Raw genomic sequence first — 57671 nt, 5'->3', positions numbered from 1 at the left:
GAATTATCATCTGGCACTAAGCAAGCCTATCACTTGGCAAACGGCCTCTTTAGTGAAGTAGTAGGTGTTTACTACGGTCAAACTTACTTTGGCGCTGAAGCAAAAGCTGACGTTGAAGACATGATTCACAAGATGATTGATGTTTATGAACAAAGAATTAGCGCTAATAGCTGGCTCAGTGAAGAAACCAAGAAAAAGGCTATTACTAAGCTTCGCGCTTTAATTTTGAAGATTGGCTATCCAGAAAAGATCGAAAGAATCTATGATCTTTACGAAGTTACTCCAGAATCTGAAGGCGGCAGCCTTTATGCTAATGAATCTCAAGCTGGCAAAGTTGCCTTAAAGTACAACTTGGATAAGTTGTATAAAGACGTTGACCGCAGCGTATGGCTGATGCCAGGTAACTTGGTTAACGCTTGCTACGACCCACAAAGAAACGACATCACCTTTCCAGCTGCAATTTTGCAAAAGCCATTTTATGATTTGAAGCAATCACGTAGCTTGAACTATGGTGGTATTGGTGTGGTTATTGCTCATGAAATTTCTCACGCATTCGATAACAATGGGGCTAAGTTCGACGAATTTGGTAACTTGAAGAATTGGTGGACTGACCAAGACTTTGCTGAATTCAAGAAGCGTACGCAAGCTGAAATTGATTTGTTCAACGGCATTGAATATGGTCCAGTTACTTTGAATGGTAAGCAGATTGTTTCTGAAAATATTGCTGACCAAGGTGGACTGACTGCTGCTGTTGAAGCAAATAAGGGCGAAGGCGGCGATATGAAAGAAGTCTTTGAAAACTTTGCACGTGTTTGGGCAACTAAGCAATTGCCAGAAAGTATCAAGACTCAAGTTTCTGTTGACGTTCACGCTCCTGGTCCAGAAAGAGCAAATGTTCAATCACAATGTCAAGAAGAATTCTACAAGGCATTTGATGTAAAGCCAGAAGATGGTATGTGGCTTGATCCAGAAAAACGTGTAGTTATCTGGTAATAGGCATAGAAATTTAAAAGACATTGAACTATTTATGAGTGGTTCAATGTCTTTTTTTGTATAGAAAACTAAATAATTTATGGCTAATTTAATAACAGGAGGTATCAAGTGATGAATTAAGATGGTATTATTGAACAATAAGATTGAATTAGTTATCGCTTTCAAGACGGCTACAATTCAATATGCTAAATTAAATAACGATAATTTGGCGTTAATAATAAAGGCTTGAATGAGCAAAGAGGCAAGCAAATGAAAAAGCTATCACGTAATAATAAGTTGGGAAGAGAAAAAAGCCAAAGTGAGTTACAACATCACTATTCTTTTCGTAAGCTTAATTCAGGGTTATTAGTTTCAGCAGCTATCGGTGCATTTTTATTTTTTGATAATAATACTGTTCAAGCAGCTGATACTAGTTTTTCAACGGACACTGTAGCAGCTGCCCATGATAAAAATTCAACTAGTGATGAAGAACTGACTAGTCAGAATATTCACCAAAAAGAAGTTACTTTACCTAAAGCAGACGTTAATAATACGCAAACTTCTTCCGACGAAAATAAGGTAGAAGCTAAAAATACTGATAGTACTGCTACTACTGAAAAAACAGCGTCTTATGATGTAGTTACTGGGGCAAAAGAAGAACCAAAAGCAGTTCAATCAAAGATTGATACTCAGAATTTTGCAACTGATCATAAAGCTTCTGATAAAGAAAAAGTTATAGAAGCTAATTTAAGTTTAGCTGAAAAAGCTTCATCAAAAGCAGTTCTTAGCGCTGGTGAAAATAATACCGAATCTGTTAAATCAAAAGATGGGACAGCTATGTTATCTATGGATAACAACCAAGTGGGTAATGTAGGCAAAGACGCAAATAATACGATTAAGTTGACTCTGAATACCTCTACCTCCAGTCCAGATCCTGAAAAACCAACTATTTCAAATGATCAACATGATAAAGATATTGCAGATAACAATACTGAACATAAGGACAACACCATTAGTCAAAATAATATTCAAAAGAATAGTTCTGTGACTAAGCAAGTAAAACATCCAATACCTGTATATCACAAGAAACAAGCTTTACCACAAACTGGGAATAGAGAAAACAATACTTTATTCTTGATTTTAGGTTTAGGTAGCGTATTAGGTGCCTTGATTAGTGGCGCATGGGCTTCTAAGAAAAAGAAGGACAATTAAAAGTAATGATAATTAGTTCTTAGGGAGCTCCCAGTGATGGGGGCTTCTTTTTTGCTATCTTATAAAGATCACAAAAAAATGTGATCTTTGACCTGTTATGTGCTAAAATCAATCAATAATGGAGGTAAAATATATGCTAATCGATTTTATTACTAAGAATTTTGCTTCATTTAAAAATGAAACTGAATTGTCTTTTCAAACTGGTGCACGGTTATATAAGTACAAGGAAACGAATACTTTCCCAGGAAAAGATGTTTCTGTATTAAAAAATTTACTGTTATTTGGGCCCAATGGTGCAGGGAAATCTGAGCTTCTCCAAGGAATTTTAACTATGGCTCATTTAATTCGAATTGGTGGTACCAAATCGATTACAGATAAATTGGTATACAATCCATTTTTATTCAATCCCAATAGTGCTAAAGATTTAACTTATTTTGCAGTAACTTTAAAATATCAAAAGCAAATATATGAATATTCATTTTCGTATGATGCTGATCACATTGAAAGTGAAAAATTAGTACTAATTCTATCTAATAGTGAGAAGACGTATTTTGAAAGAAAGGGACAGGATTTCTTAGTCTTACCGGATAAGCTAAAAGGCTTAACAGATAATTTGAGAAAAAATGCTCTCTTTCTCTACTTAGCTCAACAAAATAATGATCTACATGCCTCGGGAGTTTTTACTTGGTTTAGTGAAGATTTGGTCTTTTTAGGCTCAAACGTAATGATTCCAGAAAAAATGTTGGAATTATTATCAAATGAAAAATTAAAGCAGGAAATGATTGATTTCTTAAGTTTTGCGGATTTTAATATTGTAGATTTAAATTTGAGACGTGTTGCGATTGATGATCCAATATTGAGAAAAATTTCGACACAATTAGATGCGCCCTTACCGACTGATAGGTTGGAAATTTATACATCTCATAAAGTTTATGATGATCAAGGAAATGTTTTAAGAACTGAAGAATTACCGTTAAGTTCTGAATCGCAGGGGACACAAAGGATCTTTTATATTGTCTTGGCGATGATTTTCTCTCAAGTTAATGGCAACCATAAAACAATAGTTATCGACGAATTTGATGAGTCGCTCCATCATGAGTTGGCTGACAGTTTAGTTAAATTATTTAATACAAAGGAAAACAGTAATCAATTTCTATTAGCAACCCATGATTTAGAATTGCTGGATAATGAAATTAGAACAGACCAGATCTATTTAATTGAAAAAGACTTTAAGGGTGTAAGTACGTTAAAATCAATTTTTGATTTTTCCGATTCAAGAAATTTGGGAAGATTAAATGTATCATTCTTACATCGGTATCTTAAGGGACAATTTGGTGCGATGCCAATTATTGATTTAGATGGGTTGAAAGAGACCTTAAAGTCGATACATGAAGAGGTGAAGAAATCTAATAATGAGAAAAAAGCGTAAACCTAAAGAGCTTTCTCTGCAACAAAGCATTTATATTTTTTGCGAAGGCGAAACTGAAGAAAATTATTTTAGAATGCTAAAGCAAAAATATCATCGTACTGAAATATCTATTGCTCGTCCTAAAATTGAAATAAAGGCGATGGGGCGATCTGGTAAAATGCTAATTCATGAAGCCATCGCCCATACTAAAGGAAAAGATCCCGGTAAAATATATGTTGTTTTTGACAGAGATGATCATGGTTTGCAAGAAATTTCAGAATGTCGAAAGTTAGCTCAAAAAAATAATATTGAGATACTGTTTTCTTCAATTTGTTTTGAGATATGGATCTTAATGCATTTTGAGCCAGTATTTAAAAGTTATTCGCGCCCAGCCTTATTTCAAAAGTTATCGGGTCCGCAGTATTTTGCCCAAAATTATAAAGATTTTAAAGGAGCAGATGTTTTACACATGAGAAAGTTTTTATATGATCGAATAAAAACAGCAAAAGAAAATGCAGATGCCCTTTACCTAAGAAAAAACAATTTATTAACAGATGATCCGTTTACTAATATCAATTGTTATCTAGGAGAGATATTTCATACGGATCAGTTTTAGAGAGCTCCTCAAAATGTTGGAGCTCTTTTTTTGCGGCAAAGTTTAAAAGGGTTTAAAATGTAGTATGAAGTTTAAAAGAGTTTAAAAATAGATATAAAGTTTAAAGGAGTTTAAAAATGAACAATCCTTTTAATCCAACTTTTGGGGATGTGCCCCAGATTTTCTTAGATACGGACTCTAGAATTAATGATTTAATCAAAACTATTAAAAATAGCAGCTTCGCACGCTCCTTTTTTATTACTGGGGTGCGTGGATCTGGAAAAACAGTCTTTTTAAATGCAGTAGGACAGACACTGGATAAAGATAAAAGTTGTATTCGAATTAATTTGTTAAATAATGATAACCTAGTTGAAAGTTTTACTAAGAAATTACTTCATGCAACCACATCTAATTTAAAAAAAGTAGTTAAAAGCGTAAGTTCCATTTCTGTCAAAGGTCTTAATATTGATCTTTCTAGTGATAGTCTTGAATATGATGAGGCTTTGAAAGAAATGCTGATACATTTGAAAAAGCAAAATAAATATGTAGTAGTGACGATAGATGAGATCAGCAATTCTGAAGCTGTAAGAAAGTTTGCGCAAGTTTCTAACGAACTAAAAGGTGAAAAATTACCTCTATTTGTTTTAATGACGGGATTGCCAGACCTCGTCTTGAATTTACAAACTGAAAAAAATCTTACATTTTTGCTCAGATCAGAAAAAATTCACACTTTACCTTTGAAACCTGCAGATGTAATTGCTAGTTATCAAAAGATTTTTAAATGTTCACTTGAGCTTGCCAATAAAATGGCGCAAATGGTGGGTGGCTATGCGTATGGTTTTCAATTGCTGGGCTTTTTATTGTTTAATGAAGTAAATGGAAAAGTTCCAACATTTGCAGACTTGGAGAATATCACGCTCCAATATAAACTCCAACTTTTTGACAATGCATACCAAAAGATTTTTGATGATCTATCCGAAAATGATCGTAAGTATCTTTTGTTTGTTAAAGACGGTGGAAAGTTAGAAGAGATTGTTCAAAAGTGGGGCAAGAGTCGAGTTTATGTGGCTCAATATCGTCGACGGGCAATTGAAAGAGATTTAGTAAAGCCGGTTGGACATGGAATAGTAAATTTCACTTTGCCATACTTTGCAGATTATCTTAACCAAGTGCAAGATCCGAACTCTGTATATTATTTAGGTTATTAAAAACTTTAGATTTCATACCAAAATACCTAGACATTACTTGTATAGCAATCCTTACGATAGACCAATAATTTCTTAGGCGGTTAACACCAAATTTGTGTAGCTATGCACAAATAGTTATGTTAATATAAAGGTGTCAATTGTTGAAACCGCTTACTTAGCTTTCGAAGGAGGAAAATTTTAAATGAGTACACAAGAACGCTATTCTAGTTCAGAATTAAGAAAAGATAATCCAAAATTTAGTCGTGTTCGTTCTACAATTGAATCAGCATTTTATGGCAACAATGTTCATGAAGTCACAAGTGTTGCTGAAGCTTATAATTTAGCTAAGAAGCAACCTGGTGTAATTGAAACTGACTTGCCAATTTTACATACTAAGGATTTGGGCTTGCCACAAGGTGCTAAGCAATTAGTTTATAACCATGGTAAGATTTTGGGCAGAACTGCTAGTGCGCGTCACTTTGTAGACGATCCAAAAGAAGACCCAGAAGCATTGGCTGGCAATTTGCGTGAAGATATTTATAAAGGTCACAATGAAAAATTCTTGAAGGCAACTGTTTTAGTAGGACTTGATCCAACTTATACTGTTAAAGCTCACATTATGATGCCAGAAGATCAAGCATTTAACTTGCTTTCTTACATTTTGAACTTCCACTTCTATGATGAAGAAGCTGAAGAAATGTACAAAAAATCTAAGTTCTATGATGAAGGAGACATTTACTTCTACTTCGATCCAAATGTTACTGATGATGATTATCCAAAGGGCTTCGGCGTCTTTGATGCACCTCACAACTGTGCTGCTGTCTTTGGTTTACGTTACTTTGGTGAATTGAAGAAGGGTACTTTGACTTTGGCTTGGGCAATGGCTCACAGACATGGCTACACTGCATGTCACGGTGGTGAAAAGTCATTCCACTTTAAAGACAAAGACGATAAGGTATTTGCATTCTACGGCTTGTCAGGTTCAGGTAAATCAACTTTGACTCACGAAATGTACGATGGTAAATACGATATTACTGTTTTGCACGATGATGCATTTATTATTTCACGTGAAGATGGTTCTTCTGTAGCATTGGAGCCTTCATACTTTGATAAGACTCACGACTACCCAGCAGGCCACCACGAAACTAAGTACTACACTACAATCATGAACTGTGCCGTTACTGAAGACGAAGATGGCAAGAAGGTAATTGTTACTGAAGACTTACGTAACAACAACGGTCGTGTTATCAAGACTCGCTACACTAGTCCTCACCGTGTTGACTTTGAAAAAGCCCCAATTACTGCTTTGTTCTGGATTATGAAAGATGGTTCATTGCCTCCACTACTTAAAGTTGATGATCCAGTTTTGGCAACTACTATGGGATGTACTTTGGCAACTAAGAGAACTAGTGCTGAAAACTTACCAAAGGGATTTGATATGAATACTTTGGTTATTGAACCATTCGCAGACCCATTCAGAGCATATCCTGTTTCTGGTGATTACAGAGACTTCAAGGAATTGTTCACTAAGCGTGGTGCAAGCTGCTACATCTTGAATACTGACGCATTTATGGGCAAGGATATTCCTAAGGAAGTAACTAAGAAGATTGTTGAAGACTTAGCTACTGACAAGATCAAGGACAGCGACTGGAAGCCATTTGGCAACTTCAAGGGCGTAAGCTACTTGCCAATTGAAGGCTACGAAGTTCACTTAGAAGATCCTGAATACCAAAAGACCTTGTCTAAGAGAATGCAAGATCGTTTGAACTGGCTCAACAAATATGATGAAGAACACCCAACTCAAAAGATCCAAGATGAAGCTAAGGAAACCTTAGAAAACATCATTAAAGAATTAAGTTAATAATTTTACCGCGTAAGCAAGAAATGCTCCTCAGTTTTGACTGGGGAGCATTTTTGTTCATCAAAAAGACTTCGGTTCATAATCGAACTGAAGTCTTTTTACTTATCTAATTAAATTTGACCTTCTTGGATTTTCTTTTTCATTTGCTCGTATTTCTTGGGAGCAATGTGAGTGATTTGCTGCTTGTGTTGGTCACCTAAGATCAATGGGACACGTTCAATGACGGTGTCTGCATAATCTAACCCAAACCAAGAAGCAGGGTTAGAAGACAGGTTTTGGAGCCATACACGAGCTTCTACTAAGAACTTTTCGTAGTTACGTAATTGAGTTTGAGGGCTAATTACGTCGTTAACAATAACGAATGAGAAGTCTCCGACATCACGTCCGGGAGTGGTCGTGTATTCTTGGGGCTGTGATTCGATTGTACCGTCAGCAATTAAGTCATGCACAATTTGACGCAAGTAAACATTAACTCTTTGTTGTTGCTTAAATCCTAGGAAAAGCTGAACGTTAATTACGTTCTTAGTGCCATAAGTGTTAACAGCATATTCAGCAGTAAATGGCTCGTTAGTTACGTTAACTGTAACGAACCAATATGCCTTAGCACGCTTAGGACGTTTATCCAAGATCGAGTATAAAATTTCTCGTTTGATAAATTTATTGTACTTAACTTTAGCCATGTAAACTAAGTTGGTGGCGTAAGTTGGATAGTCTTCATCGTGACTTAAGTCAGTCAGCATATCGGTATATTCATCTAAACGCACATATGCATTGCGTGATTCACGCTTGTCGCGGATCTTGTTTCCGTAGAACCAGATGTACATTACAATTCCGATAAAACCAGCGATAACTAATGATACGTAACCGCCATGGGTAAACTTGCTCAAGCTTGCGGCCATAAACATAATGTCTAAAAAGCCGAAGAAAATAAGAAATAGCCAGTTCCAGAACCAGTTGATGCCTTTCATGACTAGCCATTCATATAGCAAGATGGTCGTCATTAGCATTGAAATCGTGATAGAAAGACCATAAGCTGCTTCCATGTGAGCCGAAGTTTGGAAGAATAAGACGATTGAAATAGTGGCTACACAAATCATCTTATTAACAGATGGAATATAAATTTGTCCCTTTTCAGTCGACGGATAAACAATATTCATTCTAGGTAAGAACTTCAAACCACTGGCTTCAGCAACTAATGTAAACGAACCAGTGATTAAGGCTTGTGAAGCAATAACAGCGGCAATAGTAGCTAAAACAATTGCGGCTAAACGAATGTCTTGCGGAATGATTTCAAAAAATGGATTAAAATCACCATTACCTGCATTGTAAGTTGGGTTATTCAAAATCCAAACGCCTTGGCCGAAGTAGTTCAGTGACAAACATACAAAAACGTAAGGCCAAGAACCGATAATGTTGCCTTTTCCCACGTGTCCTACATCAGAATATAAGGCTTCAGCACCGGTAGTAGCAAGGAAGATGGAACCTAAGATAAAAATTCCGGCCTTGTTATACGGACTAAATAAAAGCTTAATAGCATAGTAAGGATTGAGGGCTTCAAGAATTGACCAGTCGCCAGCCATATTCATGATTCCGACGATTCCTAAGAAAGTGAACCAGACAAACATGATTGGCCCGAATGCCTTACCAATAATGCTTGTTCCCATTCGTTGAATAGAAAATAGAACCAGCAAAATCACAACAGTAATAGCAATAACCGTACTTTGAGTGTTAACCGGAATATTGCCTTTGCCAAATTCAATCCCTTTTAATCCTTCAATCGCTGTCGTAACAGTAACGGCTGGTGTTAAAGTACCATCAGCTAAGATAGCAGCTCCTCCAATTAAAGCAGGAAGCACCAACCATTTTTTACGTTTACGAATTAAAGTATAAAGGGCAAAGATACCACCTTCGCCATGGTTAGTTGCCTTTAAAGCAATAATCACAGTTTGTAAGGTAGTAAGCAGGGTAACCGTCCATAAAACTAAGGAAATCGAACCAATAATAAATTCGCGGTTAACATTGCCAATACCGCCGTTTCCGGCAACAATGGACTTCATAACGTACAGTGGACTCGTTCCGATATCACCATACACAATCCCAATAGCAATCAGTAAACCTGCTGCGGTGAGATTTTTTCGTTTATTATTCATGAATAAATACTCCTAATAAAAGCTATCAGCTTATCAAGATAATATAAAAATCAAAAAAAGAATGCCATTGCATTCTTTTTTAGTTACTTTATTCTTATATATTTTGCTTAAAGTTTCAAGCCTTTAAGACATAGTTTGTGGAATATTATTGCGACGATCAGTATACCACTTATCCCAATCCTCATATGTCTTCATACTTTGAGGATCTATACCAGTTTCTTTTTTGATATTAGCTAAAATATCTTCAAATCGTTGAGCATGGATGTTCAAAACATGCTTAATCAAATTTTGACGAGAAAATGCTTCGTTGTTAGTAAGGTAGGTATTAATTTCAACAACGTCGTGGTTACCATCAAAAGTATCCATGATTTCGAGGTCAGCTTGTTCAAATTTTGCAATATAAAAGTTAGCAAAAACTTTTAAATAATCTGGTTGAACTGCAAATTCGGTTGCTGGCATCTCAACGCGGTTAGCTTCTGGGATGACAACTTGGAACTTTTCGTCTTTTTCCGTTTTTTCAGCGGCAGTTTTTTTGCTTTCTTCAGTCAAAGTTAAGAGCTCCTTTAAATAATGTCGTACTAGTACAAAAATTCAATATAATCTTACATTGAAATCATTCTAAAAGCAACTTTTCTTCTTATTTATTAAAGTTATTTACGTCGCTTTGAGTGTAAGAATCAATAGTAGTGTGGCCATTTTTAGCTGCAGAGTTCATGAAGTTAACTACGTCTTGATCGCTCCAAGATGAAGTAGAAACGCCCATAGAACTTAATTTATCACGTACTTGAGCAATTACACGAGCAGTAACTGCTTGACCGCCGACAGTCATATTATTTGAGTTTGAAGATGAACTGTTTGCGTTAGATGAAGTTGAGGAATTATTATTTTCTTTTTCGGTATCTGAAGATTTGTTTTCTTCATTAGAGTTTGAACTGTTAGTCTTAGATGAAGAATTTTCATCGCTCTTGCTATCGCCGTTAGCATCTTTTGCATCATCTAACAAGTCGTTAACTTTATTTCTGATTTGTTTGTAGTATTTACCATTAATATAAGGTAAGTCTAAGATTTGGATGCAGTATTGCTCAGCCTGTTGGTAGTTACCGTCTTTATAAGCTGATTTTGCATTGTCATATAATGGATTAATCTCGTTTTTAATATTGCTTTGAACACGGCTAATCGTCTTGTATTGCTTCTTAGCACGGTTAGTCATTACTGAGTAGCCATTGTTTGCATAAACTACCTTATTTAAATCTTTTAAAGCTTCGCTAAAGTTATATTCGCTAATGCTGTCTTTAGCATCAGACATGTGATTAGCTTGTTTAGCATAAACATCTGATTCATCAGTGGCTTTAACTTGATGAGCTTGTTCGAATTTATCTTCAGCTTGGGAATACTTTTCGTCGGCTACATAGGTTTTACCTTGCTTCATTAAAGTAGAGTAGTCGCCAGAAGAGTTAGATTGTTTACTGCATCCAGCTCCGACTAAAACTACGAAGAGGGCAACTAAAGCTACCCAAATTTTGGATTTTTTCATTATATATAAATCCTCCTTAACTTATTGATCAAGTTTGATTTTACACTTTTCATTATAACAAAAACTATTTTTTGAACTTTCTTTAAAAAGTTGAGCCAAAATTAAGATCTATTTCGTTAGTAATAGTGTAAGGCAAATCACCGGTGAAGTTCTTACAAAAATTAATTAATAATAGAGGTAGAAAAATGAAGACTAATTTAGTAGAACAATCAGTAAAATTCGGCTTTAGTGGTGCTAAGTACAAAGACAACCTTAAAGAACGTACTTTTAAGAACTTGAAGCTAGATGCAGATGCACAAAAAGTGGCTCAAGTAGGTCGTGCATTATCTACGCTTCAAAAAGACGATGGCTTGCAAAGCGCTATGTTAATTCAACATCATGAACTTGAATTAGACGCAAACGAATAATTTTAGTTCGAAAATAAAGCATATTTATAGAAAAAAATAAAGCATATTTATAGAAGAAATAGGAGAGAAAACAAAATGCCAACAACTAAGACTTTAAGATTAACTTTCGTAACTAGTGATAACAAGAAAGCTTCAATTAACGTGCCAGAAGCAGCGGGCGATTTAGAAGAAGTTCAAGTAAGGGATGCAATGGACAAGATTGCCAATGCAAATGTTTTTGAAAGAAAGGGAGTAGATCTTTATACCAAAGCTCAGTCTGCTCAATATATTGAACGCACTACTACTTCTGTGTTTAATGATTCTAAATCAATGTAGACTAATTTTTGAAGAAATAAGAGAATTAAATAACTTATTTTGGAATATTTGGTATATTTTGAAATATTTTTGAAATAATTTTTTATCAAATTAAACAGGTCTTAAAACTCTTGCGTAAACATTAACCAAGTGAGAAGAATCCCAGTATTATGGGATTCTTTTTTGCTTACACTTGATAAGCGTATAGGAAAAATTGCATAAAATTCGTCTTTGTGAATATTACAACAACATTAAAAAATATAAAAAATGCAAGTAAACTTTGCAAAAAGCGAGAAACAAGATATAATATGAGTCGTGGTAAGTAATAGGACAAATGCTTCAGGCGTGATGCCTGTACAGCATGCGGATTTCTTATCAAGGACTGACTACCTCAGAGGATTTATAGACCTCTGATCTTTGATGAAGGGATTTTGTACAATTATGGGCGATTTCACGATGAGCCTTTTGCCTATTACATTTGTATTATCAAGGAGGAAAAGACCACATGAAGAAAAATGTTAAATATTTAAGTGCTGCTGCAGCTGCATTATTAGCTGTTGCTCCAGTTGCTGTTTCAGGTGTTGCTAATGCTGCAATCAACTTGGATGGAAAACCAGCTGACACTTCTACTAAGCCAGCTACTGATCCAGTTATCAACGTTGCAAGCACTATGAATTCACAAGCTGCTAACACCCAAGTTTCTACTTTAACTACTGCTTCAGCAGTTGAAAGTGCATTATCAGTTAACGGTTCCAACGCAAAAGTTGTTGGTGTTTCTAAAGCTGCAGTTGTTAATGTTAACGCTCCAACTGTTGGTGTAACTAGTTTAGAAGCTGGTCAAAATTACCAATTACAAGCTTCTGTTGCACTTGGTGGCTTAGAAGCTAACAAGACTTACACTATCAAACAAGGTAGCGAAAGCGTTTCTGCTACTGCTAACCAAAATGGTGTTATCCCAAATGTTTACGTAACTCTTAACTTTAGTGCTTATGATGCAGCTGTTCAAGGTGCACCATACTTTGTAGACTTAACTACTGCTAACCACGTAAACCTTACTGAAGGTGCATTTGCATACAAGGCTCAAAGCTTCACTGCTGGTGAAACCGTTGCAGACTTAGAAAAGACAGTTGCTGGTGCAGTTCAACCAATGGTTAATGTTGACGGTACTAACAAGCCATTAATTATTAACTACGGTGATGTTAAGGCTCAATTAGCTAACCAAGGTGTTACTTTAACAAGCAACAACACTATCCCAGCAAGCGCAACTAGTTTCTACTTAACTGTAACTGCTACTAATCCTGCAAACAATAAAACTGCTACTGCTAAAGTTCAATTTAATAAAGATGTAAATTCAAAAGTTTACCCAGCAATCTACGAAGATGCTACTTTGGTAAAACAAGGTAATACTGGTGCAGGTGTTACAGTTCAACCTACTACAGTTGGTTCAAAAGAAGCTAAGGCTTTAGCTACTGATCCAATCGCAGCTCTTAAGTTAAAGGCATACACTATTGATGATAAGAACTCTGGTCAAATTGATCTTAAAGTTCTTTCAAACAAGATTGATCCTAACACTGTAGGTGTTTACCCTGTAACTTTAACTGCTACTAACCCTAATGGTTACACTACAACTCTTTCATTTAATGTTGTTGTAAATCCTGCACTTCCAGGTGAAGGACGTAAAGCTACTGTTAAGTACAAGGCTGGTTACGGTGTAAACGTTTGGAACGTATTAAGCTCAACTAACGTTTCATTCTCAGGTAAACGTGTAATGGATGGCGAAACTGTTACTATCTTTGGTGAAAAGACTGTTAATGGTGTTAAATACTACCAAATCAATGCAAAGAACAGCAATGACTACATCCAAGCTCAATACGTAGACGGTGAACAAGCTGTTACCCCATCTAAGCCTTCAACTGATTCTTCTAAGGAAGAAGCAGTGAGCGGTGTAATCGTTGTTAAATACAACGGTCGTGGTAAGGTTGCTTTAGTAAACCAAGATGGTCACTACGGTACTGGTAACTACGTATCAAAGAACGCAGCATACAAGGTATTTGCTAAGAAGACTATCAACGGTAAGACTTACTACCGTCTTGGTACTCAAAACCAATGGATCCCAGCTCAATACGCACAATTCCGTTAATATTGAGTTTTGATTCAAATAAAAAAGTCGGCTCCTCGGAGACGGCTTTTTTTATGCAAATTATTATCTTTTGGAGGAAATAATGGAAAAACATCGAATCCATTATTTGGATCTACTACGCGTAAGTGCAACTTTTGCAGTTATCTTAATCCATGCAGCAAGCCAGCAGCCTTTTTATGCTAAAAACATCCATACTTTATCCTGGATGGGCGTAAACTTTTGGGATGCAATTAGTCGCTGGAGCGTACCAATCTTTGTGATGATCTCAGGAGCATTGTTTTTAGACCCTAAAAGAAAGATCACTGTGAAGCATTTGTTTACCAAGAATATTTGGCGGATTGTAACTGCCTTTATCTTTTGGGATATTTTTTACGCCATTTACTGCTACTTTTTTGAAGGCTACAGCAAGATGGCAACGCTTGACGTCTTAGTTAAAGGCTATACTCACTTGTGGTTCTTGCCAATGATTATTGGACTTTACTTAATTGTCCCATTTCTAAGAAAGATTACTGCTAATATTGGTTTAACTAGGTATTTCTTAGTCTTGGCAGCCTTCTTTTCAGTCTTCTTGACTACTTTTTTTGGAACTTATGGCGACGTATCAGCGCATTATCATATGCCAGTTGTTGTGCAAACTATTATGAATAGCTTGTATCGTTTGAATATCAATACTCATTTCAATTTTACTTTGAGCTTTCCAACTTACTTTGTTGCCGGATATTATTTAAGCCAGCTTAAGCTAAGTCGCAAGAATCGCTATTGGATTTACGGCTTTGGCATTTTTGGACTTATTTGGTCATTTGGCGCAACTCAATGGCTGTCAATGAAGTTCAATACGCCAATCTTGCCATTTTACCAATACATGTCGATCCCAGTTGCTTTAACTAGCGTAGCAATCTTTGTGGCAATGAAAGAACTTGGTTCAAAGATTGACTGGACTAAAGATACCGCTTTTAAGAAAGTATTGCTAAAGACATCGGAATTAACGTTTGGAATTTATTTGATTCATTTTATGTTTGTTCATATAGCGGCTAGAAACTGCCGTATATTTGAATTGATACCCAATACTTTTATTGCAGTTCCGGTTATGTCAATAATTATCTTTATTATTTCAGGACTTTTAGCATGGGGATTATCGTACATATCTTGGGCTAATATGCATTTGATGTAGACAGAAAAAAGAGATTCAATTAATTTTTGAATCTCTTTTTACATTTTTAAACGTTTTATCTGTATAAAAATACACAAATTGTGTAAAATATAAATTGTAAATACTACATAATACATACTACATAATACACACTAGGGAGAATAAGCGATGAAAAATATAACCACAGTTGATAACAATTTATATTTTCTAAAAATGAAAATAGAAAATCATCCACTTTTCAAAAATGGATTAGAGTTCTCTCTAATGAGTGATGCCCGTATCACAGAAAATACTCGAGATCAATTAACAAATCTTGCGGGTAATTTATGGATTAATAATTTGATCACGATCGTAGGAAAAAATGCTACGGGTAAAACAACAATTATGAGAACGATTATTGGTATGCTTCAATTATTGCTATATGGAAATTCAATTGACCAAACTTCTCTACAAGACATCTTAGTTGGTGACCAGCCTATTACTATTACTACTTATTTTTATGGTACAGATCGATTGCTTTATAAAGATGTAGTAACTTTTAAGCAAACTAGAGATAAACTAAATAAAAAATGGATCATTGATAATGAATTAATTTATCGTAAGGAATTTAAAGATAGATTAACTAAAAAAGAAATATTGAATTTTGACAATATTGAGCCTTTATATAACCGAAAAGACTTGGGAGAGTTGGCTTCCTCGATCTTATCACCTGATGATTCAATATTTAGGTTGATTTTGACGAAAGAAGATTATCATTGCCAATTAATATTCGACAACTTAATGTTAGCCAATATCAATGCTCTATTTTACGATGAGGAAAAAGTACCTGTTGCAATATTGAACTTTTTAGATCCTTCTATTGAGTACTTAAATATTGAATCAGAAACTGATGATGCTAATCACATTAAAAAGATTATCTATCATTTAAAATTTAAAAATGCAGAAGAAGAAATTACTGCGACAGGATTTGATGTAATACAGCATTATCTGTCTTCAGGAACAGCTAAAGGTATCACTCTCTATGGACGTGTAATGATTGCTTTAAAAACAGGTGGCATAATGTTTGTTGATGAGTTAGAAAATCACTTTAATCATGCAATTGTACGCTCATTCATCGAAGACTTTTCTGACCCAAAGATTAATATTAATCGGGCGACGTTAATTTTTAGTACCCATTATTCTGAATTATTAAATGATTTGGATAGAGGCGACGAAGTCTATGTTGCCAAGAGAAATGATAAGATTGAACTGCAAAGATATTCTGCTGCTAATGTAAGAAGTGATCTAAAGAAAGCCGAAGTATTTGAATCGGATTATCTTGGAGGCACGGCTCCTGAATACTCTGCTTATTTGGCACTTAAAAAGGCTACAAAGAAAGTGGTGCAAGATAAGCATGAGTAACGAATTAATCGCCATTATTACGGAAGGAAACACTGAACGAGCAATTATTGATGTTTTGCTTGCTCATGATGCACTTAAGTTTAATCGTCAAGACATGTTACAAGAAGAAATTATTCGGTGTCGTAACGGTAAACGTTTTGCAAGCCAATTTTTGGATAAAAGTTTTGACAGAAAGATACGCGTTTATCGAATTCTTGATTCACGAGCAGAGAATTTTAACGTGCCGAAAGCGTATGAACGTAAAATTTCTGAAGTCATTAATCTTACTACTAGACCGGAAATAGAAATATTATTCATTCTTTACCATCATGATTATCAACGATATACTAACGGAAATTTTGCAAAACCTAGTATTTATGTAAAAGATAACTATAATGACCTAAATAAAGTAAAATCATATCAGGATAATTTTGACTTTTGGGACCAAAATTTTGATATGTTAATTAGCATTTTAAAGCAATACAAATCTTATCACCCAAATGATGAAACTATTGCGGATTTGCTAAAAGATTAAACAAAAAATCCCTTGAAGCATTACGTTTCGAGGGATTTTTATTTAGTTAATTTTTATAACATATTTTCCATCAATCCATTGGCTTCCGCCTAAATTGTAAAAAGTACGTCCGTTGTAATTAGCAGTAGCCATGTATTTCCAACGGCTGCCATGCTTTAATCTACGTCCTAAATAGTGTGTACCTTGAGGGCTGCCCCATAAGTTAACGCCAAAGCCAGGTTTGTACTTAATTTGGATTACTCCGTGAGATTGGACTGGTACGCTATTAGAGTTTTTATTTGCTGCATAGGATACAACGTATTGCCCATCAATCCATTTATTATTGTCAAGCTTATACCAAGTCTTGCCATTTTCAATTGCCACTTGAGTTACATGGTGCGACGTACCGTTTTTAACGCGCAAACCACTGAAATGAGCATTTTTACCATAACCATTCCATAGATTTACTGAATAATTATTCTTGTATTTAACAATTATCGTTCCATCAATATTTTTAGCTGGATATTGCGTTACTCCAAGAACTTTAGATAAAGTGCCAGGATAATTAGTGATAATACCGTCAATTTGACCAGAATTAACCAATTGACGCATTTTATCTGCATTATCGACGCCCCAGAGCAAATATTTCTTACCTTGGCTCTTAAGATAGGCACTTACATTTGAATCAAAATAGCCATTCGCATAATATTGACTGTCGCCAATGTTTTGATAGCTACCTGATAATTGAGTTCGTGGAATTTCTGGCGCTAATTGTGCTAAAGCATTTAAAGATGGAATAGAAAACGACTCAAATAAAACACGATTTTGCATCCCATATTGTCTAACTAAGTTCACTAGCTCATTTTCCATACCTGTTGCTGATCCCACGTTTTTAGTTTCAATCATAAATTTGATATTTGGATCATTTTTGTAACGATTGAATACTTCTGCAAGAGTATGAACTGGTTCGCCAGCTTGGTTACGATATTGAGCTAATTTGGCGTAAGGAGTTTTATTAATGTCTAAATCTACACCAAATAATCTACTGAGATTGTTGTCATGACTTACTACTAGCACATTATCGCTTGTCTTATGAATGTCTAACTCTAAATAGTTAGCCTGTTCGGTCAACGCGCGATCGTAAGCTTGGTATGAATGTTCAGCATACTTTCCATTTTGATTATCTCCACGGTATGCAATATTAGTAAAACCGAATAAAAATGGTAAAGCTGCCAAAGCAACTAAACATTTTTTAGCTTTCATTTTTCCTCACAAAATTAATAAATTGCATGAAAAAAGCCGCCTCTAAAAGAGTCGACCTTTTTTACTTGAATTGATTCTCAATTATTAACGGAAGTTAACGTATTGAGCTGGAATCCATTGGTTGTCGTTACCGATACGGTACATTTCACGACCATTGATAGTCTTCTTAGCAAAGACTTTCCATGCAGAACGGTTCTTAACAACTTGTGATTGGTATTTACCTTCACCGTTAAGAAGTTTTACACCACCACGACCGTTGTAAACAACAGTTGCTACACCTGAAACCTTTTCTTCGTTTGATGAAGTTGAAGGTTTAGTAGATGGAGTGGTAGTTTCACCGTCGATGTATTGTGCTTGGATGAATTGAGTACCTTCCTTATTGATTTGGTAGTACTTAGTTCCGTTAACGGTCTTTTCACCGTAAATAGTTACAGTTGAGCCTGAAGCTTGACGGTTACCAGTAAATGCAACACTAGTAGAACTTAATACGTTCCAAATGTTTACACCGTAACCTGGCTTGTAGTTAACAACCGCAGTACGAGTGTTTGATGCAGCAACTGGTAAAATAGTTACGTTGAAGCTGTAAGTGGTCTTGTAACCATTAGCATTAGTTGCGTAAACAGTTACAGGGTATACACCAACAGTTGAAGCGTCAACCTTGTTACTCAAAACGTGCATATCAATTAAACCAGAAGTGCCATCAGCAGTGGTAGTAGCAGTAAATCCTTTAGCTGGATTTGCAGCAATTGCCTTAGCTTCTGGTGAGTTAACCTTAAATGCCAACTTGTTAGCAGGAACTTGTTGGAAGTTATGTCCACCTTGTTGAATGTAGTTATTTTCATAACGAATCATTGGGTATAATTGGAATGCAGTGTTTCTGTTGAATTGTAATTTAACAGTAGCAGTCAATGAGTTATTAACTGGGTTAACTGCGGTTAAAGTTACGTTAAAGCTTTGTGCTTTAGCAGAAATTGCACCATTATCAGCAACTGAAACACCTTGGTTAGCTAATTGTTCCTTAATTTGAGCATCAGTAGTAGTGATAGTTGCTGGTTGGATACTAGTGTTAGCTGCTTCATATCTGGCAAGAAGTTTAGCAGTAGTACCAGTCCAAATGTTCTTAATGTCTGAAACATTTGCAGGAATATCAAATTTGTTGTTTACAAAAGAGCCATTTGCAATGTTAGCACCATTGAATGAGAAGTATGGGTTACCAACTGCTTCTGGGTTTTGTGCAACAAAGCTGTAAGCAACAAATACACCTTTACCATCGTTGTTTAAGCCATTAATAACACCACGAGCATCAGACTTGTATTCCTTACCGTTAATAGTGTAAGTCTTGTTAGCTTCTAATCCAGCAAGAGTAATAGTAGTTTGAACCCAGTAAGTTTTACCTTCTTGTAAAGAACTTACAGCGTTTCCACCATTATTTTGCTCAGAAACCTTTGCAGATTGAACACCAGCAATAAATGCACCGTTAACACCGGAAACCTTTAAAGCATTTTTAACTGCTGATACTGAAGTTAATGAACTAACGCTAGTATTAACGTTTGCATTAACCGAGCCATCGAGAGTAATTGCTGGATATTGTGGGTTAGCTGGTGTAGTAGAACCAGCAGCCATATCGTCGCCTACAACAGTATCAGCATTAGCAACAGTAGTTGAAGCAACTACGGGAGCAACAGCTAACAATGCAGCTGCAGCAGCACCTAAATATTTAACATTTTTCTTCATGTGGTCTTTTCCTCCTTGATAATACAAATGTAATAGGCAAAAGGCTCATCGTGAAATCGCCCATAATTGTACAAAATCCCTTCATCAAAGATCAGAGGTCTATAAAACTGCTGCAGGGTAGGTATTATTAAAAGAAAGATAAGGAAAATTTTTAGATCTTGGCCTCAAATTGACCTCAATTTATTAAATAGCATCAAGTGCTTGGTTGATTTTTTTATTAACCTTGGCTTGGTGCTTTTTAAATTGATAAGCATAAATTTTTTGTGTCGTTTTGATATCCTCATGTCCTAAACGCTGCGCAATATCGTAAATATTGATGTCCGCATTAAGCAAAATTGCTACTTGAGAATGACGTAAAGAATGGATATGCACACCTGATGCATTAATATTTAATTCTTTTAAACTGCGTCTTAAAGTGTCAATTAAACTCCGCGATTGAGGGAGTGTCTGATAGCTTTTTGACCAAAAAACTTTGGTGGGATGATTATCTTTGAGTTCTTTAAGTAAGGATGCTAATTTGGGTGACATTCCGATAATTCGTTGAGAAGACTTATTCTTAGTTGGTGAATAGTCTTTTTGTTTATAATCCCATGCTTTATTAATATTTAAGGTTAAATTATCAAAGTTCACGCAGTCCCATGTAAGGCCAGCTGCTTCGCTTTCACGCAGACCTGTATACATAATTGTAATAATCATGTAAACGCCAGAATAATTAGAATTTCGAATTTTAAGGAGGTGATGCAATAATTGCTTTAATTGATAATCTTCGAGATAGGTTAATTGACGTGTATTTTTAGGATTGAAGCTAAGTTGAACTCCTTTGGTAAAATCGCGTTGAATTAATCCATCTTCTATAGCATATTTCACACATGCTCGAATATGATTGTTGAGTTTTTTAACTGTGATTTGTGCATGAGATTGGCCGAATTCATTAATAAAATTTTGATAATGAAAGCGAGTGATATCTTTTATTTTTAGATTAGCTAAGCCATAGATGATCCGTTTTTCATCAAGTAAATATTCGCGCAATGTGTTAGGTCTTACTGCATTAGTCTTTTTATCAAGTTCGCCTTTATAAGTCTTAACCCATTCATGAAAGTACGAACTGAAGCGAGGATTATCAGAATTATAGACATTGTTTTTTATTTGCAAGATCAGTTCAGCTTCAAATAACTGTCCTTCTTTCTTGGTTTTAAAGCCACGCTTCGTTTTGAAATGTCTCTTTCCGCCAGTATCGGTCCATGACTTGTTAACAAACCATGTCCCGTTTTTATCTAAATATACTCCCATAATATTTCCTTTCTTTTAATTAATAATTAAAAGAAATATCTTATCAAAATGACCTCGTTGCGACCTCAATTAAATGATAAAAATAGTATGGTAAAAATAACTAAAATAGGGTATAATCTTTTAAGAAAATTTACGTCGTATCTTAATGTAGATATCATTAGGATTTTTTTATTTGGAGGAAAAAATGAAATTTCCCAAGGTTATATTAGGAGTGGCTGCTTTACCATTTTTATTTGGTTTTACTAATATTGCGCATCGTGGCGATAATGAAGCAGGCAAGTATGCCGAGCATAGTTTTCAAGCATATGATCGGGCAGTTGCTCAAAGAGCAAATTATATTGAAATGGATATTCATAGAACTGCCGACGGCGTATTAGTGGTAAGCCATGATAATAATTTAAAGAATAATTTTGGTGCGAACGTAAATATTACATCTAGCAAGTATAGAGATTTATTAAAATATCGTAATAAATCTGGCGAACCTATTCACACGCTCAAAGAAGTTTTCGAAAGATATAAGAATAATCCAAATGTTAAATTTATGGTAGAAACTAAAAATGAAACCGCACCAACAGGGATGGAGCGACAATTAGTTAACTTGATTAATAGCTATGGATTACAGAACAGAATTTTGTTTGAATCATTTTCGCAGCCATCATTAAAACTTTTAGCTCAGCTTGCACCTAACATTCCGCGGACATTATTAGGACGTAACTACCGTGATATTGGCGATAATCAATATTTTGCAAGTTATTACTATAATCAAAATATCTCAGATTACTTAAAGATGCATGGTAAGAAATATTTAGTTTTCGGTGCTAATGATCCAGCCACTATGAGAAAATTAGTTCAGCAAGGCAATATTGAAGGAATTATTACAAACTTTCCTGGCGAACTTTCTAAGATATTAGGCGTAACGTCATATCCTGCACAAGATATTCAAGGCAAGATCATTATTAAATATAGAAAAAATGGTGCTGTTAATGTTTGGAACGGCTATGGCAGATCTGCAAGATTTAGTGGTCAGCGTCTTAAAGATGGCACGACTCATGCGGTAATCCAGGTTGCAATTCAAAATGGTAAGACTTGGTATAACTTGGGTAATAATAAGTGGGTTGATGGTCAATATATTGCTTTTTATTCAACTAGCAATCCAACTGTTGGTTCAGAAACCAAAAAGAGTGGCGTAATTAGAATTAAGTATCGACCTGGCTACAGTGTTAACATGTGGAATAATCCAAACGGAACTCATTTTTCTGGACGCCGCTTAAAGCACGGCACAAGCTGGAAATATTTTGCTACAGCTAAGAATAATGGGCGAACCTTTTATAACTTAGGCGGAAGTCAATGGATTGATGGACGCTATGCAGTTATCGTTCGATAAAATTTCTCTTTTAAATCTTGAGAGATAGCGCTAAAATTATAGCTAGATTGAGATTTTAATTATCGGAGGAATAAGTGATGAAGAAGTTCACTAAGATGTTAGCAGTCTTAGCTACTGCTTTTACCATGTTTGTTGGTGCTGACTTAGCTTCAAATCAAGTTCAAGCTGCCACTAACGAGACCCCAGTTCACGGTGTTTTAACTGTTAAATATAATGGCCGCGGAAGAGTTAACTTGCTTGACAACAATGGCAAGTACCAAATGCAATACGTTTCTAAGAATAGTCGTTGGAAGGTATTTGCAAAGGCAACTATTAATGGTCGCGTAATGTACCGTATTGGAAGCCAACGTCAATGGATTCCTGCACAATATAGCAGTATTGCTACTGGCTCTGCCCCAGTTGCTAAAAAAGCAGTTGCTCCAGCTAAGAAAGCTGTAGTGTCAAGACATGGTGGAACTAACCAAGTTTTAGTTGGTAACAGAAGAACTAAGAAATACCACTTAGCAGGTCAAGAAACTTACCACATTAGCCCAGCTAACCGTGTTTACTTCAGTTCAGAAGCTCAAGCAAGAGCTGCAGGCTACACTAAGTCCTTAAAATAATAAGTTTTAAAAAGAGTCGCATGTGCGACTCTTTTTTATTTCCCAAGCTTTTTTCTATATGTGATAAAGCAATAAAATATATAATCTTAATGGATAAGTCTGATAAAACTTATACCTATATAAAAAAATATTTATGTTTTTATTACACTGTTTATTAATTAGAATATTTGCAAAGCCAACAGGCTGTAAGGACTAGTTTTGTTACAGACAAAAGTCGTTATATTACTTTTTTGTTGCAAAACTGTTGTTCGGTTGTATATGCTAAGCAGACTAACTAAAATAAACATTGTATATATCCTAGGAGGAATAGAAAGATGAATAAGAGAACAATCACCGGTATTGCTACCGCGGCAGCTTTAACGGCTACTGGAATATCGGTTACCAACAACCTTAAGAAGGTAAATAATCCTTCAGAAGGGGTTGTTCAGGCGGCCACAGTTCAATCTAATCAACAATTTTTAAACAAAGCCATTCCTGCAGCTACTGCAGCTTCTTCAAAATACGGAACTTATACTTCTGTTATGATTGCTCAAGCTGCTGTTGAATCAGGCTGGGGCAATTCAGGCTTAGCTCAAGCACCAAATAATAACTTATTTGGTATTAAGGGTTCATATAATGGTCAATCTGCAAATATGTCTACCGGAGAATATACTAAGGGTGGCCAATATTACACAACTAATGCCAACTTTAGAAGATATCCTTCTTATGAGCAATCATTTGAAGATAACGGTTCTTTATTAAGAAACCAAATGGGTAGCTACTACAGTGGTACTTGGGTAGAAAATTCAAGTAATTATGCTCAAGCTACTCAAAATGGATTGCAAAATAAATATGCTACTGCACCTAACTATGCAGCAACTCTTAATTCCGTAATTAGAGCTAACCATTTAGATCGATACGATCCCGTTACTAAGGTAGTTAACGAAAACAGAAAAGTTACTCAAACTACTACTATCACTTCAGCACCTGTTGATGCTAGTGTTGGTAACAGTGTAGGCACTGCTCAAGCAGGTCAAAGTTTTAACGTGGGCAAATACATCACCTATAACAATGGTGTTAAATACGCATATTTAACTAACGCTAATGGTTGGGTAAATGCAATTGCCTTTGGTAATGGTGTTCAACAACCAGCAAAGCCTGTTACTAATACTCAAGTGGCAAAACCTGCTACTACTAATACATTAGTTTTGAAGCCAGCTGCTAAGCCTGCAACTACTAATAAAAAGGCTCCGGTTACTAATACTGCTGCACTTTTAGCAAGCAGTAAAGTAGTTAAGCCTGTAGCTAAAATAAGTGCTACTGAAGCTCATCAAAAACTTGTTGTTAAACCACAAGTAAATAGAGTTGAAGCTCAAACAGCTGTTTCTCAAGCACCAGCTGTTAAGACTAGTGAAACTGTAAAGCCAGCTGCAACTCAAGCAGTTCAAACTCCAGCTAAGCAAGTAACTGCTGCTGTAGTACAAACCAAAGAAAATAAAGTTCCATCAACTAAAGCTATTCAAAATAATACTCAAGTAACCAAGACTGCTTCTAAAGTAGTTAATAATATTTCAGCTCAAAATAACGTAGTTGAGCCAGCATATCAATCAGTTCAAAAAGTTGTTAGAATCAACTATGCACCTTCATACGCTGTTGCAGTATGGAGTAATCCTGGACAAAATATTACCAGTGAATTTTTACCAAATGGCTCAAGCTGGAAGGTAACTGGTCAAGCTTACGTTAATGGTAAGTTATGGTACAGAATTGGCATTAATCAATGGATTGATAGTAGCTATGTCAGTGAAAATACTGGTGTTGCATCTACTGTTAAATCTATGCCAGCTCCTGCTGCACACACCCAAAATGACAAGCGTCAAAACGGCACTTTAACTATTAAATGGCGTGCAGATCAAGGTGTAACTGTTTGGAATATGCCAAATGGTAAAGCTACTGGTAAGTATTTACAAAATGGTACCAGCTGGAGATTCTTCGGATCTACTACGATTAATGGAGAAGTATGGTACAACCTTGGTGGTAACCAATGGGTTCCAGCAAAATATGTTTACGTAAGATAAAAAAGATTTTGTTTAAACGCAAATTATATTTATACTAATTACTAACGGGGGATTTCATGCATTCTGCAAAAAATAGAATTTTAGGTACTTTAGCTTGTGTTTCAGCTTTGGCGGGCGTAGCTGCATATACTGGAAATACACCACTTTCATCTAAGTCAGTGGTGCAAGCTGCAACTAATTATGCTCCAGCTCGTTCATACGGAGTTGATGTTTCAAGCTTTCAAAGTACTAACCTGGGACCTCATGCACAAGCTGGTGCTCAATTTGCGATTGTTAAGGTTTCTGAAGGTACTTCTTACCGTAACCCTAACGCTGCAGGTCAAATTGCAAGTGCAAAGCAACACAATATGATGCCTATGTCATATCACTTTGCTATTTTTGGTAACAACGCTTCTGCAGCACAAGCCGAAGCACGTTACGCAATTAGCTCAGCTCAAGCATTTGGTTTACCAAAGGGTTCATACATTGTCTGTGACTGGGAAACTGGTGACGGAAATGTAGTAACTGGTAGTATGTCAGCTAACACTAATGCAATTATGGCATTTATGAATACCATTAAAAGCGCTGGCTATCAACCAATGATTTATTCAGGTGCGTACTTATTAAAAAATAATATTGATACTACTACGCTTTTAAGATCATATCCTAACTCATTATGGGTAGCTTCTTATGCAACTACTGGTAGAATCGATACACCAGACTTTAACTATTTCCCATCTATGGATGGAATTGCCATTTGGCAATTTACTGACAACTGGAGAGGTCTGTACGTAGATGGTAATATTAGTTTATTGCCACTTTCATACAATACTACTTCAAGTCAAGCTCCAGCTGGCAACACTAACAAACCTGCCAACACTTCTAAACCTTCAACTCCAGCAGTAAGTGAAGGTGCAATGGGTCAAACTTCAAATTCAGGCAGTAAAATTGCTACTGTTAAATATCCTGGTAACATTGCTCTTTGGCAAAGTCCAAATGGTCATGTGACTGGTCGTTACTTACCAAGTGGCTCACGCTGGGTCGTTTCTGGTAAGGCACAAGTTAATGGTGAATGGTGGTACAATCTAGGTGGTAACCAATGGGTTCCAGGAAAGTACTGCTACGTAACTGGATTTTCTTCAATTCCAGTTGTTAGTGTAAATTCAAGCTCATCTAGTTCTTCACATACTAGTTCAAATTCAGGTGAAACTAAATTTACTGGAATTGGTCGTGTAAACTATGTTCCAGGTTATGGAATTAACTTATGGTATGGTTATGGTTCAAACGCTCACTTTAGCGGTCGCCGTTTGCCACATGGTTCACGCTGGAAAGTATTTAAGAAAGTAACTGTTAACGGTCATACTTGGTACAACCTAGGTGGTAACCAATGGCTGGACGGTAAATACTTAATTATGGAATAATTGAATTTAATATTTTGCGTCACTCTTTTATTAAGAGTGGCGCTTTTTTTGTATCTTAAGCTATAATTGAAGTGTTAGAAATTTTGGGAGGTATTGTACTTTGATTTATACAGTTACTTTAAACACTAATGAGAGTGTAGCCGGCAAAGGTGTTAATATCTCTTTAGTTTTAAAAAAATTAGGCATTGATTCTGTGGCTACTGGAATTATGGCTAATGGTGAAAATAATGTTTTTAAAGAATTAGATCAAGCAAAAATTGAGCATCATTTTATTAAACAAGATCAGGTGGCGCAATTAGATCTTTTTTCTAGTGATGAACAAAAAGTTCCAGCTGAAAAGCAGCAAGAATTATTAGATTATCTAAAAAAGCAATTAAAAATGGGCGATATTTTAGTAGTAGCCGGATCATTTGCGCCAGGAATTGATCCAGTTTATTTAACTGATTTAGCAAAATTAGCTCAGGAAAAAATGACGCACTTGGTTGTTGACGTGCCTTATGTCAATGTCTTAGATATATTACCATTGCATCCTTTATTAATTAAGCCTAATGCGACAGAATTAAAGCATTGGTTTAACAAAGAAAATGAAGATTTAACTACTGATGAATTAGTTGAATTAGCGCATGATATGGTAGTTCGCGGTGCAGACCATGTTTTACTTTCATTAGCTTCCGACGGTGCAGCCATTGTTAACCTAATGCATGCTTATGTAGCACCGGCTCCTAAAGTTAATGTGGTGAGCCAAGATGGTGCAGGCGATACTTTACTTGCGACATTTTTAGCAGGGATGCTGGAAAATCATACTCCAGTTAGAAATTTGGCCGATAGTATTGCAGCCGCTACTGATACTATCCAAAATGAAAGATTGACTGATTTTGAGTCAACTAGTGAATTACAACGTCAAATTATGGCGCACAAGATTACTTTTGAAGAAGCTGAATAGCTTTAATAAGTCCTAGCCAAAGTGCTAGAGCTTATTTTTTTTGCATTTTTTTAGTGATATATTTAACTAGTATATAAATTAATGATAGAGAGAAAAAATGACTTCAAAAATATTAAAACGCATAAATCCCTATGTACCATATCTTGTTTTTATTATTGCTGTGTATTTATTACTCAGCTATCAAATTCAAACTAAAACTACGATTATTGTAGGAGATGGATATTTTCATTTTAGTAGAATTTATGATGTAGCTGAGCAAATTAGGCATCATAGTTTTAATTATTTTCAAACTAATTGGGGCTTTGATCAATCTGGTAGAGTAATAAATGCAGTTTATGGACCATTTTTTGCTTATTTAATGGGTGGCATTTTACTAATTACTGGTTCTTGGTTTAGATTTCAAATTTTAACAGCTTTTGTTATTTCTATAATTGCAGTTAGCGGGATGTATAAGGTTTTAGATAAGATTAAGCCTAACCTGGTTATTAATACATTATTAGCTTTAGTTTATCTTTTCAAAATTAGTACTTGGAATAATGGCCCGACTTTTAGCGCAGTAAGTTATGCTTTGCTGCCTTTTGTAGTTTTATGCGCTATTAGAATGATTCAAAATAAAGAGCGACCAGTAAGTTGGTTGCAGCTTGGATTAACAATGAGCGTTGTGGGTCAAATTCATTTAATGTCGACAGTTTTATCAGCATTAATGTTAATTCCATTTGCAGTGGTTGGCTTTATTCAAACTAAGAATCGTAAAAAGATGGTTATTAATTTGCTAGTGGCGCTTGGCTTAACTTTACTTTTAACAGCTAATATTTGGCTGGGAGTAGGGTATTTTAAAGTTGTAGATCCATTGGGCAATCCAATTGCTACTAATATGGCAGAATCAACAATTAACTTTAGTGCTTTTTCATTTGTTTTCAACTTATTTATGGTATTTCAGCTGATTTATGTTGTCTTTAACTTTAAAGAATCAAAACTAAATATGACATTGACTCTGACTGCTTTAGTTTTTATTTTGATGGGGTCAAGTTTAATGCCATGGGGCTGGATTCAAAATGCATTTCCAACTTTAAGAGAAACCTTCCAGATACCGCGTCGTCTTTTTACAATCGCGCTACCATTAATTGTTGCAGGGAGTACGATTTCAATTCAAAATTTATTGCAAAAAAGAATTAACTGGCGCTATTTCGTCGGAGCATTAGTCTTAACCACTGTATTTGCCAACTTTAACAGTAGTATTCGGGATAATTCTTTTTATGCTATTAATTCCTTTATGAATAAACCAGTGCAAAAGATGGCTTTCTCTTATCCAATAGGTGATTTGTTCAAGTATATTAATCGGCCTGCTCCTGACTATTTGCCACGACATGATAAAATACCTACTCAAGACAAGGTTGCTCTTTATCAAAAAGATGTAATTAACCATAAAAATGAATATCGTCATCAAGTTCTAAAAGATGGATCATTAAGGCTTACGTGGCAGGCAAATAATCCAGGAAAAGTAAAGCTTCCAATAGTGATGTATCGTTATTCAAAACTAACAGTTAATAAAAAAGACAGCTTTATTTTGAAAAATGCTATTGGAATTCCTACTATTAAGGAGCAAAAGGGTTTTAATCAGGCAATATTATCTTATCAAGCTCCGAAATGGTGGACGCCGATGTTAATTATTGTAGGTATTTCTTGGGTAATGACTATAATTTATAGTCTTTATTTAGCAATTAAAAAGCTACGTTAGTTCAAATAAGTCCTAGCCAAAGTGCTAGGGCTTATTTTTTTTGCACTTTTTTAGTACAATATCTGTGTTAATTAGAAAAAGGAGAATGAAAAGTGGAACAACTTTCAATCTTTATTGTTTCCTTAGCAGCGTTGCTGATTCCATTATTGATGGCGCGCTTTAAAGTAAATACGATTCCGACGGCAGTTGCGGAAATTATTGCCGGAATACTTTTAGGACAATCTTGTTTTAACATTATTCGTGAAAATGATGCGTTAAGTCTGTTATCTAGTCTTGGAGTCACCTTGTTAATGTTTTTATCAGGGATGGAAATTAACTTTGATCTTTTTAAGCGCGATGATTCAGCTCGTCCTGTTAAAAAAGATCTTAGTCATGAAGTAAATCCTGCTAAGACGGCAATATTTTCATTTGTTTTAGTGGCTATTGTCGCTGTAGTTCTAGCATACTTATTGAAATTATTTGGCATGTTCAATGATATTATGCTGGCAACGATTATTTTTATGACTGTAGCTTTAGGAGTAGTTATTGCTACTTTGAAAGAAAAAGAAATTTTATCTCGACCAATTGGGCAAACAATTTTACTAACGGCAGTTCTTGGCGAAGTTGTACCTTTAATGCTGTTGACAATTTATGCTTCAATCAATGGTGGGAACGCTGAGAGATTATGGTTAATCGTTATCTTGTTTGTTGTAGCTATTTTCTTACTGCGACGCTTTAAGCAGCCTTATATTTGGTTTACTAAGGTTACTAAGGCAACTACGCAATTAGACATTCGTTTAGCTTTCTTTTTGATTTTTACTTTAGTAACTGTAGCTGAAAGAGTAGGAGCTGAAAATATTCTTGGTGCCTTTTTAGCTGGAATGGTTATGAAATTGCTTGAGCCAAGCGAAGCTACAATGGATAAGTTAACATCAATTGGTTATGGATTTTTTATTCCAATCTTTTTCATTATGACTGGGGTAAGATTGAACTTGAGAAGTTTATTCACTCAGCCGCAAGCCTTAATGCTGATTCCAGTTTTGGTTTTGTTTTTAATTATTGCAAAATTGCCAATCTTTTTGGTCTATAGTCGCAGTTTTAACAAACGCAATAGTTGGGCAGGGACGTTCTTAATTATGACAACAATTACGATTGTCTTACCAACTTTGCAAGTTGCGCGTAAATTAAAAGCTATTACTGCTATTCAGTCAGATGCCTTTATTTTAGCCGCAGTTATTGTTTGCGTTGTGGGACCAATCTTATTTAATGCAACCTTCAAATTAACAGTTCAAGATAAAATTAAGCAAAGGGTTAACATTGTCGGCACTAACATGTTTACTGTGCCAGTTGCTCAAGAATTGCATGATAACTGGTATGATGTAACGATGTTTACTCATCGTAGAGAAAATTACGATACTTATAAGAGCCGGGTAAGTAGGCTCGAATACTTAACTGATTTAAATGATGTTACCTTAGAGCAAGCTGATGTATTTGATTGTGATATTTTGGTTGCTGGATTTAGAGATGACGAAGCTAACTTGAATTTAGCACAGCTTGCTAAATCTCAAGGGGTTAGACGTGTAATCGTTAGTCAAGAACATCCAACTCCGCAGCAGACTAATGAGATGGTTGAAGAAGGACTAGAGATCTTCAATGTCTTTAATGTGCAAACTTCAGTATTACGGGGATTAATTGAGTCACCATCATTGATGAGAATGCTGATGGATACTAAGAATGCTCTATATGAAGTTAACGTTAAGAACCACAAATTTGCTGGTCAAAAGTTAATGAACTTGCCATTTGTTGATCAAATGACAGTTAGCCGTATTCGTCGTGGCAATAAGTGGCTAGCGCCTCATGGTAATACAGTAATTGAAGTAGGAGATAGATTGATTTTTACTTCAAATAATGAAAATGCCGAACATATTCGTGACGAATTAGGAAAAGAAAACTAAAAAAAGACTCTGATTAAGTTTTTGATCAGAGTCTTTTTTTGTATGATATTAAAATTAATCTTCGATGTTAGAAGCTGTAACGCGGGTAGCTTTCTTCAATTCGCTAGGAGTTTGTAAATTATTAACGCCGTTAATGTCAAATAGGTGAACTGAAACATTACCTTGATTGTTTTTGTAAGTTACAGTGTAGTTCATTTCACGTAATTGGTTTTTGCGATTTACCTTAATTGCTAAATCAACGTTTTTGATTTGAGAAATATCAACTTCTTCCCCAGTTCCAGATACTGTAGATGCCTTTTGTAAGCCTTCTAAGACATCTTTGTCGTTGCCTTGATAAGTAACTGTATAGCCGCCTAAGCCGTCTAAATTAACCTTTAAAGCACTAAATGCTTTATTTGAGAAACGATTAAAGTGGTGAGCAGTAAATAATTTATTGTAAGAATCAAACATTTGGTCAAAAACACCCTGGGCTAAGCCTGATTTAGCCATATATTGCCACTTGCCGTTTTTATCTTTATTATAAACGCGTTTAGGAGTAGACCATAATTCTTGTTCTTCGCCAGCAGATTTTGGCTTGAATTTGCTGCTTATGTGGATGTAGTCTTTATTGAATTCATAATTCATAGTGCCGATTTGAGTTTTTTTAGAAGCTTTATTAGTAACTACAATTGTGCTACGAGCTGAAGTGATATTGGTTTTAGCAGCAGTGGTTAAAGCAGTTTTAGCAGTCGGCTTAGTTAAGTTTAAGAATAAAAAGATTGCAGCTGCAACTACAACTAAGCAGGCAATAACGATTGCGACAATTTTAGAGTTTTTATTTTTAGTAGGTAGCTTTTCTTGTTTTTGATCCATCTTATCCTCTTTCTGAAATTAGTTATCAGCCTTTTGGCTAGCCTTTAATTTTTGTACATCAATTGCATCTTTTTGAATATTAGCTGGAACACTGAGATCTGAATGAGTATTTAATTCATCAAACTTACTAGTCCAAGCAAAGTTATATTGATCGCCAACGCTAAAATTAGCTTTCATATCGATTTTGGTGATCATCTTTGAAGATTTGTTAACGGTGTAGGAGATATGAATATTTTGCACTTGAGCAGCGGAGACCATTTGTGCAACATTCATGTTTTGAGATCCCGGGGTATTTAAAGTATCAACAATTAAGCTGTTTAACTTCTTCCAAACGCTTTCGTCATTACCATTATAAGTTACTGTGTAATTAGTACTAGTTTGTTTTACAATGGCGTGTTTTGCGACTGCTTTATTTAATGCAGTATAAGCACTTGGCTTAAAGCGACGAGTAACTTGATCCGGATCAAAGTTATCTGCAGTAGACTTGTTCTTAATCCATTTACCCTTGTTTTGTTCAAGGAATAAATATAATTCTGAATCAGTCAGCCAAAGTTGTTCCCCTTGAGTTTTATCTTTGTTAGTTAAAGAATAAGTCATACTAATTGGATTAGTACCTTTAAAGTAGCCATTGTCTCGGCTACTTTGTTTCATTTCTGTTGATTTAATAGTCTGGCTGTAGTGTCCGCTTGCCATGCTTTGGGCAAATTTATTAGTAATTAAACTATTTGCTGATGGCAAGTTTTCACCACTGTTCTTATTTTTGCTACAACCAGTTAGAACTGTAATTGAGCAAATTAAAGCAAGTATTACAATAAAAGTTAATTTCCGTTTTTTCAACATTAAAACTCCTTCACAAAAATCTATAACTCATATTTTACACTTTTTATGTACAAAAAAGGCACCTTGATGGTGCCAAACGATTAATGTTTTTTGATCATATTTAAAATGTTGCGTAATTTACTGTGCTTTACCTGCAATTTAGCTACTGGTTGAGTAACTTCAATGCAGCCAATATATTTGCCTTGATCATTATGTAAACTGTAAAAAGAAATATTGATCGGTTGCTTATCTTTGGTAATAGTAATTGAAAGAGAATCACGTTTGTTGTCGTGCATTTGCTTTAAAACAGCCTTAACATGATTTTGCGAATGGCCTGGATGGACTTGATAAACAGTTTTGCCAATGTCAGCTTCGGTACGTTTAAAAAGACGATGCTTGTTCATTGAGGACCAAACAACTACATCATTTTCATCTAGAACATCCATTTCTTGAGGGATGGTGTAAAAAATCGCATTTAATTGCTCTAATGTTAAATGTCCGCCATCTAATTTAATTACATTGTTCATAAAAAACACCCGTCTGAATACTAAAAAAATTACTATAAACTATACAATTACATTTTAACACTAATTTTTGGAAGAGTTTTAGGAGTTTTTTTCTGATTTCCTATGATTTTTTTGGCGAAGCGTGTAAAATAGTTGATGAAACATTGAATTTAAAAGGAGATACAGTTCATGTCGAAATTAGTTTTAATTCGTCACGGTCAAAGTGAATGGAACCTTTCAAACCAATTTACTGGTTGGGTAGACGTTAATCTTTCACCTAAGGGTGTTGAAGAAGCCAAGAAGGCTGGTAAGTTAATTAAGGAACACGGTCTTGAATTTGATCAAGCTTACACTTCATTATTAACTCGTGCCATCAAGACTTTACACTACGCACTTGAAGAAAGCGACCAACTTTGGATTCCAGAAACTAAGACCTGGAGATTAAACGAACGTCACTACGGTGCATTGCAAGGTTTAAACAAGAAAGCTACTGCTGAAAAGTACGGCGATGAACAAGTTCACATTTGGCGTCGTTCATACGATGTTTTACCACCAGCTATCGATGATGATAACGAATTTAGTCAAGCACATGACCGTCGTTACGCAAATCTTGATCCACATATTGTTCCTAAGGCAGAAAACTTACACGTTACTTTGGATCGTGTAATGCCATTCTGGGAAGATCACATTGCACCAGACTTACTTGACGGCAAGAACGTTATTATTGCTGCACACGGTAACTCACTTCGTGCTTTAACTAAGTACATTGAAAACATCTCAGATGATGACATTATGGACTTAGAAATGAAGACTGGTGAACCAGTTGTTTACACATTTGATGACCAATTAAATGTTGTTAACAAGGAAAAGCTTGATAAGTAATTTTTAAGCTAATAAAAAACCTCCGACACTGTCGGAGGCTTTTTTGTGTGACTTATTCATTGCTTTAAGTTGTAATTCAACTAAGAGATTAATCTTATAATTTTACCAACTAGCCTTTTTAACGCCAGGAAGTTGGCCTTTATGAGCTAGTTCTTTGAATCGTAAGCGAGACATACCGAACTTACGCATAAATCCATGTGGACGTCCATCTTCTAAATCACGGTTGTGGAAGTGAACTGGACGTGCATTACGTGGCAATTTAGCTAAGGCTTCGATATTGCCCTGCTCTTTTAATTCATAATACTTTTTGATTAATTCACGCTGCTTAGCAGCTTTAACAATTTTTGATTTTTTAGCCATATATCTACTCCTTTATTATAAATTTTTTCTGTACTAAAATATGTGCTAATTAAAAGTAAGTATATTCTATTATGGTTTTATCATAATGTCAAATAAAAGACTTGACAAAAATATAAAAAATTTTGATGATATAAATTGATGTTCAAAAAGATATTCTATTAAGTTATATAGGAAAAAAGATGCTCAGTAAAAGTAAGAAGATACTCTTGTCACAAGATTTCCGCCAATTAGTAGGCTATATTTTAATTGGTCTTTTAGGTTTGGTAGTTGATTTTGGAGTTTTCACTCTTCTTGTAAAAATCAATATTAATGTGGAGTTGGCTAATTTTATTAGTTCAAGTTGCGGGTTAGTTAACAATTTCTTTTGGAATTCGTTTGCCAACTTTAAAGTCCATGATAAATTGTTATTAAGATTTATTTCTTATTATTTAGTTGGTCAAATTACAACGCTATTTACTACCGCATGTTTATTTATTTTTGTTGATAAATTGGGATATGACAAAATAATCGTAAAAATTATTTCGACTTTTATTGCTACGTTAATTCAATTTGTAATTAACAAAGTCATTACCTTTAGAAAAGATAAAAAGAGGGTAAAAGAATAAAATGGATAAATTATCAATAATTGTACCTTGCTATAACGAACAAGAAAGTATCCCTCTTTTTTATTCTGCTGTTCAAAAAGTAATGAAAACTATTCCTGATTTATCTTATGAATATTGGTTTGTTAATGATGGCTCGCATGATAATACTTTAAATGAGCTGCACGGGCTTCATCAAAAGGATCCCGAGCATGTTCATTTTGTTTCATTCTCACGAAATTTTGGTAAAGAAGCTGCTTTATATGCTGGTTTGCAAGCGGCAACTGGTAATTATATTGTTGTCATGGACGTAGATTTGCAGGATCCACCAGAATTTTTGCCTAAGATGTATAAGTTAATTAAAACTGGTGAATATGACTGTATTGGCACACGGCGAGTAGATAGAAAAGGCGAAGCAAAGTTTAAGTCGTTTTTATCAGATATGTTTTACAAAGTAGTAAATCGAATTTCTAATACTGAAATTGTGCCAGGGGCTAGAGATTACCGCATGATGACGCGGCAAATGGTAGATGCAGTTTTGGCAATGCCAGAATATAACCGTTTTTCAAAAGGAATCTTTTCTTGGGTTGGTTTTAAAACAAAGTATTTAGACTATCATAATGTTGAACGTGTAGCAGGTGAAAGCGATTGGAATACTTGGAAGTTATTTAAGTATGCTATGGACGGCATCGCTGATTTTTCTCAAGCCCCATTAAATATTGCTGTGTGGATTGGAACCACTTCTTTTATTATTTCAATTATTGGTTTTTTTGCAGTCATTATTCGGCACTTTTTAGATCCTGATTCTAGTATTTTTGGTTGGGCGTCGCTTGTATGTATCATTTTGCTTTTAGGTGGCCTGCAACTGCTTTGTATCGGTATTTTGGGTAAATATTTGGGACGAATTTATATCCAAGTTAAGAATCGTCCAATTTATATTATTAAAGAGAAAAAGTAAGGTTTAAATGTCCTTACTTTTTTATATAGGATTGCAAACCCCTTACATCCTTGTTAAAATACTAAAGTTACAAAAAGTTAGGGAGAAAACTATGAAATATCTATATTTATTTATTCCAGCAATTGGCTGGGGCTTGATGCCATTAGTCATTGCGAGCGTTAAAAAAAGTACAGTTTATAATCAAATTGTCGGAACAGTTGCGGCATCATTTATTTTTGGTGCGTTAGTAATGTTAATTATGCATCCGGCAATTAGTTGGTCGCTATTTTTACTTTCGGCATTAGGCGGTGCACTTTGGGTAGTCGGCCAAGTTGGTCAATACATTTCTTATGCTAGAATTGGTGTTTCTGAAACAATGCCAATTTCAACTGGTCTGCAACTAATTGGTGTTCCGTTGGTTGGAGTAATTGCCTTTGGTGAATGGGCTACAAATCAAGCTAAAGTTTGGGGCTTTTTAGGAATTCTGGTTTTAATCGTAGGTGTTGTATTTACTTCGCTGACTGATAAAGGTACTGCAGAAGGTAATAAAAATAATCAAGTAAGTACAATTATCTTATTGGTCTTAACAACTTTAGGATACGTAGCTTCTAGTTCCATTCCTAAAGCATTACATGGTTCTGGCGTTTCAATCTTTTTTGGTCAAACTGTTGGAATGTTAGTGGCCGTATTTGTCTACACTTTAGTAACTGGCAATATAAAATCTTGGACTGAAAAAGCAACTTTCCAAAGCGGCTTAGCAGGTGTTTTATATTCAGTTGCAGCACTAGCTTACATCTTATCTGTTCAAGCAAATGGTGTAAACATGGCCTTTGTTATCTCACAATTGTGTGTAGTGATTTCAACTTTAGGTGGTCTAATTTTCCTACACGAAAAAAAGACCCAAAAAGGTCTTATCTTTACAATTCTAGGTTTAGTATTAATCATTGCTGGTGCAGTAATGACTACTTTGTTTTAATTTAAGACAACAAAAAAGACATCCCCGGAAGGATGCCTTTTTTGTATCAACTTGTCCTAATTAAAATGATTTCTTAGAACATCTTTTATTGTATTAAATTAAAATTAAAAGTCAAGCAATTTATAATAAAAAATTTTGCGTTTTTCGTTATCGATCGTAAAAAATGAAAATTAAGAATACGCTTACAGTTGACATGTTAAGACTTCCATGATATTTTCAAAAAGAGAGATAATGGTTTAATAGTGTCTAGGAGAATCGTTAATGTTAACAATTGAAAATAACCAGCTGAAAGTTGGTATCGATGAAATGGGGGCTCAGCTGACCCATGTCATTGATAAAAGTGGTAATTTTGACTTTATATGGAATGGAATTGAATGGAAAAAACATGCACCAATTCTTTTTCCTGCAGTTGGAGGATCAGTGAATAATCAATATGTCGTTAATGAAAGAACATTTTCGATGAAGCCAAATGGATTTGCGTCAGATACTGCCTGGACTGTGGTAGATAAGGGTGATGAACAGGTAAGTTTAACTTTGACTGATAGCGAAGACACTTTAAAAATATATCCGTTTGAGTTTTCACTAATGGTCACTTACAGCCTAGAGGGCAATAATCTTCATATTCGTTTTTTAGTTAAAAATAATTCTCAAAAGACAATGCCATTTGCGTTAGGGCTAAAACCCACATTTAATATTCCAATTATTAGTGATAATCTTAATTTTTCTGATTATCGGTTAACTTTTACGCCAGAAGTACCAAAATTAACTAAATACAAGCTAAATGATAATTCATTACGTGAAAAAGAAATTTTTACAGTATCTGGAACTGATAAAAATAGTTTGCAATTAAAATATGCAGATTTTGAAGATGGCCCAATTATTATAGCTACACCAGGTTTAACGCGAGTAGATATAGCAAGTGAAAAATCAGATCATAGGATCGGCGTTTCAATAGAAGAATTCGACCATGTTGCCTTATGGACGATGCCAGATCAAGAAGCTAAGTTTTTATGCATTGCGCTTTTAAATGGCTTGCCTGATCAAGAAAGCAATACCTTGGTTAACTGGAACGAAAAAGAAGGAAATCATCAACTTGAACCTGATCAAAAAATCGAATTTTCAACTACTTTAACATTGCAATAAAGCTAAGCACAATATCAATTAGGTATTGTGCTTTTAAAATAGGCGAGTAAGATTAATTATTAATTAGTAAAGATTTTAAATTAATCTTTTAAAGCAAGTTTGATTTGCTATAATGAATTTTGATTTTTTAGAAAGCAAAGGATTTATTATGGATAAAAGACCGCTGCCGTCACGAATGGAACTTAATGAACAAAAGCATCATAAAAAACATATCTGGCGCTGGATCACTTTAATTATTGTGCTTTTAATCGCAGGTATTGGAGTTTATGTAGGCTCAATTTATGTAAAAACTAAAAATGCTGTTGATAAAACTTATGATCCACAAAATGCAGTGACGCAAGATAGCTTTAATGGAAAAGAACCGTTCTCTATTTTACTTTTAGGTACTGATACAGGTGCTTTTGGGCGGAAAGAGAAAAACGGTAATTCAGATACCATGATCATTGCCACCGTTAACTCATCAAAGAAAAAAGTTTCGTTAATGTCTATTCCGCGTGATACTATGGCACAAATGATTGGAACTGAAGATTTTAGTGTCCATAAAATAAATGCCGCATATAATATCGGTGGCCCTAAGATGGCAATGAAAACTACAAGCCGCTTATTAAATGTACCTTTGAAATATTACATTGTGATGAACATGGGAGGTATGCAAAAGCTAGTTGATGGTGTAGGTGGAGTTGATGTGAAGCCACCATTAAGTTTTAGCTATGACGGATATTCCTTTACTAAGGGTAAGAAAGTTCACTTAAACGGCAGTCAAGCTTTAGCATATTCAAGAATGCGCTATGATGATCCACAAGGCGATTACGGACGTCAATTACGTCAAAGACAAGTAATTATGTCTATTTTAAAAAATGCTCTCTCAGTTAAAACAATTGAGAATTTAGATAGCGTTTTAGATTCAGCCTCTAATAGTATCAGAACTAATATTACTTTTAATTCTATGGTTTCGATTGCTAAGAACTATCGCAATTGCACCAATAACATGAGTAGCGATTACTTGCATGGAACGGGTGCCATGATTGGGGATGCTTCTTATCAAGTTATGAGCGACAAGGAATTGCAACGCTGCTCGGATATTGTGCGTTCAGACATGGGATTAGATAAAGAAGACTTAAGTAATAATGAGACTTATCAAAATTCAAAGAATGTAAACTTCGATTGGAGCAGTGGCGATCCTAACCAGGTTTACTATGTCTATGAACCAAATAGTGATCAGCTTTGGGAGGGAGATCGTAGCTACTAATGTTTAGAGTATATTCATTACTTATTGGCTACTTTTTTGGCAATTTCTTATTTGCTATGATAGTTGGAAAGTTTTTGCTTCATAAAGATCCAACAAAATATGGATCAAAAAATCCAGGTACTGCCAATATCGGAGCAGTCTTTGGTAAAAAGTTTGGTATCATTACTTGTTTTGGCGATTTGGCTAAGACTCTAATTGCTTTAATAATTGTTTATTTCTTGTTTAAAGGTAATCGACAAGCCGAAGCTGCTTGCGGGTTAGGTGTGATTTTAGGTCATTCATTTCCTTGGTGGAATCATTTCAACGGTGGAAAAGGTGTAGCAGTTAGCGCAATGTGGATGGTCTTTTTTGATTGGCGTGCAGGGTTAATTGCTTTAATAATTGGCTTGATTTTAGTGATTATAATGAAAAATTTAACTATTCCGCCATTAGTTTACATGATTGGCTTTAGTGTTTATGTCTGGATTAACTTTGGCTGGCAATGCGGTTTTATCTTTTTACTTGCTACTTTGGTAATGTGCTTTAAATTCAGAAAAGATATTGTCGACTTCTTTGAAGGAAACGGCAAGCGCGTTGATGTATTAACTACAATTAAGAAAAAGATTGGCAAAAAGGCTTCATAATTGAAGCCTTTTTTCATGGATTGTTGTTAGTTTTTTAGTTAAGAGTAAAATAGAAGAGAATCATAATTTTTTATAAAGGATGAAAATAGTGGATAATAAAAAAACTAGCTTAAAAATTTTAAACTATCTTTTTGTTTTATTGATAGGCATTAGCCTTTTATTGCCAGCATTTGGCGTTTTGGATTGGGCTAGCTTTAATAAAGACCCTTGGATTCAGGCTATTCCGCAATCTTTAGAAAATCTATTAGTAGTACTGATTGCATTTTTAATGGGGAGAGTTTTTCGAATTAAAAAAATCACTTTTAAATCTGTAATTAGCTTTTGGCTACTTGGCGCAGTTGCAATGTTGTTATTTACAATAACTAGCTGGATTAAAGCACCAAATACTTTTAGCCTATACAGTTTTGGAGCATTTTTATTTCCATTTATCTCAGCAGTTTCGCCATTATTTTCACTATTTATTTTGGGAAGTTTTTTAGCGCCTCTATTATGCGAAATACAAGCAAAGTTAACTTCGAAAAACTTTAATTTAATATGGGGAATAATTACATTTTTAGTATTCTTATTCACCGCTGTCTTTTTACCATTGCCCAATAATTGGCAAGCTGTTGTTTTAGTTGTTGCCTTAGGGTGGGGAATTAAGGAAAAAAGTTTCTTAGATAAAATTAAACCGATCTGGGCAGGTTTATTTGCATTAATTTTGCTGGCTTTATCAATCAGTTTAACAGTATCTTTTAATGAAGCTAAGCTTATTGCAAGTACTAAATTTAGCTTTAATCCAGCTTTATTAATTAGCTACGCTTCTCCAGTATATATATTTGTCGCAGCTTTAATTGAAAGAACTTTTAGGCCAGTTTTTAAAAATATTACAATTAATCAATTATATTTTTTAACCCCGCTAGCAATTGTTGGACAATACAGTCTGAGTCCTAATTTATTCTTTTATAATAGTACCACCCATCGTTTGGGAATTAGTAAGCTTAAATTATTAGTAATAATGGCTGGTTTATTAATTTTAAGTGCAGTCCTAGTATTAGCTGTAAAGGCATTAATCTTACATACTTCATTTGGTAAAATGATCTCTCAAAGTTTAGATTATGCATCTGGAAAAGATCTGTTAAAAGTTGCTTTAGATGTAAAACATAAAATCTGCACTTTTATTTCTAATCATAAAGTTAGCTTATGGACTTGGGCTTATTTTATTGTATTGAGTACTTGCTGCATTTTACTTATGGCAGATAGCGGAAAAATTGACAATCAAAGTGCATGGGGACTTTTATTGGGACAAGATCTATTTGTTCCAGTTTTATCTGCAATTTTCTTATTTGCTTTATTTGCCATTTTTAATTTTATTTTTACTAGATACTGGACTTCAGTAGTATTAGTTACTGTTTTAACATTAGTTTGGACAATTGCAGAAAAAGAAAAGTTACTCTTGCGTGGAGAACCAATTTATCCATCCGAAATTCAGGAAATTGCCAACTGGAAAACTTTATTGCCAATGGTCGGAATGGGACTAGTAATTGCTGCAATTATTGTTATAGTAGTTTTAATTTTAATTACGATTTTTTTAGAGAAAAAGCATCCCATTAAGATGGGCAATTTTAAGCAACGCTTAATTTGGTTAATTATCAGCATTGTCGTATTTTTAACGCCAATGGGATTTAACAATAAAAATAATCCTTTGTATTATATTCCTCGTGGATTTGGTAATGTAATCACTTTTTCTAATCCTAAGGGTGATTTACAAAAGAATGGTCCTGTTTTAACTTTGCTGGATTACTTAAATATTGAAGCAATGCAAAAGCCAGAAGGCTATTCAATTGATAAATTAAATAAAATTCAGCAGCACTATAGTGTAGTAGCTAAGCAAATTAATAAAACTCGTAAAAACGATATTTCTAAGCAAACGGTTATTTTTAACTTAAGTGAATCTTTTGTTGACCCAACGGATTTTCCAAGTGTTAAATTGACGGGTCCTGATCCAGTTCCATATTTACATAGTTTGCGTAAGGATATTACCTACGGACATATGCTTAGTGCTGGATATGGTGGTGGAACCGCAAATATGGAATATGAAGCAATGACTGGTTTTAATATGGCAAACTTTAAAGGCCAAATTATGCCCTATTTGCAAGTATTACCTAAATACTCTAAATATCCTAATATGGGGCAAAGATTTAACTATGCGTCTGCAATACACCCATTTTATGGAACATATTATGGCAGAAAGTCAGTTTACAAAAAATATCAGTTTAACAAGTTTGCTTATTTAGGATCAAAGTATAAGATTTATGATCAAAAGAAAATAGGCGCTGATTGGTATATGTCTGATCAAACGTTATATGCCAATGGCTTAAAGCAGATTAATTCAGTAAAAAGCGGCCAATTTATCAACTTAATTTCGATTCAAAATCATACACCGTATAATAATTGGTACGGCGATAGTGAATATAATAAAGAAATCAAGCTTTCTCTTCCTTTAGCTAAAGGAATTACTGATACTAATTTTGCAACCTATACTAAAGGCGCCCAATATACTGATCAAGCTGTAAAGAACTTTATTAATCAAATTGATAAAATTAATAAACCAATCACCTTTGTATTTTATGGTGATCACTATCCAACTATTATTAATCAAGATGAAATAAAGAAATATCCAATTAAGCTTCATGCAACGACTTATTTCATTTATTCAAATAAATATGCGCGCAAGCATGGCGCTAAAGCGAAAATTAGTAAGGCTAATTATGTTAATACAAGTGATTTTATTAGTATGACGCTTGAACAAACTAATTCTAAAGTTACTCCATATCAAGCATTACTTACTAAGATTCATCAAGACTTACCAGCACTAACGATCAATTATGATGGCGAAACAGGATATGAACTAGTTAATCAAAAAGGTCATAAAGTATCGTCAAATACTTTGACTGCGCATCAAAGGCAATTATTACGCGATTATGAAATGGTCCAGTATGACATGAGCGTTGATAAAGGGCACTTAATGAATTCTAAGTTTTATGATTAGTTTTCTAAAAAATTATTTGACTTATAATCATTTGTCGCTTATTATCTAAATTAATAATTAGTAGTCCATCAGTTCAGTGTTCAGAGAACTAGTATATGGTGAGAGCTAGGCAGGCTGATTAGGCGAAGTACGAAATGGGGCAGTTCCCGTAAAGACTTTTTAAAGGCGCATTTTGCGTGAACGTGGGTGGTACCGCGGCTAATAAAGATATTTAGTCGTCCCTTGAGCTTTTAGCTTAAGGGACGTTTTTTATTGGAGGATATTATGGCAAAATTTGATATTTTAGAGGACTTGGAATGGCGTGGAGCTATTAATCAAGAAACTGATGCAGAAGGCTTAAGAGATTACCTAAAAGATCACGATGATTTAGCATTATACTGTGGAACTGATCCAACTGGCGATTCGCTTCATATTGGGCACTTAATTCCATTTATGATTTTAAAGAGATTCCAAATGGCCGGTTATCACCCAGTAATTTTAATTGGTGGAGGTACTGGTTCAATTGGCGACCCATCAGGTCGTAAGACTGAGCGTGTGCTTCAAACTGCTGAGCAAGTTAAACACAACGAAGAAAAATTAACTGCTCAAATGAAAAAGTTATTCGGTACTGAAAACTTTGAAATTAGAAACAATGCTGAATGGCTTGGCAAACTTAACTTGATCGACTTTTTGCGTGATTACGGTAAGTACTTCCAAGTTAACAACATGATCAATAAAGATGTTGTTGCAAGCCGACTTGAAAATGGTATTTCATTTACTGAATTTTCATATCAAATTTTACAAGCCATTGACTTTTACCACTTAAACAAAGACGATGGAGTTCAACTTCAAATTGGTGGTAGTGATCAATGGGGCAACATCACTGCTGGAATTGATTTGATTCACAAGCTTGAAGGCAATGATAGAAAAGCATTTGGTTTAACTATTCCATTAATGCTTAAGGCAGACGGTACAAAATTTGGCAAGTCTGCAGGTGGTGCAGTATGGCTTGATCCTGAAAAGACTAGTCCTTACGAATTCTACCAATTTTGGCTTAACCAAGATGACCGTGATGTGGTTAAATACTTGAAATACTTTACTTTCTTATCACGTGAAGAAATCGAAGATTTAGCTGAAAGCGTTGAAAAAGAACCTTGGAAGCGTACTGCTCAACGTCGTTTGGCAGAAGAAGTTACTAAGTTTGTTCACGGGCAAGAAGGCCTTGACGAAGCTCAATTTATTACTGAAGCTCTCTTTAAAGGCAACGTTAAAGACTTATCTGTTGCTCAAATTGAACAAGGATTCAAAAATGCTCCAAGCACTGAAGCTACCAAAGAAGCTAAAAATATTGTTGACTTCTTAGTTGAAACTAAGATCGAGCCATCTAAGCGTCAAGCTCGCGAAGATGTTAAAAACGGTGCTATTTACGTAAATGGCGAACGTCAAAATGATATTGACTTTATTATTGAGCCAGATAGCGCATTTGATGGTAAGTTCGTAATTATCCGCAAGGGTAAAAAGAAGTACACTTTAGTAAGAATTAAGTAATTAAGTACAAATCAAAAGACATTGCTAGTATTAGCAATGTCTTTTTTGATACAATATAGACGCCATTTTAGCTCAGGAGGTAGAGCACCGCCGTGGTAAGGAGGAGGTCCCCAGTTCAAATCTGGGAAATGGCTTAAGAATAGAAATAGATTAATATTTTGTGCAAGTATTGAAATTTTTTTAAATAATTATATTATGGTTATTAATACGAAGCAAAGCTAAATAAGTTATTTATAATTTACAGAAAGAAGAAACAATATGGAGCATGAATTAACTTTAGACGAAATCACAAAATTTCAAAAAGAATACGAACAAAACAAACAAAATCGAATCGCAGAACTAGCCGTTGTAACCAATGGCGTTCAAAAAGCAAGCTTTAACAGCGAGGGAATTCGTGATTTAAATCGCACTTTCTCAATTGAAATTCCAACTGATAATGTAACTGATCAAAAGCAATCCGGACGTTGCTGGTTATTTGCGGCGCTTAATACTTTACGTCATGAATTTGCCAAAAAGTATAAGGCAAAAAACTTTGTCTTTTCTCAAAGTTACCTCTTTTTCTGGGATAGAATTGAAAGAGCAAATATTTTCTTTAATCACATTATTGAAACTGCTGATCAACCAATCGATGATCGAACAGTTCACTTTTATTTACAAGCTCCAGATACTGATGGTGGTCAATGGCATATGGCTATCTCTTTGATCAGAAAATATGGCTTAGTGCCAGATTATGCACAAGCTGAAAGTTTTACTGCTAATAATACTGCAGCTTTTAACCAGGCTTTGAATATGAAATTACGCGAAGATGGACTTGTTTTGCGCAAGTTAGTTCAAGATGGCAAAATGGATGAAGTGAAAAACAAGCGTCAAGAATTCTTAAGCGAAGTTTACCGAATGGCAGTAATTGCTTTTGGTCAGCCAGTTCAAAAATTTGATCTTGAATTTAAAGACGACGATAATAATTACCAATTAGATAGAGACTTAACCCCATTAGAGTTCTTTAACAAGTACTTTACAGATGACTTAGATGATTATGTAGTGCTTTTTAATGCGCCAGATCATGAATATGATAAGTTATTTGCATTGCCATTTGAAGATAATGTGGCCGGCGGCAGTCCGGTAAGATTTTTGAACACTAAGATTGAAAATCTGAAAAAAGCTGCAATTGCCCAATTAAAAGCTGGTGAAACTATCTGGTTTGGTTGCGATGTGGGTAAGTCTAGCGATCGCCAAAAAGGTATTTTAGCAGCTGATTTATACCAAACTGATACGATTTTTAATATTGAAACTAAGCTTGATAAAAAGCAAAGATTGCAAACTGGTGCTAGTGGCTCAACTCATGCGATGACGCTGGTTGGTGTAGATGTCGTTGATGGAAAACCTCGCCAATGGAAAGTGGAAAACTCTTGGGGCAGCAAAGTTGGTGAAAAAGGATACTTTGTGATGGACGATAAGTGGTTTGACGAATATCTTTTCAAAGTTGTAGTTAAAAAGAAGTACCTCTCTCCAGAACTTGTGAAGATTTCTGAAGGACCTGCAGCTGAAGTACCTTGTTGGGATTCAATGGCTTAATGAAGAAACCTATTGCGCGATGTCGTAATAGGTTTTTTGCTAGAATAAAAGATAGAAAGTGGGTAGGAGGAAGAATTATGGATATTCAACAAGTCGAAGACTTTACTAAAAAACAGCTAGCTAATGAGCGAACAGGACATGATTTTTATCATGGTCAAAGAGTAGCAAATTTGGCAACAAAAATGTATTTACAAGATAATCCTGCTGCTCATCAAGATAGTCGCATGGTAGCAATCATTAGAACTGGAAGTTTTTTGCATGATACGATTGACGAAAAGATTTGTCCCAATCCTGAAAAAGTAATTGCTCAAATTAAAGACTTGCTACCGAGCGTAGGTTTTAGCGAGTTAGAAATAGCTGATATCTTATTTACGATTCAGCATATGTAGTTTTCAGCAAACATTGAACACCATTACCAGTTGCCACTAAGCGGGCAATATGTTCAAGATGCCGATCGAATTGAAAGTCTTGGAGCTATTGGAATTGCGAGGGCTTTTACTTATGGCGGAAAGCATGGCAATTTGATTTATGATCCTAAAATTAAACCAGAAAAGTTAATTAGTCATGATCAGTATCGCAATCATGAAGAAACTACGATCAATCATTTTTATGAAAAGCTTTTTGATTTAGAAAAATTAATGAATACGCCGGGTGGCAAAAAAGAAGCGCATAGACGTACGGAGTTTATGCATGAATTCGTCAAGGAGTTCATGGATGAATGGAATGTATAAGAGAAAGAAGAACCCACAGTTATTGGAGAAATCTGATAATTGTGGGTTTCTTTTTTTGCCGCTTTAGTAACACTTTTAAAATATTTACTAAACAATCTGCTGAATACAACTCTGGATAGCATGCTGATATATCAATATCTTAGCGACTTGAACAAATAATTAATGCAAAATAGTATTTACTTAAACATAGACAAATTTAGTAAACAATAATAAAATGAAATCGTTAACAAATTAGGAAGTGGTATGGGGAGGTTTTTTATGAAAGCCAAGATTTCAAATTTGTCTTATGCCTTCGGGGCATTTGGAAATGATGTCTTTTATGCGACATTATCGACGTATTTCATTGTTTTTGTGACAACGCACTTATTTAAAGCTGGCGATAGTCACATGATTTTTATGATTACTAATTTAATTGCGATCATTAGAATTAGCGAGGTCTTAATTGATCCCTTGATTGGAAATGCGATTGACCGAACAGTCACTCCTTGGGGAAAATTCAAGCCTTGGGTAGTTGCAGGTGGCGTAATTAGTTCGCTTGCTTTATTGAGTTTATTTACCAATTTAGGTGGCTTAAATAAAACTTCGCCAATTATATACTTAATTTTATTTGCTATTTTGTATTTAGTAATGGATATCTTTTATTCTTTTCGCGATACCGGATTTTGGTCAATGATTCCAGCACTATCTTTTGATTCAAGACAACGCGAAAAAATTGCGACAGGTGCTCGCATTGGTTCAACAATCGGAGCAAATATTGTCGGCGTTGTAATTATGCCACTAGTTTTATTTTTTTCAGCTAATAAAACTAATCCTAACGGCGATCAACAAGGTTGGTTTTGGTTTGCGTTTTTGGTAGCATCTATTGGAATTTTATCTGCTTTGGCAGTCGGTGTTGGTACGCACGAAATTAAATCTAATTTACGACAAAACAAAGAAAAAACCACTTTAAGCCAGGTTTTCAAAGTCTTAACTAAAAATGATCAACTAATGTGGTTAGCCTTGTCATATTGGTTTTATGGCTTGGGAGTAAATACTTTAAATTCATTGCAACTGTATTATTTTTCTTATATTTTAGGAAATACGCATGGCTATACGGTCTTATATAGCATCAATACGGTAGTTGGCTTAATTTCAGTTACGCTATTTCCATCCTTAGCACGAAAATTTAATCGCAAGCGTTTATTTTATATTTGTATTTTGACCATGCTAGCAGGAATTGGCGTATTTTCTCTAGCGCGTGGATCTTTAGCAATTGTTTTACTAGGCGCAGAATTATTTTTTATTCCGCAGCCATTAGCATTTTTAGTGGTCTTAATGATCATTTCCGATGCGGTAGAATATGGTCAATTTAAAACAGGTCACCGCGATGAAGCTTTGACTTTATCTATTCGCCCATTAGTAGATAAATTAGGAGGAGCATTATCTAATTGGTTCGTATCTTTAGTAGCAGTACTGGCCGGGATGACAACTGGTGCACGGATGCAGGATATTACGGGACATGAACAATTGATTTTTAAAATATGCATGTTTGCTTTCCCAGCAGTTATGTTGCTAATTTCGGTAACAATTTTCGCTAAAAAGATTTGGCTTACCGAAGATAAACATGCAGAAATTGTTGATAAATTAGAGCAGCTTTTTACTAAAGAGCATGCTAAGCAAAAAGTTAAAAGCGATTCTTTTGTTTTAAAAAGTCCGATTACTGGTACATTGCTTTCTTTGAAAGATATTAGTGACCCTACTTTTGCTAGTGAAGAAATGGGATATGGCTTTGCAATTATTCCTAAATCAGGCAAAATTTATGCTCCATTTAGTGGAATAATTAAAGCAGTAGCTCCGACGAAACATTATGTGATTTTAGAAAAAGATAATGGTCTGCTTTTGTTAATTCACGTGGGGCTTGGGACAGCTAAATTAGATGGAACTGGCTTTGTGAGTTATGTGAATAGTGGCGATTATGTAAAAGCAGGAGATGAAATATTAGAATTCTGGGATCCAGTAATCAAAAAGGCTGGGTTAGATGATTCAGTAATTGTTACAATTATTAATTCTAAAAAGTTTAAAAACTGCGTTTTGCAGCAAGCCTATGGCTCAAAAATTGAAAAAATGGAAACTATTTTTAAATTAAAGGCGGTAGAAAATAATGAAAAGTAGAAGAACTCGCGCTGACTTATCATGGTTAGAAAATCCAGAAGTCTTTGCTGTTAATACGCTGCCTGCTCATTCAGATCATGTGGTTTATGAAAATGAGCAGCAATTAGTAGAACAAAAATCTTCACTAATCCAAAATTTAGATGGAGTATGGAAAATTGATTATGCTCGAAATATTGCTTTATGGCCCAAGAATTTTTATGAAAAAGATTTTGACGATAGTGGATTTGGTTTTGTTAATGTGCCTGGTAATTTAGAATTGCAGGGTTATGGCAGGCCGCAATACGTCAATGTTCAATATCCTTGGGATGGACATGAAAAATTGCGTCCGCCTTTTATTCCGACCAAAGAAAATCCTGTTGCTTCGTATGTACGTTATTTTGATTTAAATGCAGGATTAAAAAATAAGAGAGTAAACTTGCGCTTTGAAGGAGTAGCTACTGCAATTTATGTTTGGTTAAATGGAAAATTTGTTGGCTACGGCGAAGATTCGTTTACGCCAAGTGAATTTGATATCACGAATTTTTTGCAAGAAAAAAATAATCGTTTATGTGTTGCAGTATTTAAGTATTCTTCGGCATCCTGGATTGAAGATCAAGATTTTTGGCGCTTAAGTGGGATTTTTCGCAGTGTAGAGTTAAGAGCTAAGGCTGAGCTGCATTTAGAAAATATCCAAGTGACGCCAACTTTGTCGAATAATTTAAGTTCGGGTCAATTGAAGACAGATATTGAGTTAGATGGCGCTATTGAAAATGGTAAGTTTATTTGCGAGTTGCTTGATCCAGATAAAAAAGTTATGCGAAAAGCTGAAGTTGCAATTGAAAATAAACGCCTGCATTTAAACTGGCGCAAACTGCAAGTTCTTGCCTGGAGCAGCGAAGAACCTAATCTGTATTTCTTACGCGTCAAGCTATATCTTAAAGAAAAATTGCAAGAAGTAAGTGAGATCCAGTTGGGCTTTCGCAACTTTAAAATGCGCGATGGGATCATGTATCTTAACAATAAACGCATTGTCTTTAAAGGTGTTAACCGTCACGAATTTAATTGTCAAAATGGTCGCGCTATCAGCAAGCAAGATATTTTATGGGATCTAAAAACCATGAAACGCAACCACATTAATGCGGTCAGAACGTCGCATTATCCAAATCAGACTTATTTTTATGACATGTGCGATCGTTTAGGTATCTACGTAATTGATGAAACTAACTTAGAAAGTCACGGCACTTGGCAGCAAGTGGGGCGAGAAGATGCAACTTATAATGTTCCAGGGAGTAAAAAGAGTTGGTTGGCACCTTGTTTAGATCGAGCAAATAATATGCTCAGACGTGATTATAACCATCCGTCTGTTTTGATTTGGTCATGCGGTAATGAATCTTATGCAGGCACTGTAATCGCACAGATGGCAGAATTTTTTAGAAAGAGCGATCTGCATCGCTTGGTGCATTATGAAGGAGTTACGCATAATCGCAAATTTGATCAAGCTAGTGATATTGAAAGCCGAATGTATGCTAAGCCTGACGAAATTAAGGAGTATCTAACTTCTGATCCAGTTAAGCCGTATATTTCCTGTGAATACATGCATGCCATGGGTAATTCCGTCGGTGATTTAAAATCTTATACTGATTTAGAAAAATATCCCCAATATCAAGGTGGCTTTATTTGGGATTTTATTGATCAAGGGATAGAAAAAGATGGACATTTATTATATGGTGGGGATTTTGATGATCGACCTAGTGATTATGAATTTTGTGGTGATGGTTTAGTTTTCGCAGATCGTAAAATTTCACCTAAAATGGCAGCTGTCAAAACTTTGTATAATAATGTGCAGATGACTTTGAATGGTAAGACTTTAATAGTTGATAATAAGAATTTGTTCATTGATTTAAAAAATGAAAAATTTATAGCCCAAGCTATGGTAAATGGCCAAGTCATCTGGGAGCATCCTTTAGTTGTTAATGTTGCAGCAGGAAAAAGTAAGACTTTTGCAATTAAATGGCCAAAATTTAATTTGAAATCAAGCGATGAATTAGTTTATGAAGTAAAAGAAAGCTTAGCTAAAGATACTTTATGGGCTAAAGCAGGTTATTCGTTGGGTAAAACACAATTTATAGCCCAACGCGCAATGCACGAGTTTAATCCGGCAGGATGCGGCAAGGTAATTGATAGTGATTATAATTTAGGTTTTGCGGGGCATAATTATCAATTCCTATTTTCTAAAGAAAAAGGCAGTCTAGTTTCGCTCAAGTACGGTAATGTTGAATTTTTGCAATCGCTTATTAAACCAATATTTTGGCGTCCTTTGACAGATAATGATCGTGGCGCACGTTATGGCTTTGAAATGGCGAAGTGGGAAAATGCTGGAAAATTTGCTCAACTAAAAGATCTTGAAACTGAGCAGACTGAAAAGTATTTTGAAATTAAGGCTTATTTTGAATTGCCAGTTGCCTTAAAGAACGATTTAACAATTAGGTATCGCATCGACAAAAACGGCAAAGTAAATATCAAGGCTGTTTTTCCAGGAGCTCTAGCAGCAGGAAAATTACCACTTTTTGGATTAGAATTTGCAATTCCAAGTGCTTTTAATAATTATCAATATTATGGCTTTGGACCTCAAGAAAGTTATGCAGACCGGTTAGCTGGTTCATATTTAGGAGTTTATTCTGGAAAAGTTTCTAATAATTTTACGCCATATTTACGTCCTCAAGAAAGTGGCAATCGTAGCAAGGTGCGTCAATATAACCTGTTTAATGCATCTGGAAACGGAATCGCTATTTGCAAAAATGAAACTAGCTTAAATGTTTCAGTATTGCCTTATTCAACTGCTCAAGTCGAAAACGCTAATCATTCATTTGAATTAATTCCACGCAATTTTACTTATGTAAGAGTTATTGCCAAGCAAATGGGAGTTGGTGGCGATGACTCATGGGGCGCGCAAGTTCATCCTGACTTTATTTTGGATGCTCAAGATGAGTATAGTGTAGACTTTACCTTGGCACCGTTTTTTAAGAATTAATGGTAAAATAGTTTAGTAAATAAAATCTATTTTACTTATTAAAGAGGATGCCATGGCAACTATTAAAGATATCGCAAAAAAGGCTAATGTTTCGTCGGCGACAGTATCAAGAGTACTTAATTATGATCGCAGCTTATCAGTAAATGATTCAACGCGTAAAAAGATTTTTCAAATTGCGGAACAGTTGCACTATGACAAAACTAAGCGCCATTATAAAAGAAAACTAAAAAAGATTGGCGTTGTGCTTTGGTGCGATGCTGCTCAAGAAATTAAGGATCTATATTACTATTCAATTCGCAATGGAATTGAAAATGGAGCTAGTTTGCAAAATTATCAAAGTCAAGTAATCTATGATGGACAAAGTCTGGAATCACTAGCTGATTGCGTAGGCATAATTGTGATCGGTTATCAACAATATTCTCAAAAACGTCTGCAAGCAATTTTTTCTTATAAAAAGCCAATGATTTTTGTGGATGCAGATACCTTAGATCCGGGCTATAGCTGCGTAGTACCTGATTTTCATGCTTGCACGAGACAAGTTATTGATCATTTTCTAAAACATGGGCAAAAAGATATCGGGATGCTGGCGGGTGATCTTTCGTCAAACTACGATAAAGAGAATTTAATTGATTTTCGTTTTCAGGATTTCAAGAATTATCTTACTCAATTAGGACTCTTTAATTTAGATAATGTCTTTGTGGGACAGTTTACTCCTGAAAGTGGCTATAATGCACTTAATGATGCTTTAGATAAAAATAAGAAATTGCCCCAAGCTTTAGTGGTAGCAAACGATGCCATGGCAATCGGCGCTTTAAAAGCCTTGCGTCAGCACCATTTACGTGTACCAGAAGATGTTAGCCTAATTTCATTTAATGATACGACAGCTGCCGAATTTGCTAATCCAGCTTTAAGCAGCGTACATGTCGATACAAATGAAATGGGCAAGCTAAGTGTCTGCGTCCTTGAAAATATTATTGAAAATGACTTTAAAGAAGCCTTTAAGACGGTTGTTAAAACAAAAGTCATTCTGCGTGAAAGCAGTATTAACTAAAAAAGCACAAAAGAAAAATGGTAAGACTAAAATTTGGTTAGTCTTACCATTTTTTGCAAATATGCAAAATTTTAAATTATTTTTCTAAAATTAAGCAAGTGAGTCCCAAGCTGGAAGTGGAGTAGGAGTGCTGTCAGCAAGCTTTCTTTGTTCATCAGTTAAGTATTGCTTGTGGACAATGACTTCGTAAACGTAATCGTTGAACCAGTCATCGCTCATAGTGAAGTAGCCTTTACGGCCAGACTTTTCGCCCCATGAGTTTTCAACTTTCCACTTACGAACGTCACCTTCGTGATCTAAGTCAACACCAACTAAAGTCATAGCGTGAGTTACAGCACCTTCGCCAGTAGCTAAACGATCTTTTTTGGACATCTTAGTGTCAACGTTGAATAAATCATCAGTCTTATATAATTCGTCGTCTAAGAAACCGGTCTTACGATCCATTTCCTTCAAAACGTCATTACCAAACCAAATGCTTTCGCCATTTTTTAATTGCTTGATAGCAGCATCTTTTAAGTATTCCATTGGTACGTTTAAGAAAGTAATTGGAATACCGCCTTCAACATTGTCTTCAAATGGAAGTGAGTAAAGCTTGCCATATTCATGATCAGGTGCATTAGTTAAGCAGACGTAATCTGAAAAGTCGAAGTCTTTCCAGTATTCGTTAAAGAATTGAACTGGAGTTAAGCCTTTTTCTAAGTGAAGTTTCTTATCATCGTCTCTGAATTCCAAGTCAAAGCTCTTAGGTGGTTCACCTACTGCAATAGCAGTCATGCGGTAAACTTCGCTCAAGAATTCCTTACGTTTTTTCTCAACTTCATCCAGCTTACCTTCGTTAACTAATTTACGTAAGACTAAGGCATCTTTTTTCTCTTTGCGGGCTAAAGAGTCTGAAAAGCCAGAAGTGTGGTTTGTGTTAAAGGTTTCTGGCATTGCATTAGTTGGAACTACACCATATTTTTTAACTAATGAAGCAGCCATTGCCCATTGACCGCCGTCAGTACCAGCAAAGTTTAAGTAAGCTTTCACAGTACGGTCGTCTAAAGGCTTGTCAGCAGTATCAATAATCATATCGTAAAAGATGTTGGCACGCTCAATTTTATCCCAGAAAAAGTTATAAGCTTGAGATAAGGTGAAGTTCTTGTAGTTGTTCTTTTCACCAAAGTAGTGACGCAAAGTGTTCAATGTTGCAAATAACCAGCAGCGACCTGATTGTTGTTGGTTAGTAACGTTGTCAGTCTTAACTTCAACTGAGAAAACATCATTTAAAGTTTCTTCAACCTTAGGATTAAATGAAGCTTCTAAAACACCAGAACGCATTGCAGCACGAGAAACAACGTCATTTCTTGAATTATCAAAATCATTGCGGAAATCTTCTATTTCTTGAAAAGTTAATTCGTGAGACATATTTTATACTCCCCTTTTTAATTTATTTATAATCTTATATTTAATATTCTACCGCAAGTTTTTGTCTTAATATAGAAAAAGATATTAATAAAAACAATAAATGTTAAAATTTTGCATATATGCAAGGCGTCATGGACCTGAAATAACTCGCTTGTTATAATTGGGCTGAGTTTCATAAAAATAAATTAAAGATAGGGAAGTAACGATAATGCATAAGAAATTTTTATTATCATCAATGACATTGCTAACAGCATTTTTAGCTGTGGGATGTTCTAATAATTCAGCTAAATCAAATAATAGCGATGTTAAATCTAGTCAAACCAGTAAAAAGAGCCATAAGGTTAAAAAACATAAAGAAAAAAGCGAGCAAGATATGAATAGTAGTGATACTACTTCAAGTAAAGAATCTTCCACTAGTCAAAATAGTAATTCGAATAATTCAAACAATTCTAATACACAAAATAATTCAAATTCGAATAATTCAAATTCAAATACTAACAAAAATAACTCACAAAACACTGGTGCCCAACCTGCTATTAGTCAGATTTTTCCAATAGTAGTAAATGACACAATTAAACGTGACGAATACCCATCTGGCACTACTCAAGCTGATTTTGTTTTGAGAAATTATGGCAATGGCGTATATGCTGTAGCTGAAAAAAAGACTGGCACAGTTGTTAACAACTACATGGTTAAGAATGGTAGAATATACTATCAAGATGTAGCTACGGGAGCCAGTATCCCGCTAAATTAGGATAGTAGGTAAAAATGGTTTATTTTCAAAAGATGACGCCGGAAGGTTATAAGCAAATTGAAGATGAAATTGCTCGTTTAAAAAAGGATCGTCCAAGACGAATTAAGATTTTGCAAGAAGCAAGAAGTATGGGTGATTTGTCAGAAAATTCAGAGTATACAACCGCTAAGATGGAACTTGGTCATTTGCAAAGTAGACTGCGTTATTTAGATAAACAACTGCGCTATGCCGAAATTATTAAGCCAGATAGCACTGGGAAGATTGATTTAGGAAGTAGCGTGCAATTGCAGTTTGAAGATGATGATGAAGTCCAAGACTACAAAATAGTCGGTCGCATGGAAGCCGATTTAGCAGCAGGTAAGATCTCTTTTGATTCGCCACTTGGTCAAGCTTTAATGAAAAAGCAAGCGGGCAATGTGGTTGAAGTTGAAGCCCCTGCTGGGAGTTATCAAGTGAAAATAATTTCAGTTAGATAAACATAAAAAGACGCAGTAAAATTCTGCGTCTTTTGGTTTATCTTGGACTTATCTTCTTAATTAATCAACGGTAATATTGTTGCTGTTGTCTTGGGCACTTTGCTTTGGCAAGGTGACAGTCAAGACGCCGTTTTCATCTTTAGCAGTAATTTGCTTAGCATTGACATCAGGTAGGTGATAACTTCTTTGAATTCTGCCAATGCTTCTTTCTTCATGAATGACAGTGCCTTTTTTGTCATCAAGATTCTTGAAGGCCTTACGACTTCCGGAAACAGTTAAAGTTCCATTATTGTAAGAAACATTGATCTCATTTTTGTCCATGCCTGGCATATCGATTTTGACGATATAATCCTTATCAGTTTCTGCAACATCTGATTGCATAATATTTTTGATTGAACTGTCGTCAAAAAAGTCTTTTGGAAAACCAAACCAGTCATTTAATTGATCAATCATTTCGTGGTTACGACTCTTCATTAAATCATTTGCCATTCAAAAAACTTCCTTTCTCTAGAATATCTTCATTTTCTACACTTCCTATTGTAGTAGCTTATTTTTAAAATTAAACTATTTAGCACTCTGAAGCATATATTGCTAAAAATTTGTTATACAAACATAAAACGGATCCCTAAGGATCCGTTTTTATTATTAAAATAAGCTATTAATAAATTATTCTTCTTTGCCCAAATCTTCACCATTTGAAGCAATGACATTCTTGTACCAGTAGAAGGAGTCTTTTCTTGAACGCTTTAATGTGCCTTTACCATCATCATCTTTATCAACGTAAATAAAACCATAACGTTTAGACATTTGACCAGTACCAGCACTAACTAAATCAATGCAGCCCCATGGAGTGTAGCCCATTAAGTCAACACCGTCGAATTCAACCGCTCTTTCCATAGCAATAATATGCTCTCTTAAGTAGTCGATTCTGTACGGATCGTGGATAGAACCGTCAGCTTCAACTTTATCGTAAGCACCCATACCATTTTCAACGATAAATAATGGCTTGTGGTAACGGTCAGTTAAGAAGTTAAGTGCCCATCTTAAGCCTTTAGGATCAATAGTCCAGTTCCAGTCAGTTTGTTTTAGGTATTTGTTTGCGATGGTTACTGCAGGAATATCGATCTTGTCATCATCAATTGTCATCGTGTCAGCAGAAACGTTGTTTGATGAGTAGTATGAAAAGCCGACATAGTCAACAGTACCATCTTTTAATACCTGACGGTCTTCTTCAGTAATATCTTTACGATAGCCGTGTCTTTCAATATAGGCTTCTACAGCTTTAGGATATTCGCCCCAGCAGTGAACGTCTGAGAACCAGCTTCTAAATTGCATTACTCTTTGTGCTAATAAAACATCTTCTGGATCAGAAGTAGCTGGATAAAATGGAGTGAAGTTGATCATACAGCCAATCTTAAAGTTAGGATTAATTTGGTGACCCTTGATAACCGCAATTGCGCTAGCTACTAATTCATAGTGAGCAGCTTGAAACATTGTAGCTTCTGGATTTTCTTGTTCGTCTACGAAATAGCCAGAATTAGTCATTGTTTGGAATTTGCCAGCCCAATCAGCTTGGTTATCAATTTCGTTGAAAGTCATCCAATATTTAACGCTATCTTTGTAACGCTTAAAGCAAGTTTCAGCAAAACGTACATAAAAATCAATGACTTTACGGTTAGTAAAACCACCATATTTTTCTACTAAATGATATGGCATTTCAAAGTGGGCTAAAGTGATAACTGGTTCAATGCCGTACTTGTGGCATTCAGCAAATAAGTCATCGTAGAACTTTAATCCTGCTTCGTTTGGCTCTTTGTCATCGCCATTAGGAAAGATTCTGGTCCAAGCAATCGAAGTTCTAAAACATTTAAAGCCCATTTCAGCCAT

At 35.1% G+C, this 57671-nt stretch carries 47 protein-coding genes, 1 tRNA gene and 1 pseudogene (2 of these 49 running past the window's edge); 36 read left to right on the top strand and 13 right to left on the bottom strand.

Features of this window, described 5'->3' with window-relative positions:
• The 6 genes from BN55_RS02535 to BN55_RS02510 form a co-directional block, all read left to right on the top strand.
• On the top strand, positions 1 to 993 hold the 3' portion of the coding sequence (locus tag BN55_RS02535) for a M13 family metallopeptidase (RefSeq protein ID WP_008470115.1). It extends 957 nt beyond the left edge of the window; 993 of the gene's 1950 nt are visible here — the last part of the coding sequence; its start codon lies beyond the left edge, outside the window; the stop codon is at positions 991 to 993.
• 249 nt (positions 994 to 1242) lie between these two features.
• Positions 1243 to 2184 (top strand): YSIRK-type signal peptide-containing protein, encoded by a 942-nt coding sequence (locus BN55_RS02530; RefSeq protein WP_040469142.1) that lies wholly within the window; start codon positions 1243 to 1245, stop codon positions 2182 to 2184.
• 133 nt (positions 2185 to 2317) lie between these two features.
• A complete protein-coding gene (locus BN55_RS02525; RefSeq protein ID WP_008470112.1) occupies positions 2318 to 3613 on the top strand; it encodes an AAA family ATPase in 1296 nt (431 codons plus the stop codon).
• Positions 3597 to 4208 carry an RloB family protein gene (locus BN55_RS02520; protein WP_008470110.1) on the top strand — a complete coding sequence of 204 codons (612 nt, stop codon included), beginning with the start codon at positions 3597 to 3599 and terminating at the stop codon, positions 4206 to 4208. Before BN55_RS02525 ends, BN55_RS02520 begins: the two co-directional genes overlap by 17 nt.
• A 116-nt stretch (positions 4209 to 4324) precedes the next feature.
• Positions 4325 to 5395 (top strand): AAA family ATPase, encoded by a 1071-nt coding sequence (locus BN55_RS02515; RefSeq protein ID WP_008470108.1) that lies wholly within the window; start codon positions 4325 to 4327, stop codon positions 5393 to 5395.
• Between the two features lie 181 nt (positions 5396 to 5576).
• On the top strand, positions 5577 to 7235 hold the full coding sequence (locus BN55_RS02510; RefSeq protein ID WP_008470106.1) for a phosphoenolpyruvate carboxykinase (ATP): 1659 nt from the start codon (positions 5577 to 5579) through the stop codon (positions 7233 to 7235).
• A gap of 110 nt (positions 7236 to 7345) precedes the next feature.
• On the opposite strand, the gene BN55_RS02505 is transcribed toward BN55_RS02510, so the two are convergent.
• The 3 genes from BN55_RS02505 to BN55_RS02495 form a co-directional block, all read right to left on the bottom strand.
• Complete coding sequence (locus BN55_RS02505; RefSeq protein ID WP_008470104.1) at positions 7346 to 9385, bottom strand: KUP/HAK/KT family potassium transporter; 2040 nt, start codon at positions 9383 to 9385, stop codon at positions 7346 to 7348.
• Between the two features lie 123 nt (positions 9386 to 9508).
• Entirely contained in the window at positions 9509 to 9934 is a 426-nt protein-coding gene (locus BN55_RS02500; protein ID WP_008470103.1) for a hypothetical protein, read from the bottom strand.
• Between the two features lie 88 nt (positions 9935 to 10022).
• Positions 10023 to 10919: an outer membrane protein assembly factor BamD gene (locus BN55_RS02495; protein WP_008470102.1), complete on the bottom strand. Its 897-nt coding sequence runs from the start codon at positions 10917 to 10919 to the stop codon at positions 10023 to 10025.
• A 185-nt stretch (positions 10920 to 11104) separates the two neighbouring features.
• Between BN55_RS02495 and BN55_RS02490 the strand changes: the two genes are divergently transcribed.
• The 6 genes from BN55_RS02490 (at position 11105) to BN55_RS02465 (ending at position 16825) form a co-directional block, all read left to right on the top strand.
• Entirely contained in the window at positions 11105 to 11326 is a 222-nt protein-coding gene (locus BN55_RS02490) for a DUF1659 domain-containing protein (protein WP_008470101.1), read from the top strand.
• Positions 11327 to 11401: 75 nt separating this feature from the next.
• Positions 11402 to 11641, top strand: coding sequence for a DUF2922 domain-containing protein (locus BN55_RS02485; RefSeq protein WP_008470100.1), 240 nt, complete (start codon positions 11402 to 11404; stop codon positions 11639 to 11641).
• Between the two features lie 484 nt (positions 11642 to 12125).
• The gene (locus BN55_RS02480; protein ID WP_008470098.1) at positions 12126 to 13760 is read left to right on the top strand and encodes an SLAP domain-containing protein; all 1635 of its coding nucleotides are present in this window, start codon (positions 12126 to 12128) and stop codon (positions 13758 to 13760) included.
• 82 nt (positions 13761 to 13842) lie between these two features.
• Positions 13843 to 14931 (top strand): acyltransferase, encoded by a 1089-nt coding sequence (locus BN55_RS02475; protein WP_008470097.1) that lies wholly within the window; start codon positions 13843 to 13845, stop codon positions 14929 to 14931.
• Positions 14932 to 15078: 147 nt separating this feature from the next.
• The gene (locus tag BN55_RS02470) at positions 15079 to 16311 is read left to right on the top strand and encodes an AAA family ATPase (protein WP_008470096.1); all 1233 of its coding nucleotides are present in this window, start codon (positions 15079 to 15081) and stop codon (positions 16309 to 16311) included.
• Positions 16304 to 16825, top strand: coding sequence for a hypothetical protein (locus BN55_RS02465; RefSeq protein ID WP_008470095.1), 522 nt, complete (start codon positions 16304 to 16306; stop codon positions 16823 to 16825). The genes BN55_RS02470 and BN55_RS02465 overlap by 8 nt, the downstream gene beginning before the upstream one ends.
• A gap of 42 nt (positions 16826 to 16867) precedes the next feature.
• On the opposite strand, the gene BN55_RS02460 is transcribed toward BN55_RS02465, so the two are convergent.
• The 3 genes from BN55_RS02460 to BN55_RS02450 all read right to left on the bottom strand — a co-directional run bounded on the left by BN55_RS02460 (position 16868) and on the right by BN55_RS02450 (position 21091).
• Positions 16868 to 18067, bottom strand: a complete 1200-nt coding sequence (locus BN55_RS02460; protein WP_008470094.1) for a glycerophosphodiester phosphodiesterase — start codon at positions 18065 to 18067, stop codon at positions 16868 to 16870.
• Between the two features lie 84 nt (positions 18068 to 18151).
• Positions 18152 to 19801, bottom strand: a complete 1650-nt coding sequence (locus tag BN55_RS10185) for an SLAP domain-containing protein (protein WP_008470093.1) — start codon at positions 19799 to 19801, stop codon at positions 18152 to 18154.
• A gap of 183 nt (positions 19802 to 19984) precedes the next feature.
• A complete protein-coding gene (locus BN55_RS02450; protein WP_008470090.1) occupies positions 19985 to 21091 on the bottom strand; it encodes a tyrosine-type recombinase/integrase in 1107 nt (368 codons plus the stop codon).
• Between the two features lie 184 nt (positions 21092 to 21275).
• Here BN55_RS02450 and BN55_RS02445 point away from each other — a divergent pair, with 184 nt between their 5' ends.
• The 7 genes from BN55_RS02445 to BN55_RS02415 all read left to right on the top strand — a co-directional run bounded on the left by BN55_RS02445 (position 21276) and on the right by BN55_RS02415 (position 31146).
• On the top strand, positions 21276 to 22475 hold the full coding sequence (locus tag BN55_RS02445) for a glycerophosphodiester phosphodiesterase (RefSeq protein WP_008470089.1): 1200 nt from the start codon (positions 21276 to 21278) through the stop codon (positions 22473 to 22475).
• A gap of 77 nt (positions 22476 to 22552) precedes the next feature.
• Complete coding sequence (locus BN55_RS02440; RefSeq protein ID WP_008470088.1) at positions 22553 to 23077, top strand: sunset domain-containing protein; 525 nt, start codon at positions 22553 to 22555, stop codon at positions 23075 to 23077.
• Positions 23078 to 23391: 314 nt separating this feature from the next.
• Positions 23392 to 25131, top strand: a complete 1740-nt coding sequence (locus BN55_RS02435; protein ID WP_008470087.1) for a glucosaminidase domain-containing protein — start codon at positions 23392 to 23394, stop codon at positions 25129 to 25131.
• A gap of 56 nt (positions 25132 to 25187) precedes the next feature.
• Entirely contained in the window at positions 25188 to 26531 is a 1344-nt protein-coding gene (locus BN55_RS02430) for a GH25 family lysozyme (protein WP_008470085.1), read from the top strand.
• A 100-nt stretch (positions 26532 to 26631) separates the two neighbouring features.
• Positions 26632 to 27474, top strand: coding sequence for a PfkB family carbohydrate kinase (locus tag BN55_RS02425; RefSeq protein ID WP_008470084.1), 843 nt, complete (start codon positions 26632 to 26634; stop codon positions 27472 to 27474).
• Positions 27475 to 27571: 97 nt separating this feature from the next.
• Complete coding sequence (locus BN55_RS02420) at positions 27572 to 29212, top strand: hypothetical protein (protein ID WP_008470082.1); 1641 nt, start codon at positions 27572 to 27574, stop codon at positions 29210 to 29212.
• 92 nt (positions 29213 to 29304) lie between these two features.
• Positions 29305 to 31146, top strand: a complete 1842-nt coding sequence (locus tag BN55_RS02415; protein WP_008470080.1) for a monovalent cation:proton antiporter family protein — start codon at positions 29305 to 29307, stop codon at positions 31144 to 31146.
• Between the two features lie 54 nt (positions 31147 to 31200).
• On the opposite strand, the gene BN55_RS02410 is transcribed toward BN55_RS02415, so the two are convergent.
• From BN55_RS02410 to BN55_RS02400, 3 genes are all read right to left on the bottom strand, one after another.
• Positions 31201 to 31998, bottom strand: coding sequence for a hypothetical protein (locus BN55_RS02410; RefSeq protein ID WP_008470079.1), 798 nt, complete (start codon positions 31996 to 31998; stop codon positions 31201 to 31203).
• Between the two features lie 18 nt (positions 31999 to 32016).
• Positions 32017 to 32838, bottom strand: coding sequence for a DUF6612 family protein (locus tag BN55_RS02405; protein ID WP_008470078.1), 822 nt, complete (start codon positions 32836 to 32838; stop codon positions 32017 to 32019).
• Positions 32839 to 32918: 80 nt separating this feature from the next.
• Positions 32919 to 33344, bottom strand: a complete 426-nt coding sequence (locus tag BN55_RS02400) for a PAS domain-containing protein (protein ID WP_008470077.1) — start codon at positions 33342 to 33344, stop codon at positions 32919 to 32921.
• Between the two features lie 168 nt (positions 33345 to 33512).
• On the opposite strand from BN55_RS02400, the gene BN55_RS02395 reads away from it, so the two are divergent.
• The gene (locus BN55_RS02395; RefSeq protein ID WP_008470075.1) at positions 33513 to 34205 is read left to right on the top strand and encodes a 2,3-diphosphoglycerate-dependent phosphoglycerate mutase; all 693 of its coding nucleotides are present in this window, start codon (positions 33513 to 33515) and stop codon (positions 34203 to 34205) included.
• A 102-nt stretch (positions 34206 to 34307) separates the two neighbouring features.
• Here BN55_RS02395 and rpsN read toward each other — a convergent pair whose 3' ends face one another.
• Positions 34308 to 34565, bottom strand: coding sequence for a 30S ribosomal protein S14 (gene rpsN / locus BN55_RS02390; protein ID WP_008470074.1), 258 nt, complete (start codon positions 34563 to 34565; stop codon positions 34308 to 34310).
• A 179-nt stretch (positions 34566 to 34744) separates the two neighbouring features.
• Between rpsN and BN55_RS02385 the strand changes: the two genes are divergently transcribed.
• From BN55_RS02385 to BN55_RS02320, 14 genes and pseudogenes are all read left to right on the top strand, one after another.
• Positions 34745 to 35170: a GtrA family protein gene (locus BN55_RS02385; RefSeq protein ID WP_040469140.1), complete on the top strand. Its 426-nt coding sequence runs from the start codon at positions 34745 to 34747 to the stop codon at positions 35168 to 35170.
• 1 nt (position 35171) lies between these two features.
• Positions 35172 to 36104, top strand: coding sequence for a glycosyltransferase family 2 protein (locus tag BN55_RS02380; protein WP_008470072.1), 933 nt, complete (start codon positions 35172 to 35174; stop codon positions 36102 to 36104).
• Positions 36105 to 36195: 91 nt separating this feature from the next.
• Positions 36196 to 37059, top strand: coding sequence for a GRP family sugar transporter (locus BN55_RS02375; RefSeq protein WP_008470071.1), 864 nt, complete (start codon positions 36196 to 36198; stop codon positions 37057 to 37059).
• A gap of 261 nt (positions 37060 to 37320) precedes the next feature.
• Complete coding sequence (locus BN55_RS02370) at positions 37321 to 38202, top strand: aldose 1-epimerase family protein (protein WP_008470069.1); 882 nt, start codon at positions 37321 to 37323, stop codon at positions 38200 to 38202.
• Positions 38203 to 38350: 148 nt separating this feature from the next.
• Entirely contained in the window at positions 38351 to 39451 is a 1101-nt protein-coding gene (locus tag BN55_RS02365) for an LCP family glycopolymer transferase (protein WP_008470068.1), read from the top strand.
• Entirely contained in the window at positions 39451 to 40074 is a 624-nt protein-coding gene (locus tag BN55_RS02360) for a glycerol-3-phosphate acyltransferase (protein ID WP_008470067.1), read from the top strand. The genes BN55_RS02365 and BN55_RS02360 overlap by 1 nt, the downstream gene beginning before the upstream one ends.
• A gap of 88 nt (positions 40075 to 40162) precedes the next feature.
• Positions 40163 to 43105 (top strand): LTA synthase family protein, encoded by a 2943-nt coding sequence (locus BN55_RS02355; RefSeq protein ID WP_008470066.1) that lies wholly within the window; start codon positions 40163 to 40165, stop codon positions 43103 to 43105.
• 264 nt (positions 43106 to 43369) lie between these two features.
• Complete coding sequence (gene tyrS, locus BN55_RS02350) at positions 43370 to 44632, top strand: tyrosine--tRNA ligase (protein WP_008470064.1); 1263 nt, start codon at positions 43370 to 43372, stop codon at positions 44630 to 44632.
• A 61-nt stretch (positions 44633 to 44693) separates the two neighbouring features.
• Positions 44694 to 44766, top strand: a tRNA-Thr gene (locus tag BN55_RS02345).
• A 124-nt stretch (positions 44767 to 44890) separates the two neighbouring features.
• Complete coding sequence (locus BN55_RS02340; protein ID WP_008470062.1) at positions 44891 to 46204, top strand: C1 family peptidase; 1314 nt, start codon at positions 44891 to 44893, stop codon at positions 46202 to 46204.
• 77 nt (positions 46205 to 46281) lie between these two features.
• Positions 46282 to 46935 (top strand): annotated as a pseudogene (locus tag BN55_RS02335) (HD domain-containing protein).
• Positions 46936 to 47193: 258 nt separating this feature from the next.
• Positions 47194 to 49086, top strand: a complete 1893-nt coding sequence (locus tag BN55_RS02330; protein WP_008470059.1) for a sugar MFS transporter — start codon at positions 47194 to 47196, stop codon at positions 49084 to 49086.
• On the top strand, positions 49076 to 52096 hold the full coding sequence (gene lacZ / locus BN55_RS02325; protein ID WP_008470058.1) for a beta-galactosidase, LacZ type: 3021 nt from the start codon (positions 49076 to 49078) through the stop codon (positions 52094 to 52096). Before BN55_RS02330 ends, lacZ begins: the two co-directional genes overlap by 11 nt.
• Positions 52097 to 52148: 52 nt before the next feature.
• Positions 52149 to 53147 carry a LacI family DNA-binding transcriptional regulator gene (locus tag BN55_RS02320; RefSeq protein ID WP_008470057.1) on the top strand — a complete coding sequence of 333 codons (999 nt, stop codon included), beginning with the start codon at positions 52149 to 52151 and terminating at the stop codon, positions 53145 to 53147.
• Between the two features lie 90 nt (positions 53148 to 53237).
• Here the strand turns inward: BN55_RS02320 and BN55_RS02315 are convergent, their stop codons facing one another.
• Positions 53238 to 54554, bottom strand: a complete 1317-nt coding sequence (locus tag BN55_RS02315) for a C1 family peptidase (protein ID WP_008470055.1) — start codon at positions 54552 to 54554, stop codon at positions 53238 to 53240.
• 208 nt (positions 54555 to 54762) lie between these two features.
• On the opposite strand from BN55_RS02315, the gene BN55_RS02310 reads away from it, so the two are divergent.
• Positions 54763 to 55308, top strand: a complete 546-nt coding sequence (locus tag BN55_RS02310) for a hypothetical protein (protein ID WP_008470052.1) — start codon at positions 54763 to 54765, stop codon at positions 55306 to 55308.
• A gap of 14 nt (positions 55309 to 55322) precedes the next feature.
• Complete coding sequence (gene greA, locus BN55_RS02305) at positions 55323 to 55784, top strand: transcription elongation factor GreA (protein ID WP_008470051.1); 462 nt, start codon at positions 55323 to 55325, stop codon at positions 55782 to 55784.
• Positions 55785 to 55844: 60 nt separating this feature from the next.
• Here greA and BN55_RS02300 read toward each other — a convergent pair whose 3' ends face one another.
• Positions 55845 to 56273 carry an Hsp20/alpha crystallin family protein gene (locus BN55_RS02300; protein WP_008470050.1) on the bottom strand — a complete coding sequence of 143 codons (429 nt, stop codon included), beginning with the start codon at positions 56271 to 56273 and terminating at the stop codon, positions 55845 to 55847.
• Between the two features lie 177 nt (positions 56274 to 56450).
• Positions 56451 to 57671, bottom strand: partial view of a 6-phospho-beta-glucosidase gene (locus tag BN55_RS02295; protein ID WP_008470049.1) — the 3' portion only. Its footprint extends 231 nt past the window's final position; 1221 of the gene's 1452 nt are visible here — the last part of the coding sequence; its start codon lies off the right edge, out of view; the stop codon is at positions 56451 to 56453.

Source organism: Lactobacillus hominis DSM 23910 = CRBIP 24.179 (assembly GCF_000296835.1).
GTDB lineage: Bacteria > Bacillota > Bacilli > Lactobacillales > Lactobacillaceae > Lactobacillus > Lactobacillus hominis.
The sequence above is the reverse complement of the archived record's forward strand: the minus strand, read 5'-3'. Positions and strand labels throughout refer to the sequence as shown.

What these genes read in the sequence shown, in the direction of transcription:
- BN55_RS02530 (WP_040469142.1), top strand. Translation starts at nt 1,243, where the DNA reads ATGAAAAAGCTATCACGTAATAATAAGTTGGGAAGAGAAAAAAGCCAA.
- BN55_RS02525 (WP_008470112.1), top strand. Translation starts at nt 2,318, where the DNA reads ATGCTAATCGATTTTATTACTAAGAATTTTGCTTCATTTAAAAATGAA.
- BN55_RS02520 (WP_008470110.1), top strand. Translation starts at nt 3,597, where the DNA reads ATGAGAAAAAAGCGTAAACCTAAAGAGCTTTCTCTGCAACAAAGCATT.
- BN55_RS02515 (WP_008470108.1), top strand. Translation starts at nt 4,325, where the DNA reads ATGAACAATCCTTTTAATCCAACTTTTGGGGATGTGCCCCAGATTTTC.
- BN55_RS02510 (WP_008470106.1), top strand. Translation starts at nt 5,577, where the DNA reads ATGAGTACACAAGAACGCTATTCTAGTTCAGAATTAAGAAAAGATAAT.
- BN55_RS02505 (WP_008470104.1), bottom strand. Translation starts at nt 9,385, where the DNA reads ATGAATAATAAACGAAAAAATCTCACCGCAGCAGGTTTACTGATTGCT.
- BN55_RS02495 (WP_008470102.1), bottom strand. Translation starts at nt 10,919, where the DNA reads ATGAAAAAATCCAAAATTTGGGTAGCTTTAGTTGCCCTCTTCGTAGTT.
- BN55_RS02490 (WP_008470101.1), top strand. Translation starts at nt 11,105, where the DNA reads ATGAAGACTAATTTAGTAGAACAATCAGTAAAATTCGGCTTTAGTGGT.
- BN55_RS02485 (WP_008470100.1), top strand. Translation starts at nt 11,402, where the DNA reads ATGCCAACAACTAAGACTTTAAGATTAACTTTCGTAACTAGTGATAAC.
- BN55_RS02480 (WP_008470098.1), top strand. Translation starts at nt 12,126, where the DNA reads ATGAAGAAAAATGTTAAATATTTAAGTGCTGCTGCAGCTGCATTATTA.
- BN55_RS02475 (WP_008470097.1), top strand. Translation starts at nt 13,843, where the DNA reads ATGGAAAAACATCGAATCCATTATTTGGATCTACTACGCGTAAGTGCA.
- BN55_RS02470 (WP_008470096.1), top strand. Translation starts at nt 15,079, where the DNA reads ATGAAAAATATAACCACAGTTGATAACAATTTATATTTTCTAAAAATG.
- BN55_RS02465 (WP_008470095.1), top strand. Translation starts at nt 16,304, where the DNA reads ATGAGTAACGAATTAATCGCCATTATTACGGAAGGAAACACTGAACGA.
- BN55_RS02460 (WP_008470094.1), bottom strand. Translation starts at nt 18,067, where the DNA reads ATGAAAGCTAAAAAATGTTTAGTTGCTTTGGCAGCTTTACCATTTTTA.
- BN55_RS10185 (WP_008470093.1), bottom strand. Translation starts at nt 19,801, where the DNA reads ATGAAGAAAAATGTTAAATATTTAGGTGCTGCTGCAGCTGCATTGTTA.
- BN55_RS02450 (WP_008470090.1), bottom strand. Translation starts at nt 21,091, where the DNA reads ATGGGAGTATATTTAGATAAAAACGGGACATGGTTTGTTAACAAGTCA.
- BN55_RS02445 (WP_008470089.1), top strand. Translation starts at nt 21,276, where the DNA reads ATGAAATTTCCCAAGGTTATATTAGGAGTGGCTGCTTTACCATTTTTA.
- BN55_RS02440 (WP_008470088.1), top strand. Translation starts at nt 22,553, where the DNA reads ATGAAGAAGTTCACTAAGATGTTAGCAGTCTTAGCTACTGCTTTTACC.
- BN55_RS02435 (WP_008470087.1), top strand. Translation starts at nt 23,392, where the DNA reads ATGAATAAGAGAACAATCACCGGTATTGCTACCGCGGCAGCTTTAACG.
- BN55_RS02430 (WP_008470085.1), top strand. Translation starts at nt 25,188, where the DNA reads ATGCATTCTGCAAAAAATAGAATTTTAGGTACTTTAGCTTGTGTTTCA.
- BN55_RS02420 (WP_008470082.1), top strand. Translation starts at nt 27,572, where the DNA reads ATGACTTCAAAAATATTAAAACGCATAAATCCCTATGTACCATATCTT.
- BN55_RS02410 (WP_008470079.1), bottom strand. Translation starts at nt 31,998, where the DNA reads ATGGATCAAAAACAAGAAAAGCTACCTACTAAAAATAAAAACTCTAAA.
- BN55_RS02405 (WP_008470078.1), bottom strand. Translation starts at nt 32,838, where the DNA reads ATGTTGAAAAAACGGAAATTAACTTTTATTGTAATACTTGCTTTAATT.
- BN55_RS02400 (WP_008470077.1), bottom strand. Translation starts at nt 33,344, where the DNA reads ATGAACAATGTAATTAAATTAGATGGCGGACATTTAACATTAGAGCAA.
- BN55_RS02395 (WP_008470075.1), top strand. Translation starts at nt 33,513, where the DNA reads ATGTCGAAATTAGTTTTAATTCGTCACGGTCAAAGTGAATGGAACCTT.
- rpsN (WP_008470074.1), bottom strand. Translation starts at nt 34,565, where the DNA reads ATGGCTAAAAAATCAAAAATTGTTAAAGCTGCTAAGCAGCGTGAATTA.
- BN55_RS02385 (WP_040469140.1), top strand. Translation starts at nt 34,745, where the DNA reads ATGCTCAGTAAAAGTAAGAAGATACTCTTGTCACAAGATTTCCGCCAA.
- BN55_RS02380 (WP_008470072.1), top strand. Translation starts at nt 35,172, where the DNA reads ATGGATAAATTATCAATAATTGTACCTTGCTATAACGAACAAGAAAGT.
- BN55_RS02375 (WP_008470071.1), top strand. Translation starts at nt 36,196, where the DNA reads ATGAAATATCTATATTTATTTATTCCAGCAATTGGCTGGGGCTTGATG.
- BN55_RS02370 (WP_008470069.1), top strand. Translation starts at nt 37,321, where the DNA reads ATGTTAACAATTGAAAATAACCAGCTGAAAGTTGGTATCGATGAAATG.
- BN55_RS02365 (WP_008470068.1), top strand. Translation starts at nt 38,351, where the DNA reads ATGGATAAAAGACCGCTGCCGTCACGAATGGAACTTAATGAACAAAAG.
- BN55_RS02360 (WP_008470067.1), top strand. Translation starts at nt 39,451, where the DNA reads ATGTTTAGAGTATATTCATTACTTATTGGCTACTTTTTTGGCAATTTC.
- tyrS (WP_008470064.1), top strand. Translation starts at nt 43,370, where the DNA reads ATGGCAAAATTTGATATTTTAGAGGACTTGGAATGGCGTGGAGCTATT.
- BN55_RS02340 (WP_008470062.1), top strand. Translation starts at nt 44,891, where the DNA reads ATGGAGCATGAATTAACTTTAGACGAAATCACAAAATTTCAAAAAGAA.
- BN55_RS02330 (WP_008470059.1), top strand. Translation starts at nt 47,194, where the DNA reads ATGAAAGCCAAGATTTCAAATTTGTCTTATGCCTTCGGGGCATTTGGA.
- lacZ (WP_008470058.1), top strand. Translation starts at nt 49,076, where the DNA reads ATGAAAAGTAGAAGAACTCGCGCTGACTTATCATGGTTAGAAAATCCA.
- BN55_RS02320 (WP_008470057.1), top strand. Translation starts at nt 52,149, where the DNA reads ATGGCAACTATTAAAGATATCGCAAAAAAGGCTAATGTTTCGTCGGCG.
- BN55_RS02315 (WP_008470055.1), bottom strand. Translation starts at nt 54,554, where the DNA reads ATGTCTCACGAATTAACTTTTCAAGAAATAGAAGATTTCCGCAATGAT.
- BN55_RS02310 (WP_008470052.1), top strand. Translation starts at nt 54,763, where the DNA reads ATGCATAAGAAATTTTTATTATCATCAATGACATTGCTAACAGCATTT.
- greA (WP_008470051.1), top strand. Translation starts at nt 55,323, where the DNA reads ATGGTTTATTTTCAAAAGATGACGCCGGAAGGTTATAAGCAAATTGAA.
- BN55_RS02300 (WP_008470050.1), bottom strand. Translation starts at nt 56,273, where the DNA reads ATGGCAAATGATTTAATGAAGAGTCGTAACCACGAAATGATTGATCAA.